Origin of the sequence: Kitasatospora sp. NPDC048239, from assembly GCF_043202015.1 — a bacterium.
GTDB lineage: Bacteria > Actinomycetota > Actinomycetes > Streptomycetales > Streptomycetaceae > Kitasatospora.
This window is the reverse complement of the sequence record NZ_JBICZP010000014.1, coordinates 1-56,414: the sequence shown is the minus strand read 5'-3', so window position 1 is coordinate 56,414 and position 56,414 is coordinate 1. Positions and strand designations below refer to the sequence as shown.

The window sequence follows — 56,414 nt, the reverse complement described above, 5'->3', positions numbered from 1 at the left end:
GCACACCGCGGCCCCCGGCAACCTGGCCGGGCACATCCCGGCCGACGCCTACGCCGCCCTGCTCGGCACGATCACCCCGACCCGGGCCACCGAGCTGACCCGCGCCTACACCCGCGGCTACTTCGACCACGTCCTGCGCGGCCGCCCGGCCCCCCTGCTGAACAGCCCCTCCCCCCGCTTCCCCGAGATCGAGTTCCACTGGAGCCCCGACCGGTAGGACAAGGCTCGCCTGATTCGCCTTGGTGCGGAGCGCGGGCTCCCGCGGACGGACGGTCAAGCGCGGCCAATGCGGCTCCATACATCGGTCGAGCGCACCAACGCCTGGATCCACGGCTTCCGACGGCTGCGGCTCCGCCGGGAGGTCCGCGAAGACATCCACGAGCCCTTCCAGAAACTCGCCTGCTTCGTGGTCACCTACAGGCGAGTCCAGGAATTGTGTTAGCTTCTCAGGCCCGAGGCCCGAAGCATCTCCCCCGCTTCGAGACACCCACGTAGGGGGTTCGACCGCGCGCGATGCCGGCGGCGGGCGATGACAGCCGGCACGAAGATTCCACAAGCCAGGACGAAACCCAGAGCCACCATCGGTAGCCAACCGATCAGCTGGATCAGGGTCATCACGGCTATTGTCAGCAGAAACCCGCCCAGGCCAAAGAATAGCCCTGCGAAAATACCTGCCAGCCTGTCCTCCACCTTCCCCCAGGATGAAGGTATCACTGCGACGATCAGGAGGATGGCCAGCAGCAGGGCGAAGGCAGCCGCGGACAGACCCAGAGCCCACGGACGCAGCACATCGAGACCCCACGGGTGACTGTCAAGGGCGCTCGCCACCAATCGCGCCCCACCCAACCCCACCGCACCGGCCAGAACTACCAGGGAGAATCCCCGGGTGAGGTGCTCCAGCAATCGCGGTGCTGGAGGGTTGTCCCGTACGGCCTTCCAGGTGTCCCAGTTGACCGGCCGGTCCGGAGGCTGCCAGAGGTCGGCGTGCCCCCGGATGGTGAGGGCCGCCAGGAGGTGGGCCTGCACCGGCCACGGCAGCAGCTCGATGATGCGCCGGTAGACCTGCGGCACCATCAGAACCGTTAGGAGCCCGTCCCGCAGTGGCGCGAGCGCATCGGCACTCTCCGGCAAGGCGGCCTGTTCCGTGTGCAGCAGTTCCGGGGCGTAAATAGGCCTGGACAGACTGGGGAGCGCGGCAGCAGTCGCATAACGCTGGTGTCGCGGCAGGATTTGGTCCGCGGCTTGGCGGGTGAGTTCGTTCAGATTGTCCCACTCGTCGAACTCGAGGGAGCCGCGTGGCCAGCCAGTTGCGATCCCTATGGCGGCCACCGGAATACCTATCCGAAAGTCCAGTTGCCTAATACAGTCCGGAATCTCGGTGAAGCCCCAGTCGGGGAGGTCAGGGTGGGTGATGTGACCGGCGTCGAGTTGGTATCCGATCCGGGCTGCGACTGTTGGCAGGGGGGAATTAGCCGGTTCCCCGTTGGTGAACGGGTACCAGATTGCGGGATAGGTCTCGGTTGAGGAGGCTCTGGTGGGGCTGGCAAGTTGACGGAGGTCTTCCTCCACGTCTGGGCAGGTCAGCAGCGAAGCCAAGAGCCAGGCGGCATGACGGGCCGTTGACCCGTGATCGCTCCACAACAGCCCGGCCAGTTGCTCAGCCGCTGCTGGTGTGCCGACGACACCGAGCGAGTGCACCGCCCAGACCGCGCCGCCATGCGCGGCTTCGGCTAGCACGGGCACAGCGATCTCACCCATCGACTGAAGGGCGTCCCGGGCCTCGATGTCGGCGGGATTCTGTGCGCACTGCGCCATAGCCTCCGCAGCCTCCTGGCGTCCGGAAGCGGCGAGTGCAGCCAAGATGGCCAGCCGTTGCGGGGCTGATGCCTCGGCCACGGTCCGGATCAGGCGGTCACGTACCCGGCTCCCCCGCTGCCGACTGCTGGCTGCGAGCGCCCCCAAACCTTCTGCCACGGCACTCCCGTCGCCGTCGGCGCCCCCGAGACGATCGAAGAAGTAGGCCAGAATTTCCTCGGCCAGGCCTTCTGTGACATGGGTCGCATCGCCGAGGCATTGCAGGGCAAGGACTTTCTCCCGGAGCTCCGGGCCGGTGAATACCTCGCGAACGACGGGCGTACAGTCCATGATGGTTACTGCACACCACATCCTCACCGTCTCCCGCCAGACATCAGGAGCAGACCGGTAGTTGGCCATGAGCCTATCTGGCGATTTGAACAGTGCGGAGGCGGCAAAGTAATCCATCAGGGTGAGATGACTGAAAGTGTAGAAACGGCCGGCCTGGTCCAACGGCTTGATCAGCTCACTGCGTCTCACGATCTTGTCGAGCAACGGCCGCGCATGCTCTGGAGTGAGGTCGAAGCCTGGCAGCAGTCCCCTGATTACGTCTTCCAGCTCCTCTCTCGGAATCGCTTGCCAATCACCGTCTCGCGCCGCGGTTTCCATCCAGGTTCGGGCGGTTACCTGCAACACCATAAATTTCCGCTGCGCCGTGTACTGCCCGGGCGCCTCTCGCCCCAGTCGGCGGTCCCGGTCCAGCAAGTGAAATACCGCGGTTTCGTAGAACGCCGCCCTGGAATTCGGCAACGGGCCAACATTGTCGGGTCGGTCACCAGACTGCAGGTAGGCAATCATGGTCAGCATTAGCGGGCTGCGGGCGAGCCCCATGAGTTCCGGATCGGACTGCAAGGACTTGAAGATCCGCGCGGCATCCACCGGTGCGCCGATATCAGGCCACTTCCGCAGGAATCGGATCACGGATGCATCGTCGAATTCGGCGAGCCGCACCACCTGATCGAAGGACTCGTCGAGCTGGTCCCGATAGGCGGCGTTGCGACAGGTCACGATGATTTGGCAGTCGCTGTACTTGGCCGAGAAGTCCTGCAGAGTCCGCACGACGCGTCCCTGCTCTGCGTCGCCGACTTCGTCCAGGCCGTCGAAGAAGACCCGAATCCGCCCCTTGAGCAACCTCTGGTCAACCAGGTCGCCGGCGTGCCTCACTCGCGCAGTTTCAAAATCCCCGACAATGAGCTGCTCAAAGCTCTTGTCCGTTTCCTGATTACATCGGTGGAGATCCACCATGACCGGGATCTGCTCGTCGTTCTCCTCCTGAGCCCAGTGCACCATGGCGTTCTTCAGCAGAAGCGACTTCCCGGCGCCAGGCTCCCCGAGAAGAACGGACCGCCGCTGGAGCGATATCAGCTCATAGGCATCTCCCTGGCGGCCGGCGCTCGACCCGCGCAGGGGAACGTAAACCTCGCGAATATTGATGGGCTGCCCCTCGCTGCCCTCGCTGAACCCGAGTCTGTGCTTCGAGTACTTGTCGAGCACCAGTCTCCGATATCGACGCAGCTTTCGCCCGCCCATCGGCCTGACGCGAGAGACCATACGCGCGCTCGCAGCAGGAATCTTCGCGCCCACGGTCTTGCCGAACTCGGTTAAGGCTGCCTTGAGAAAGATGCCCAGGCCGATCGCGGCCAGGGAAACCCATAATGCAGGATAGAGATAATTGGACAGTTCGCTTGCCATCGAGGGCCTCCAAACCGCATGGATGGCACCCCATCACTCACCGTTGCACCCTGTCGTCGATTCGTGTCATCTAGATCCGATTTGACAACATCAGGATTTCATAGGTAGCCCGAATGTTCAACGCTACCCAGCAGGCCAGGACAGCTCTTATGACGATAAGCAGGCACGCCATCAGTGCGCCCACTGTCGCAATCGGCTACCGGGCGCCCTGGTTCTCCGCTGACAGCAAGGCCCGGCATTCACTAATCGGTCACCTTGCCGAGGGCCCTCCCCCGAGGGTGAGACGGTGACCAAGACCGACGACAGGCCATCGAGACGGACTTCGCCGCCGGTCGGTGCGGCGCTCCCACCGTGGCCGCGCACACCTCCAACGCCATGCGTACGCTACGGATGCTGCACCTTCTCGCCAACACCGGCGTCCCGATCGGCGACGGCCCCGCCCGTGTACGCCCACCGCACCCGGAGGCGCTGAAGCGGCGCCTGAGAAAGGTGCTTCCCCTGGCCTTCCAGGGGACGTGACGGCCAAGTACCACCGGCGGCCAGTCGGGCGGTCAGTGCCACGCCGGGTCGCGGCCGAAGAAGGCCGCCAACCGGTCATAGGGCGAGGCGCCCTCCGGGACGGACACCTCCGGGCCGAAGGCGTGGTTCTCCGCCTCCGCCCCCCGGTACTCGGGGCTGAGCGCACCGCGGCCCCAGGCGAGCGAAGTGAGCGCCGCCTCGTGGTCGAGCCCGTCGGTGGACTGACCGGTGGACCGCGCCAAGTCCCAGCCGTGGACGGCGAATTCGGCGATCTGCTGGTCCACGGGGAAGCGGGCGGGCAGCGTGCCGCCGCCGGGGAGCTCCAGCACCCCGCTCAGGTCCCCGGCCGCCCGCCAGGCGGCGACCAGCTCCTCGGCGCCGGCCTCGAAGCGGTGCAGCCAGTCGTCCTCCACGTCCTCGAAGGGCTGCGTCCAGTCGGGGTTGCCGCCGGTCGCCCGGAGGGTGAACTGCTTCAGGTCGAACAGCAGATGGCTGATCAGCCGGCCCACGTCCCAGGACCGGCAGGGCGTCGGGTGGGTGGCCAGCTCGACGCCCGTACCGTCGATCAGCCCGGCGGTCTGGGCGAGCACGCGGGCGAGCAGCTCGATCGGGTCTTCTGCGGCGGTCATGGTGCACCTCTCGGGTTCCGGGGCACGGCATCGGACCGGCCGATCGTAAGCACGGCCGCCGACGACCGGCCCGGCGCAACACCGCCGGACCGGTCCGAGCGTCACCTCCGGGCCGTCCGAGGGTGCCTCCGGAAGCACCCTCGAACGGCCAGGGAACCCGCGGTCGGCCCGGGAACCCGTAGACGGAAGCACCCGCGCCCGCAAGCCCCGGCCGCCGCCGGGTCAGGCCGCGAGCCCGCCGTCCACCGCTATCACCGCCCCCGAGATGTAGCGGCCGTCCTCGCCCGCGAGGTGGGCGACGGTGGCGGCGACGTCCGCACCCCGGCCGAAGTCGCCGAGGGCGGTCAGGCTGCGCTGGAAGTCCGCCCCCGGACCGTCCGCCGGGTTGGTGTCGGTGTCGATCGGGCCGGGGTTGACCACGTTGGCGGTGATCCCGCGCGGGCCCAGCTCGCGGGCCAGCGCCTTGGTGAGCCCGACCATCGCGGCCTTGCTGGTCCCGTAGAGCGTGACTCCCGGGAAGGCCACGCGCGTGGCGACACAGCTCCCGATGGTGATGATCCGCCCGCCCTCGGTCAGATGCCCGGAGGCCGCCTGCGCGTAGAGGAACGGCGCCCGGACGTTGACCTCCAGCACGCGGTCCACGTCCTCCAGGCCGAGCTCCCCGATCGGGCCGAGCACGCCGATGCCCGCGTTGTTCACCAGGATGTCGAGCCGCCCGAACCGCTCGGCAACCGCCTCCACCACGGCATGGACCTCCTGCGGGTCGGCGCTGTCCGCCCGCACCGCCCAGCCGCGCCGACCCATCGCCGTGATCTTGGCGGCAACCGCCTCGGCCCGCTCCGTGCTCCCCTGGTAGGTCAGCGCCACATCGGCGCCCTCCTCGGCCAGCCGCAGCGCCACCGCCTCCCCGATGCCCCGGCTGCCACCGGTCACCAGCGCCACCCTGCCGTCGAGCCGCGCCATCGTCGAGATCGCCATAGCAGAACTCCCCGTCCTGATCGTCGTGTTCGTCATTCCCGTCGCGCCTGTCGCGCTCTCGGGCATGACTCGATCCTCGGCCTTCGCGGCTTCCCGGTCCGGCGGTATTCGGACGTCGCGTTCAATCTTCAACAACCGTCGGCCGGCCACCGACGGGCAGGCGCCCCGACGCGCCGAGCGGCCACCCCCGGACAGGGGTGGCCGCTCGGGCACAGGAACCGGCTTGGCGTCAGACGCTCAGGGTCTGACCCGGGAAGATGAGGTCCGGGTTGCCGCCGATCTGCTTGGCGTTCTTGGCGTGCAGGCTCGCGGTGTCGGTACCGAACTTCGCCGCGATGTCGCTCAGAGTGTCGCCGCTCTTGACGGTGTAGCTGCCGCCGGCCGTGTTCGTACCGGTGGCGGCGGGCTTGGACGGCTTCGCGGCGGACTTCGCGGAGGGCTTCGCGACGTCCTGCGACTTCGCGGACTGCGACTTCGACGGCTGCGAGTTCTGCTCCTTCGCCTTCGGAGCCGCGGTCCTGGTCTGCTGCGGGGCCTTGGGCGCGGCGGCCTTGGCCGACGAGCCCTCGTCCGAGGCGTCGACGGCCGCCGGGGCGCCGCCCTTGGCCAGGCCCGCCTTCTGCGAGCAGACCGGCCAGGCGCCGGGGCCCTGCGAGGCGAGGACCTTCTCGGCGACCGAGATCTGTTGCGCCTTGGTCGCCTGGTTGGCCTGCGACGCGTACGCGGTCCCGCCGTACGCGGCCCAGGTGGACGGGGTGAACTGCAGTCCGCCGTAGAAGCCGTTGCCGGTGCTGATGCTCCAGTTCCCACCGCTCTCGCACTGGGCGACGGCGTCCCAGGTGGAGGTGGACGCAGCGGAGGCCGAGGTGGCCGTGACGAGGCCGGCCACCGGCAGGGCCGCGACAGCGGCGCCCGCCACCACAGCCATCCGGACGCGGTTGCGCTTGGTGACGGTGGAGGGGGTGGCAGCGGCGGTCTCGTTACGGAAAGTCATGAAAGTCCTCTCGACAAGCCCCGGGCGGGCATGCGGAACCAGACCCTCGAAGGGTCCTCGCGCTCACCTCACTCGACGGGCGGCCGAGCACGTGTCGGACGTGCCTGCCGCCCCGGTCACCCTCGCTCGCCAACGGCCTGTTCGAGCCGGTCGCGTCGGCGGGCACGGCCCTCGCGCCGGGGGTCAGTCGGCGGGCTGTGCGTCGGGGGTGAACCCGGGTGGTGCTCGTTGCACCGCCAATGAAGCTACGGGCCCTCCCCGGCGGCTTCAAGCAATTCTTGGACGCCGCTGGTCAGTTGACTGTTACCGGCGGTATCGATCAAGAAATCCTGTCCAGAATGACCACTTTTGACCACATTTACATGATCAAAGAGCACCTCTTCGTGCTTGCGCTCACATCTGTCCACCTGTGAAGCCGCCCACACCATCCACCCACAGCGACCACCACCACACCCACCGTCACCGACAGGTCCGGAGTTCCCGGTTCCGCGCGGCCGCCGGGTGGCACTCACCACAGTCGTCACTCACCGTGGCCACGCCATCCGCACGGCGTAGTACACGACCAGTCCGTATCCGGCGCAGTAGGTCAGCCTGCGCGCCCGCGACGAGAGCCGTGCGCCCACCGACACCCCCACCGCCGCCAACAGTTGCTGCCACGTCAGCGAGGCCGCCAGGACGCCGAGGACGAACGCCGCGCCGCCCGCCCAGCCGGCCGGCCCGCCACCGCCCGTGACCAGGGCCGCGAAGTACAGCACCGTCGCCGGGTTCACCAGGGTCAGCCCGGCGAACCGCAGAAAGGTCCCCGCGGCCCCGCCCTCCCCCGCACGCCCACCGCCACCCCCGCGCCCGCCACCCCCGCGCCCGCCACCTGCGCGCCCGGCACTCCTGTCGCCCGCACCCCCACCGTCCACCACAGCCGCGGACGCCGGCACCGACACCACCGGCCGCCGCAGCCCCGCCAGCCCCCGGACCGCCACCACCCCCAGCACCACCGCGGAACCCGCCCGCGCCCACGCCTCCCACCCCTCCAGCGCCTGTGCCAACCGAGCCCCGAACGCCGTCGCCAGCCCCGCGTACACCATGTCGACCAGCGCCACGGCGGACGCCGCGCTCACCGCCGACCGCCACCCCCGCCGCCCCTCCTCCAACAGCAGCACCCCGACCGCACCCAGCGGCACGGCCACCCCCAACCCCGCCAACACACCCGACGCCGTCGCCCCGACCAGAGAATCCATGTCCGCCACCGTGGCCGACCGGCCCGAAAACCACCGGCCCTCTTCCGGTCCTCACCGCGATAATCGCGGCATGGACGACCTCGACAGAGAGATCCTCGGCGAACTCCGGGCGGATGCGCGGATCTCCTACCGCGACCTCGGCGCCCGGGTGGGCCTGAGTGCCAACGCCGCCGCCGACCGGGTCCGACGGCTGCTCCGCACCGGGGTGATCCGGGGCTTCACCACCCTGGTCGACCCGGCCGCCGAGGCGGGCCGCCCCGGCCTGACGGTGTTCATCGACGTCCGGCTGCGCCCCGAGACGGACAGCGACGCCTTCGAGGCGCTGGTGCTGCGGCTGCCCGGCATCACCGAGGCCGCCCACGTCACCGGGGAGTACGACTACCTGCTGCGCGCCCGCGCCACCGACGCCGCCGCGCTCGACCAGCTGCTGCGCAGGCTCAAGCACGAGGCGGGCGTCGCCGTCTCCAACACCCGCCTCGCCCTGCGGACGGCCTCCCGCTGACCCTGCGCCGCACCCGACCGAGCCTCGGCACCCCGGCCCCGACCGGGGCCTCAGGCCCCCGCGTCCAACCCCGCGTCCCGGGCCAGCAGCGCCGCCTGCACCCGGTTGTCGCACCCCAGCTTGGCCAGGATCCGGCTCACGTACGTCTTCACCGTCGCCTCGCTCATATGGATCCGGGCCCCCGCATCCGCGTTCGACAGCCCCTCCCCCAGCAGCGCCAGCACCTCCAGCTCGCGCCCGGTCAGCACCTCCAGCCGCCGCCGGGCCGCCGTACCGCGGGCGGCCGCCCGGTCGGTCCGGGCTCCCGCCAGACTGTCCACGATGTGCCGGGTGGCGGCGGGCGACAGGAAGGCGTGCCCGGTGGCGGCCGCCCGCACGGCCTGGATCAGCTCGTTGGGCGCGGTGTCCTTCAGCAGGAACCCGGCGCCGCCCTCGGTGACGGCGCGCAGCACGTTGTCCCGCTCCCCGAAGGTGGTCAGGATCAGCGCCCGCGCGCCGGGCGCGGCCCGGGGCAGTTCACCGAGCGCGGTCAGCCCGTCCATGACGGGCATCTGGATGTCCAACAGCACCACGTCCACCCGGTGGGACCGGGCCAGTTCCAGGGCCTCCCGGCCGTCGGCGGCCTCGGCGACCACGTCGATGTCGTCGGCGGAGGACAGGATCATCCTGATCCCGGCCCGGATGAGCGGCTCGTCGTCGGCGACGAGGACTCGGATCACTACTGGTCACCCCTCGAACGGTGCTGCTGGCAGCGCTGCTGGGCACCATCCTCACATCCCCGCCGGTCAGGAATCCGCCGGGAACTGTCTCTTCTCGACCAGCACACCGTCCTTGAAGCAGAACCGGACCACCTCGTCCCGGCCCCAGTGGTCGGTCGACTCGGCGGCGAGGAACAGCCGGCACGTGGCGCCCGGCGGCGGCGTCGGGCCGCTCTTCTCGAAGTCCCTGGTGAAGAAGTCGTTGCCGACCGGGAGCCGGCGCTGCACCTCCGCCTCGGGGTCGCCCTCCCGGACGGACTCGGCCACCGCCTTCGGCACGGTCGCCTCCTCGGTGCCCCGGACGAAGGACACCACGCCCCACACCAGCAGTCCGACGGTGGTGACCAGCACGATCAGCCCGCCGATCGCACAGCCGATCGCCGGGCTGCGGCGGCGCTTCCCGGTGTCCAGGCCGCCGGTCGCCGGCAGGGCGTCCATCTCCCAGGGCTCCGCCTCCGTGCCCCCGGCGCCTCCGGAGGTGCCGTCCGCCGAGCCCTCGAAGGGCAGGACCGCGGCGATCCGGAACCCCTCCTCGGGGGTCGGCCCGGCGTGCACCATTCCGCCGACCAGCCGGGCCCGCTCGCGTAGCCCGGTCAGGCCCTGCCCGCCGCTGACCGCCGCCGCGCCGCCCGCCCGGGCGCCCACCGGCTCGGGCGCCCGCGGATTGGCGACCTCCACCACCAGCGCGTCCGGTTCGTAGCGCAGCGCGACACCGATCGGTGCGCCGGGGGCGTGCTTGTGCGCGTTGGTGAGCGCCTCCTGGACGATCCGGTAGGCGGCGTGGCCGACGGCGGCGGCCAGCGGGCGGTGCTCGCCCTCCAACGCGTAGGAGACCTCCGTGCCGGCCGACCGCGAGGACTCCACCAGCTTCTCGATCTCGGTCACGCCGCCCGTCCGGGCACCGCCCGCGGCCGGACCGGCTCCCGGCCCGCCCGGCGCGGCCGCCGGGCCGGTCGACTCGTCGTGCAGCACCCCGACGACCTCGCGCAGCTCGCGCATCGCGGTGACGGCGGCCAGCCGCAGCACCCCGACCGCCTCCCGCTGCCGGTCGCCCAGCGTCCGGTCGACCTCCAGGGCGCCGGAGTGGACGGCGATCAGGGCGAGCTGGTGGCCCAGGCTGTCGTGCATGTCCTGGGCGATCCGGTGCCGCTCACGCAGCCGCGCCTGGTGCGCGACCATGGTGCGCTCGCGCAGCAGCTGCTCGTTGCGTTCGCGCAGCGCGTCCAGCAGCGCCCTGCGCTGGGCCCGGTAGCGGCCGCCGAGCGCGGGCAGCACGGCGAGCACCAGGAACGCGCCCAGCGAGAGCCCGGCCAGGAGTTTGACCGGCGCCGAGCCGGCCTCCTTGAGCACCCCGGTGGCCGTCGTCAGCAGGAACCCGCCGGTCAGCGCACCGAGCAGCACGCCGACCCTGGTCACCCGGGCCCCGGCCGACCAGCCCGCGCAGATCAGCAGCACCAGCGGCCCGGCGGCCCAGCCCGCGGCGGCGGCCGCGAGCACCAGCACGGTCGCGGGCAGTCCTCGGCGGAGCAGGAAGAGCACGGCGACCACGGGGCCGACGGCGAAGCAGAGGCCGGAGTCGTCGGCGATCTCGAGCAGCGTCGAGATCCCGCCCAGCACCAGCGCGCCGCCGACCTCGCGCACGGTCGTCCAGGGCCGCCACGGCCCGGGGAGTGCCGTCCGTACCGCCCTTGACCAGGCCCTCGCCATCACGTCCACCCGGCGAGGTTAACGGCCCCGCACCTCCGCCCGCCTCCACCCTTCGTCGCGACCGGCCCCGACGAAAGTAGCGGCCGCGGACCCGACGAAAGTCACAGCGGCCGGCAGCCGGCCGATGGCAGCCAAGGCGCACGCGGCGAGCCCTCACCCGAAGGCGGTGAGCAGCAGCGCCACGTCGTCCACCCGGTGGGTGGACCCGACCTCGCGCAGCAGCCGTTCGGCGAGCCGGTCCAGCGCCTCGTCGGCCGGGTCGCCCGCCCCGATGCCGTGGGCGAGAGCGGCGCACAGCCGGTCGACGCCCAGGTCGATGTCCACGGACGGGTCCTCCACCAGCCCGTCCGTGTAGAGGGCGAGCACCGAGCCCTTGGCCAGCTGCAGCTCGCTGACCGGGTAGTCGGCCCGGTGGTCGACGCCGAGCAGCGGGCCGCCGGCCACGTACAGCGCCTCGGTGCGCCCGTCGGGGTGGCGCAGCACCGGTGGGAGGTGCCCGGCGCGGGCGATCCGGGCGGTGCCGTCGGCGGGGGTGAGCCGGACCAGGCAGCAGCTGGCGAGCAGTCCCGGGTCGAGGTCGAGCAGCAGCTGGTTGGTGCGGGCGAGCACCTCGTCCGGCCGGTGCCCGCTGGCGGCGAAGGCGCGCACCGCGCTGCGCAGCTGGCCCATGGTGGCGGCGGCGCCCACGCTGTGGCCCTCGACGTCGCCGATCACCAGGGTGAGGTGGCGGCCGGTGATGATGGCGTCGTACCAGTCGCCGCCGATCTCCATGCCCTGGGTGCCGGGCAGGTAGCGGGCGGCGATCCGGATGCCGTCCAGGTGCGGCAGCCGGTGCGGCAGCAGGGCCTGCTGGAGGCCGCGGGCGAGTGCGAACTCCGCGTCGTAGAGCCGGGCGCGTTCCAGCGCCTGGGCGATGAAGCCTCCGAGGGCGGTGAGCAGGCCGCGCTCCTCGTGGGTGAACGGGTGGGCCTCGTCGAAGCCGATGATGCAGCTGCCGACGGGGTGGCCGGAGGCGATCAGCGGCAGGAAGGCCCAGGCGCGCATCTCGTCCAGGGCGATGCCGGGGTAGGTGGCGGCGAGCTGGTGGACGGACTCGAAGAAGATCGGCGTGCCGGTGCTGAGCGCCTCGGCGCCGGGGACGCGGGCACCGATCGGGGTGCCCTCGAAGCGGTCGAGGAAGCCCTCGGGGTAGCCGGTCTGGGAGACCAGGTGGAGGCGCTTGTCGCGGACGGCGTAGATGGCGAGCTCCTGGCCGCCGAAGGCCGGCAGGATCTGGTCGGCGACGGCCCGGCAGACCTCCCGGACGGTGACGGCCTCGCTGAGCGCGCTGGCGAGCTGCAGCAGGTGGTACATCGCACCGACGCTGGTGCGGGCGCCGGGCGGGGGTTCGGCCGGTGTCTCGACCACGCCGGCGGGTGGTTCGGCGGCGACGACCCGGCCGGTGACGCCGTGCGCGTCGGGGTAGAGCGAGAACGCGAGCCAGCCGTCCGGCGGGCGGGCGGCGAGGAAGGCGGTGGGCTGCTGGGAGAGCATCGCGGCGCGGTAGCGGTTCTCGTAGACCGGGTCGGAGAGCCAGGGCAGCACGTCCCAGGGGTGGTGGCCGATCAGGTCCTCGCGGCGGGCGTGCAGCAGCAGCTCGACGCTGCGGTTGGCGTAGGTGATCCGGCCGTCCGGGTCGAGCGAGAAGACGCCGTCGCGCAGCCGTTCGACGGCGGCCGCGGCGGCGGTGCCGGTCCGGGTGTCGAGGACGGCGCCGACCAGCCGGGTGCGCGCGTTCGGTCCCTCGGGGACCCTGCCCCACAGCTCGACGGGGTACGGGTGCCCCTGGTGGTCGAGCGCCCGGACCCGGGTGGCCAGCATCCGGCCCTCGTTGAGGGCGGCGCGGGCGGCGGCCCGGAGCTCGGGCAGGTCGCCGGGGGCGATCCGGGTGGTCAGGGTGGCCGCCCGCCCGTCGAACTCGGCCGGGTCGAGGCCGAAGATCTCGCAGAACTGGTCGTCGGCGGAGAGCGCCCCGGTGGCCACGTTCCAGTCGAACAGGCCGACCCGGGTGGTGGGCTCGGTCGGCGGGGTCAGCTCCACCACGGCCGTGTCCCCGTTCGGCTCGACCAGGTGGCCGTCCTCCTCCAGGCCCGCCAGCCCTGCGCCGAGCCGGTTGGCCACCGTCCGCAGGTGGCGCCGCGCGCCGTCCGGTACGCCTTCGTCGGAGGCCGCCCAGAGCACGCTGATCACGCCGTAGGTCTCCTCGCCGGCCTTGACCGGCACGCAGGCGGAGGCGAAGTCGTAGGGCATGCCGACGGCGAGCTGGGGGAAGCGCCGCATGGTGTCCTCGGTGTCCGCCAGCGTGATCGTCCGCCCGCTGCGGTAGCTCACCGCCGCGGGCAGCGGCCCGGCCGCGGCGACCCGCCGGAACGCGCTGATGATCGACAGGGGCACGCCCGCGATGGTGCAGAGCACCAGTGACTTCCGGTCGCGCGAGCGCAGGTAGACCATCCCGCCGTACGCATCGGTGACGGCGAGCGACTTTCGGACGGCGGTCGCGAGCAGCGCGTCCCGCTCGTGTGCCGCCCTGGCGGCGGCATCGTGCCCCCGGGGGCGGTTCGCGTCGGGTCGCGCCGCCCGGGCCCCGCCGGTCAGGTGCGGACCGAGCCGGTCCGCCGGCACACCCTGGCGCATCCTCTCTTGCTACGCCCGGGTCAAGGGACTGTCAAGGCGAGTCGTCCCGGTTTGCGCCACCATGGACACCGTGCAGCCCACCACCGTGGTCAATCTCAAGGGTCATCGCGACGATCAGGGCTTCGCGGACGTCGTCTACGTCGGCCGCCCGATGCACCGCGGCGGCTGGCGGCTGGCCGGCTCCCCGCTGTACTGCCCGTTCCGTCCGGGGCCGGACCTCACCCGCGCGCAGATGCTCGTCCGCTACCGCGCGCACCTGCTCGCCCATCCGGAGCTGCTGGCCCTCGTCCCGGCCCTGCGCGGCCACCGCCTCGGCTGCTGGTGCGCCCCGCTCCCCTGCCACGCCGACGTCCTCGCCGAGCTCGCCGAGCACGGCCCCGGCAGCTGACGGACCGGCCCCCAGCTGCTCGGATATCCTCCGTCGGACAGAGCAGCGCACCGGCTGCCACCGGGGGAAGTGGGATCGAACATGCAGTCGGCACCGTCCGAGCGTTCCGCAGAGCAGGTGCCCGAGGAGCCGGGCACCGGGTGGCAGTGGGACGGCGAGGGGGGCGACGGGGCCGCCGGGATCGGCGATGTCGTCTCCGGGGGCGGGGAGCCCGACGGGCCCCGGCTGAGCCGGCGGCGGCTGCTGGCCGGGGCCGGGGCGCTGGCCGCGGGCGGCGCCGTCTGGGCGTTCACCCGGTCCGCCGGGGGCGGGTCGACGCCCGCGCCGCCCAGGCCGGCCCCGACCCGGCTCGCCGGACCGGAGCCGCTCTGGACGTACCGGGGGCCCGAGGCGATGACGCCCGAGCGGCTGACCGACCGGCCCGGTCGGCCGGTCTTCCTCTCCCGCGGCGGGCTGCAGGTGCTCGATCCGGCCACCGGCGCCCGGCTGCGCTCGCTTGCCTTCCCCGCGCCCGGCAAGGACTGGCCCAGTGACCTGGAACTGCCGGCCGCCCGGGTGGTGGTCGGCGCCGACCGGGTGTTCACCTCCTCCCGCGGCCACCTCGACAGCCGCCACCTGAGCGACTCCGCCGCCGACTGGAGCCTCCCGCTGCCCGAGCCGTTGGACGGCACCGTCGACCTGTTCGGCTGCGACGGCACGACCCTGTACGGGCGCAGCTGGGCCGCGCCGACCAACAGCGACCGGATCAACGCCACCCTGTTCGCCCTGCGGATCGAGGACCGGAGCCTGCGCTGGTCCCGTCCGGCCGAGGACGTGGACGTTCCGCTCGCCACCTCCACCGACCTGCTCCCGGCCCGGGCCTCGGAGAACGGCACGACCCGGCTGGTCCTGCTGGACGCCGCCGACGGCCACCGGCTGTGGACGGTTTCGGCCGACGAGAACCTGCGCTGGGCGGCCGCCGACCGGGAGCACGTCTACGCCCCCGACGGACAGTTCGGCCTGCGGGCGCTGCGCCCGGCCGACGGCACCCCGCGCTGGTCGGTGCTGCCCGGCCCGTCCGAGGAGTGGCGCTGCCTGCCGCCGGTGAGCGACGGCGCCCGGGTCTACGTGCCGCGCGACAACGGCCTGATCACCGCGCACGACGCGGCGACCGGCGCGCGGCTCTGGTCCCACCGGGTCCCGTTCCGGCTGGACCGCCGCAGCCGACCGCTGCTGGCCGGGCCGGCCCTGTACGTCCCCGGCCCCGCCGCCGCGGGGATCTGCGCCCTCGACGCCGGCAGCGGCACGGAGCTGTGGACCTTCCGCGACTCCGGCCCCGGTGTCGACGTCTGGACCCTCTCCGCCGACTCCGCGCACCTCTACGCGGGCCACGACGACACCCTGCACGCCCTCCCGCTCGCCTGACCGCCCGAGAGCCTGAGGGGTGTTGGCACAGTCCCGCCCGGTCCGACGCGGCCGTGCAAGCACCCCCTGCGGCCGCCCGGCGGATCCGGCCGCCCCGAGCTGGGGCAGGATGGGCCGATGCAGGTACGCCCGATCTCGCCCGAACGGCTGACCGAACTCCTCGCCGATCGCATCACCGCCCTGCCCGATTCCGGGCGGCGGTGGCTGCGGGTCGCCGTGGACGGCGCCGCCGCCACCCGGCCCGACCTCCTCGCCGACGCCCTGGTGGAGCCGCTGCGGCTGCGCGGCCGACCGGCCCTGCGGGTCTCGGCACGGGACTTCCTGCGGCCCGCCTCGGTCCGGCTGGAGTACGGCCGGCAGGACGCGGACGCCTTCCACGACCTCTGGTTGGACGACAACGCCCTGCTGCGCGAGGTGCTCGACCCGCTGGAGCCCGGCGGCAGCGGCAGCGTCCTGCCCTCGCTGCGCGACCCGTCGACGGACCGCTCGACCCGGGTGCCGCACGCGGTGCTGCCGCCCGGCGGCGTGCTGCTGCTGGACGGCGCGCTGCTGCTCGGCCGCTGGCTGCCGCTGGAGCTGACCGTCCACCTGGCCCTCACCCCCGGCGCGCTGGCCCGCCGTACCCCGCCCGAGGAGCAGTGGACGCTGCCGGCCTTCGCCCGCTACGAGGCCGAGACCGCCCCCGCCGAGGCGGCCGATCTCACCGTCCGGGTGGACGACCCGCGCCACCCGGCCCTGGTCGAGCGCCGTTGACCGGCCGGGCCTCGGGCGCCGGGCCGCGTTGGCAGGAAGGACACCAGTACGCCACCCGGTCCCGCGGCGGCTCCAGGTGGCCCGCCGTCAGCACCGGGGTGCCGCACCGCTGGCAGGGCCGCCCGGCGCGCCCGTAGACCCAGTTCCGGTGCCCGGGCCGGGTGTCACCGGTGGTGACGTGCCCCGAGCGCAGCCGGTTGGCGTCGAGCAGTTGTCGGGCGCGGTCCACCAGCCGTTCCGGGCGCGGCAGTTCGCCGACCGGGGCCCACGGCGTGAGGCCCGCGAGGAAGCACAGCTCGTTGGCGTAGATGTTGCCGATCCCGGCCAGGTTGCGCTGGTCGAGCAGGGCCTCGGCGAGCGGGCGGCCGGGGTGGGCGAGCAAGCGGCGCAGCGCCTCGGCCGGATCCCAGTCGGGACCGAGCAGGTCGGGTCCGAGGTGGCCGACGACGCGCTGCTCGTCGGCGGTGCGCAGCAGTTCCACGACCGGCAGCCGGTAGCCGACGGCGGTGCTCCGCTCGGTGCCGAGGACGGCCCGGATCTGCCAGGCGGGCCCGCCGGCCCAGCGTTCGCCGGGGCGGTAGACCTCCCAGCGGCCGTCCATCCGCAGATGGGTGTGGAGGGTGAGGCCGCCTTCCAGGCGGGTCAGCAGGTGCTTTCCGCGCGGGGCGACCTCCAGGACCTGCCGTCCGGCGAGGCGGGCGGTGGCGTGGGCGGGCACCCGCAGGTCGGCGGTGGTCAGCAGTCGGCCGGCGAGGGCCTCGTGCAGTCGGACCGCCACGCGGTGGACGGAATCGCCTTCTGGCATGTCTCCATCCTGCCCCCGCTCGGCGGTCCGGCGCAGGCCCTGGGCCCGAGGACCGGGCGCCGCCGCCAGGCCCCCGCCGTCACCCGTCGGCCGGCTCCTTGACGTCCCGGACGACCACGACCGGGCAGGGCGCGTGCTCGGTGAGGTGCCGGCTGACGGAGCCGAGCAGCGCGCCGGAGAACCCGCCGAGGCCCCGGCTGCCGACCACGACCAGCGAGGCGCCCTCGGCGGCGTCCAGCAGGGCCCGCGCGGCGTTGCCGGGCAGCACGGCCTCGGTGATCTTGACGCCCGGATCGTCCCCGACGACGCCCCGGACGGTCTCGGAGAGCGTCCGGCCGGCCAGTTCCTCCGGGTTGAAGCCCTCGGCCGGGGGCACGGTCAGCCCGGCCCAGCCGTAGAAGGCCGGGTACTCCCAGGCCGCGATCGCGTGGACCGCGCCGCCGGTCAGCCGCGCGTAGTCGACCGCCCAGCGCAGCGCCTGCTCCGAGGCGGGCGATCCGTCCACGCCGACGACGATCCGGGGGTTCGCGCTGTTGCCCATGCCGCTGCTCCTTGCCCTTGCACACCGAGGTCTGTCCTGACACCCCAAACATAGATCAAACCGGACATACGCCCAGTAAATGCCGCGCTGGAGGGGGCTGCTGGGCTTGCAACCGTGATCCGTGGCGCTCGGGGGCCTTCCGCCCCCGGCCGCCACGGCCCGGGTACCACTGGTTCTGACGGGTGCGCGGGCCCGATCGCCCGCGCACCCGTCAGGGCTTCGGTGCGGCCGGGCCCGTCAGGCCCGGTAGGCGGCCCAGGAGTTGGCCATCCGGGCCACCTGGCCCGGGGTGAACTGCGTCATGCAGGAGTCGTAGGTGTAGTCCATGAAGTTGTGGATCGGGTCGATGCCGGTGGCGCTGCAGGTGTCGCGGCCGGTGGGGCACTGGTAGGCGGCGCTCTGCTCGGCGGGCGTGTCGGAGACGTAGTCCCCCTGGCCGCCGCAGCCGCCCTGGAAGGTGTGGTACAGCCCCAGCCAGTGGCCGACCTCGTGGGTGACGGTGTCGCCCTCGTTGTAGTTGGTGGCCGAGCCTCCGGGGAAGGAGGAGTCGAGGATGACCACGCCGTCGTCGCTCGGGTTCGACCGGTAGGAGCTCGGGAAGGTCGCCCAGCCGAGCAGCGACTGGCCGAGCTTGGCGGTGTAGAGGTTGAGGGCGTTGGCGCCGCCCTTGCGCAGCGAGCTCTTCATCGACCGCTCGGCCGAGGAGCCGGGGGTGACGCCGTTGTACCAGGACGAGTTGTCGGTGTAGTCGGTGCCGACCAGCTGGAACTGGAACTGGCTCGCGGTGTTGCCCGCGCCCTGGCCGCTGTACGCGGCGTTGAGGACCGAGATCTGCTTGCTGATGGTCGTGGCGCTGAGCTTGCCGGTCGTCCCGGAGTGGACCACGTGGACGTAGACCGGGATGGTCGTGGCGGCGGCCAGCGCACCGGGGGCGATCAGCGCGTTGCCCTTGGGCGACTGGCCGAGCTGGGTGACCTTGGCCGCGAGGTCCGCCTCCATGACCTTGGCCTGGGCCTCGGTGACGGCGTTGGGCTCCTGGCCACCCGGGCTTCCGGCGGGCTTGCGGGCCCCGGCGTCCTGGCCCTCCCCGCCGACGCACTGGGTGGCGGCCGGGGCCTGGGCGGTCGTGGTGGTGGAGAACGCCGAGGGGGCGGCGAACTGCGTGAGCCCGAGAGCTGCGACGAGGGCGGCGGCGCTGAGGAATCTGCTGGGGACACGCGAGGGGACGCGGGCAGAACGACGCATCTGCGCTCCTGAAGGGGAGTTGTGGGGGCGGCGACCGCAAGCAGCCGCCGAGCCGAGGGTACGCAGGGCTGCGTGTACGCGTCAGATCTGTTCCGGCCTGAAAATTCTGACGACAAATCGGACATAACCCGGAAGCACACACGGCCGCATCGGCCGCAGGTGGAGCATTTTCCGTGCCACCACATCACCGGGGCGCTCCCGGGCTGTCCGAAAGTTGACACTCCGTCCGTCCAGGCAGCCCCGCACCGACCCGCCGAGACTACGACGCGACGAAGACGATCTCCCGTAGGGCACGCGCAGCGGCCCGGTCGAGTACCACGGCCGACGCACACCCGGCCGGCGGCGCCCCCGTACCCGCCAGCCGTCGGCGCAGCCGCCCGGCGGCCTCCCGGTGCCGCGCGAAGGCGTACGCGGAGACCGCCTGACCCCGGGTGTGCTGGCCCTCGCGGGCCTCGGCGGCGGTGGCCTCCAACAGGACGAGGTGCACCCGCCGCCCCTGCCGGCCGGCCGCCCTGGTCAGCCAGAACCGCACCCAGGGCAGCGCTCCGCAGTCGTGCACCGCGAGCGGGCCGCCGGCCAGCACCGCACGGCGCAGCCGCCGGTAGTGCGCGACCCGGACGAGCGGGCGGTAGACGAAGTACGGCAGCCACCCGGGCACCCGGGCGGCGAACTCCTCCCGCACCTGCTGGGAGTCGACCAGCCGGGCGCGGATGCACCGCCGCATCAGGGTGCTCTTGCCGCTGCCGGGCAGACCGGAGACGACCAGCAGGTCGTCGGCGGAGTAGTGCAGGACGGCCGGCCCGCGCCCGCGGCGCCCGTCGTGCAGTCCACGGGGGCGCAGCACCGGCTCGGCCGGCCCGGACGCGCCTCGGCACCCGGATCTGGGCACGGGCACCCGCCCCGGCGGCGCGGGCCGCTCGGCCCCCGGCTCCCCGGCCCCCGGCTGCTCCACTCCCGACCGTTCCGCCCCGGACGACCTCGTCTCCACCACCGGCACTCCCCCTGACTCCCCGGCTTCCGCCTCCGAAGGAGTCTTCCCCTTCAAGAGAGAGTAAAGACTAGTGGTCAGCCCCGGTGCGGCCGAGCCCCTTCACCGTCCGCTCACAGGACCGCGCCGTCCCCTTACCTCGTAAGGCCTGTCTTCAAGCCCCCGCCTGCGGGCCGACACCGGGGGCCTGAAGGCCGGCCCTAGGGCTTGGGGGCGGCGCGGTCGGCGGGCCGTCAGCCCAGCTGCGGGGCGACCCGGGAGGCGATCAGCTCCAGGTGGTCCAGGTCGTGCAGGTCGAGGATCTGCAGATAGACCCGCCGGGTGCCGATCTCGGCGTAGCGCCCGATGGCCTCCACCACCTCGTCGGGGGTGCCGGCCAGGCCGTTGGCCCTGAGCTCGTCGGCGTCCCGGCCGATCGCGGCGGCCCGGCGGGCCACCTCGGCGTCGTCCCGGCCCACACAGGCGACCAGGGCGTTGGAGTACACCAGCTCGTCGGGCTGCCGCCCGGCCCGCTCGACGGCCGCGCGGACCCGGCCGAACTGGGCGGCGCTCTCCTCGACGGAGACGAAGGGCAGGTTGAACTCGTCCGCGAAGCGGCCGGCCAGCGCCGGGGTGCGGGTCGGGCCCTTGCCGCCGATCAGGACGGGGATCCGGTCCTGGACGGGCTTGGGCAGCGCAGGCGAGTCGGTCAGCGTGTAGTAGCGGCCGGCGAAGTCGAAGGTGTCGCCGAGCTTGGTGTTCCACAGCCCGGTGACGATGGCCAGCTGCTCCTCCAGCCGCCCGAACCGCTCCTTCGGGAACGGGATGCCGTAGGCGTTGTGCTCCTCCTCGAACCAGCCGGCCCCGAGGCCGAACTCGACCCGGCCGCCGCTCATCGCGTCGACCTGGGCGACCTGGATGGCGAGGACGCCGGGGAGCCGGAACGTCGCGGCGGTCATCAGGGTGCCGAGGCGGATGGTGCTGGTGTCCCGGGCCAGGCCGGCCAGGGTGATCCAGGCGTCCGTCGGCCCGGGCAGGCCGGCCCGGACGGCGGCGGCCGGGTCGGCGCCCGGGGCACCGCCCATCCGCAGGTAGTGGTCGGATCGGAAGAAGGCGCTGAAGGTGCCGAGCTCCTCGGCGGTCCGCGCCACCCGCAGCAGCGTCTCGTAGTCGGCGCCCTGCTGCGGCTCGGTGAAGATGCGAAGATCCATGCGCCACATTCTGGTACGGAGCACCCCATGATCCCCGTGGTTTCGCGGATCCCGCCGGAGCGGCGACGACGGCCGGCGGGCCGCCGGGGGTGGCCAAGGTCTCAGCACGGAAGCGCAACGGCCTGCCGTGCCGGCGGCGCCGCTCCCCTACCGTGGACGGATGTTCGCCACGCCCGACGAGTCCCACCGGGGCTCCCCCCACGAGCCGGCCGGCTGTCCGCTGCCGGGGATCGCCGCCGCCTTCTCCTCCCGACTGGCCGAGTTCGCCTTCGAACCCGGCCTGGTCGCCGCGGTCGACCAGCACGCCGCCCAGGTGCGCGAGCTGCTGTACGCGCAGGGCCCCGACCTGCTGCCGCTGCCGCTGGAGCGCGCGGAGCTCTCGGACTACGCCGTCGGCTTCCTCGCCGCGCTCGGCGAGATCGGCTGGCGGGAGCCGGTGGGGTACGACTTCGCGGTGTACCGGCTGACGGCGATCTGCTGGCTGCTCCGCGAGCAGGAGCGGCCGGCCGCCTGACCAGCCCCGGCCGGGGCCGCCCCGGGCCGAACCGGTCGGGCGCCCGTTGATCCGCCCGGGTGAACCTGTGCGGGCGGGCCGGCGCGTACAGTGGCGGTCCACAGGGCGGACGGCGGCGGGACGGTTCAGGTGAACGCGGACGGTACGGGCAAGTCGGCGGCGGGCCACCGGGCACTGGTCTGGCGCGAGCTGCCGGAGCGGCCGTCGGCGGCCGTGCTGGTGCTGCACGGCGGCGAGGAGCACAGCCTCTCCCGGCCCGGCCCGGTCAACCTGCCCGGTCTGCGGATGTCCGGCTTCGTCCGCGCGCTGCGCAGGGAGACCGCCGGGGCGGGCGTGGCGATCGGCACCGTCCGCTACCGCCACCGGGGCTGGAACGGCGAGCGGGCCGATGCCGCCCGGGACGCCCGCGCCGCCCTGGGCGACCTCGCCGAGGAGCTGGGCCACATCCCGACGGTGCTGGTCGGCCACTCGATGGGCGGCCGTGCGGCGCTGCGCGCGGCGGGCCACCCGAACGTCACCGGCGTGGTCGCCCTCGCACCCTGGTGCCCGCCGGAGGACCCGTGCGAGCAGCTGGCCGACCGTGACGTGCTGATGCTGCACGGCGACCGCGACAAGATCACCGCACCGGCCGAGACCCGCAGGTTCGCCGCCCGCGGCCGGGCCGCCGGCGCGCGGGTCTGCGGCTACACCGTGACGGGCAGCGGCCACGCCCTGATGCAGCGGATCGGCGACTGGCACCGTGCCACCGCCCGGCTCTCCTCCGGTCTGCTCGGCCTGCGCGAGCTGCCCGCCGAGGTCGTCGCCGCCCTCGCGCTCCCCGTCGGCGACACCGGGGCGCTCGACCTGCCGCTGCCCGCCCAGCCGCGGACGGCGCCGCCCCGCACCCCGGCCCGCCCGCTCCCCACCGACGCCTGAGCCACCCCTTGCCTGGAGGGCCCCCGGGTAAGGGCCCTCCACCGTGTCAGGGGGCGTAGAGGCCGGCCTTGGCCGTGCTCCAGGAGCCGCCCTTCACCGAGTACACGGTGAGCTGCCGGTTGGTGGTGTCCCCGTACTCGTCGAAGGCGACCTTCCCGGTCACGCCGTCGAAGGCCACCCGGGCCAGCGCCTGGAGGACCTTGCCGCGGGCGTCGGAGGGAAGCCTGCCGCCGTTGGCATTCACCACCGCCCGGACCGCCTCGATGACGGCCCAGGTCGCGTCGTACGCGTAGCCGCCGTTCACACCGGCCTCCTCCGGGTACGCGGCCGCCCGGTAGTCCGACAGGAAGGCCTTGGCACTGGCCAGTTCCTCCGGCGGAGTGCCGACGGCACTGGCCAGGTCGCCCTCGGCCTTGCTGTTGGCGCGGATGAACTCGGGCGCGTAGAGGCCGTCGCCGCCCATCAGGGGAACGGTCACGCCCGCCTGCTTGAGCTGCTGGGACAACGCCGCCCCGGCCGGGTACTCGCCGCCGAAGTACACGGCGTCGGGCCCGGCGGACCTGACCGTCGCCACGACCTGCGAGAAGTCGCGGTCGTCGGGGTTGACGTGGGCCGACCCCAGGACCGTGCCGCCGAGCCTGCCGAACTCCCTGCTGAAGCCTGCGGCCAGGCCGGTGCCGTAGCTCTTGCCGTCGTCGATGACGAACAGCCGGCTCTTCCGGGCGTCCGTGTAGAGGTACCGGGCGGCGAACGGCCCCTGGGTGTCGTCCGTGGTGACGGTGCGGAAGTACGACGGGTGCTGGCGGGACTTGGCACCCGTGGCCCAGTCGGCCCCCTGGGTCAGTATCGGGTTGGTGTTGGCCGGCGAGACGTCGGCCAGACCGGCCTGGTCGAACACGGTCAGCATGGACTGGGCGACGCTGGAGTTGAGCGGCCCGACCACCCCGAGCACCTTGGCGTCCGCCACCAGCCGGGTGGCGTTCTGCTGACCCGTGGCGGTCTGCGCCTGGTCGTCCAGGGCCTTCAGCTCGAAGGTGACGCCGGGTACCCGGTGGGTCCGGTTGGCGGTCTTCACCGCCAGGTCGGCGGAGTTCCTGATGCCGAGGCCCAGCGTCGCCAGGCTGCCGGTGAGCGGCGCGTCCAGGCCGATCACCACGGTGGTGGCGGGCACCGCGTCGCCCCCGGCCGCTCCTGCCGAGGCGGCCGACGTGGTCGGCGCCGGCAGGGACCCTCCATCCGCCTTGCCCCCGTTGCCGGAGGGGTCGCCACGCGTCAGGGACCAGGCCACGACGCCGCTGACGGCGAGCGTGGCCAGCGCCACGCCCACCACCGCGGCCCGCCGGACACCGGACGGCCGCCGGGGCGGGCGTCCGGCGGCCGGGTCCTCGGACGGGCGGTAGGTCACCGGCGGGTAGGAGTCGGTGCGATCGGCCCACGGGGACGGCGTGGAGGGCAGCGACGGCGCCGACGGAGGGGTCGGCGTACCTACGTACGGGGGGGCCGACGGCGCCGTACCGGGCGGCGCGGCCTCGTACGGCAGCGGCCGCCACCCCGACGACCCGGAGCCGGCCCCCACGCTCGGCGGCGTCGACGGCGGTGCGGTCGGAGGTACGGCCGGCGGTGCGGTCTGCGGAGGTGTCGGCGGCGGCGAAGGCGCGGCGACCTCCGTCGGCGTCCGCGGGACCGGCGAAGGCCCGGAGGCGACACCGCCCGAACCACCCCAGCCGCCCGAGGAGCCGCCCGACGAGCCGGCGAGCACCGCCGCGATCAGCTCGGCGGCCCCCGCGACGCCCACCCGCTGCGCCGGCTCCTTGACGAGCAGCGCGTCCAGGACCGGCCCCAGCGCACCGGCCTCGGTGGGCGGGCGGTGCGGGCGGGTGAAGACCGCGATCGCGAGGGCGTGCAGCCCCTCGACGTCGAACGGCGGCCGCCCCTCGACCGCGTGGTACAGCGTGGCACCGAGCGCCCACAGGTCGTTGGCCGGAGTGGGCCGTCTGCCCTCCAACTGCTCCGGCGGCATGTACTGCGGGGTGCCGATGACGATCCCGCTGTGGCTGAGCCGGGTGGTGGCATCGGCGAGGTGGGCGATGCCGAAGTCGGTGAGGACGACCCGGTCCTTGGTCAGCAGGACGTTGTCCGGCTTGATGTCCCGGTGGACGATCCCCGCCCCGTGCGCCTCCCCGAGGGCCCCGAGCATCGCGGCACCGATCTCGGCGACCCGCCGGACGGGCAGCCGCCCCTGCTCGCGGATCGCGGCGGCGAGCGACTGGCCGCGGACGAACTCCATCACGATGACGGGGGCGCCGTGGTGCTCGACCACGTCGTGGATGGTGATGATGCCGGGGTGGTTCAGCGTCACCGCCGCGCGGGCCTCGCTCATGAAGCGCTTGAGCAGGGTGTCGCGCTCCGCCTCCCCCAGGCCAGGGGGGAAGAGGATCTCCTTGACCGCCACCTCGCGACCGAAGAGGTGCTGGTCGGTGCCGCGCCAGACGCGGCCCATGCCGCCCTGCCCGATCCGCTCGACCAACTGGTAGCGCCCGGCGATGAGGTCCGCGTTGTCCTGGGTCACGCGCCATACTCTAGGGGCCGCAACACGCTCCGCGGGCGGGATTCGACTCCCCGGCGATCAGCCCTCTCCCCTTGCCCTGTCAGGGATATGACGCCGACTCAGCCGCACTCCCCCGCTCGTGACCCACCTCCTGCACCACGGCCCGCGGAAGGCCCGGCCCGGGGGCCGCCGTCCTGACGATCGGCCGCCGCCCGCCGGCCCCGCCCCTGCCTCCCGCCCCCGTCGGACCGGTCCGCACCCGCTGGACGTCGCGCCCGCCCTCCCCGGGTGCCACGATGAAGTCCGGGCATCTCCTGCGATCGGAGGCGGTCATGGGCCGCGACTACCACTTCCACCGCGAACACGCCGGCTGCTCGGTCACCGTGGGGGTCTACCTGGGCACGGCACGGCAGCTGGAGCTCCTGGTGGACGGCAAGGAGGTGGCGGCCGTCCGCGTCCACGGCCACCACGCCGGGGTGGAGTCGCTGACCACCGTCCTGCCGACCGACCCGCCACGGCCCGTCGAGGTCCTGGTGAGCCTCCCCGGCGCCGTCCGGGGGGAGCCCGCCGGCACCCTGGTCGACGGCGAAACCCGGCTCCCGATGCCCGAACAGAAGGTGCCCCACCGGTCCCGGCCCACCGAGGCGTCCTGGTACCAGTAGGAACGCCGGAGGAGGAGGGCTACGAGGTGGCGGCAGGGGCCGGGGTGAGCCGGAGCGTGAGCACGTAGGACACCACGACCGCGACGATCACCACCGGCATCACGGTGAGGCCGTCGGTCCCCAGGAGCAGCGTGGCGAGCATGACCGAGGTCATCGGGAGCTTCAGCATCGCCACGCACATCGCGCCGATGCCCATCGCGAACCCGGCCGTCACCCCCAGCCCGGGCAGGTGGGCGAGGGCGAGCCCGCCCGCCGCCCCGACGAACATCGCGGGGAAGACCGGGCCGCCGCGGAACGCCGCGAGCGAGGCGGAGTACGCGAGCGCCTTGCAGGCCACGAGTGCCAGGAGGGCGCCCACCGAGTACCCGGCCTGCGCCGACAGCAGCGGGTTCAGCGCGTCCTGGCCCGAGTACAGCACCCCGGAGGCGTCGTAGCCGGTCCCTTCGGCGTACAGCAGCGCGAACACGCCGACCACCGCGCCCGCCAGCACGGTGGCCGGCACCCGACGCCGCTCGACCCGCGGTTGCAGGTAGAGGGCGAGCCGGTGGATCCCGGTACCTACGAGGGCCGCCGCGACCCCGATCACGAGCGCCCAGCCGAAGTCGGCGATGTCGGGCCGCTCCGCCTGCGGCACCTGCTGCAGGGCCAGGGCGTACGTCCCGAGGCCGGTCCACGACCCCAGGCCGGTGAAGATCAGCGAGCCCACCCCGGCCGCGAGCAGGCCGGGTACCAGGACCATTCCGAGCGTCACCCCGCCGAGGCCGGACGCCTCCATCAGGAGGAACGCCCCGATCAGCGGGGATCCGAGCAGCGCGCTGATGGCGGCGAAGCTGCCCGCGGCGCCCACCACGGCGGTCGGCTCCGCCGGGAGGTCCCGCTTGACCAGGCGGACGGCGCCGACGGCCAGTCCGCTGCCCAGGGCGATGAGCGGCCCCTCGGGCCCGAGGACGATGCCGAGGCCCAGCGAGACGATCGCCGCGACCGCGATGCCCGGCAGGTCGATCACCCGGGTCGGCCCGCTGGTCACCAGCCCCTCGGCCGGTTTGTGGCCGCCGGTGCCCGGGAGGTGCTTGATGCTCAGGCCGACCAGGAGTCCGGCGACGGCGAGCAGCGGCACCGGCCACCAGGAGGGCGTCCCGTGGAAGCCCAGCGCCCTGGGCAGGTCCGTGTAGGTCAGCGACTGGAGTTCGGAGACGAGGGCGAGGAATCCGTAGGCCGCCGCCGAGATCGGGATCCCGAACAGCGCGGCCATCAGGAGCAGCCCGGCGTACCCGCGGGTACGGACGAGCGCGAAGGGGTCCTTGGGGGCCGTCCCGGGCTGTCCGACGTGCTCGGCCGACATGCTCTTCCCCACTCCTCAGCACTGGACTCTGTCCGGAACGCGGGCGCCCGAGGGCATTCAGGCCGTGATATCACGCGGCGGCGGCGACTCCCGGCCGCGCCGGTCCCGCCCCGGGGGCGGCGGCCGAGTTGTCATCCCTACGGCCCAGTGCCCGGAACGGAACGCTCACCGGTCGGCTCACCGTCCCCCCGCCCGGCAGGACGGCCCGGGACGGGGTTCCGGGGTGCCGGACCGGGCCGCCGAGCCGGATACCCCCGGTGGTGGGTGTGGGACGGGGAGTATCTCCTGGGGTGAAGCAGCCAGGTGCCGTCCGCGGTCGGCGCACGGCCCCACCCCAGGGAGAGTGCCATGGCGTCGAGTGCGTCCGGGTCGGACCCGACCGAACCGGGAGAACCGGAGCGGGGCGGCGACGCACCGCCGCCCTCCGGGGCACCCACGGGAGGGCCGCCCGGCGAGCAGCCCACTGCAGCGGGGCCCGCCGGGCCGACGCAGCCCCCACAGCCCCCGCCGACCGGGCTCGGCAAGGCCGACAAGGCCGACAAGGCGGGTGAGACCGGCACAGCGGGCGAGGCCGGCGAGGTCGAGGAGCTGCGGCGCCGGATCGCCGCGTTGGAGGGCGCCACCCCGCAGCACCGCAGCAGGCACCGGCTGCGGACGTCGGGCGCGGTGATCCTGATCGCCCTGGCCTCCGTACTGTCCCTGCTGTCGGTCGTCGCGGTCTGGACGAGCGACATCGTCGGCAACACGGACCGGTACGTCGAGACCGTCACCCCCCTGGCCTCGAACCCGGACGTGCAGGACGCCGTCACCGCCCGGGTCACCACGGCCGTCCTGGACCAGATCGACGTGAAGGGCCTGGTGAACCAGCTCTCGGAGGCCGCCGCCCAGCAGGGCGTCCCGCCGCAGGCGGCCAGCCTGATCAACAACCTGAGCGGACCGATCACCAGCGGCCTCACCGACCTCGTCAGCACGACCGTGCACAAGGTGGTCGCGAGCAACGCCTTCGAGACGGTGTGGGTCGACGCGAACCGGGCCGGGCACACCGCGCTCGACAAGGCGCTGACCGGCCAGGGCGGCGGCGTGGTCTCGCTGGACAACAACCAGGTCGCCATCGACGTCGCGCCGATCGTGGCCAAGGTCAAGGACGAGCTGGTGAACTCCGGCTTCGGCATCGCCGCGAAGATCCCCGCCGTCCACACCGACTTCGTCGTCTTCGCCTCGAAGGACATCGGCAAGGTCAAGTCGTACTTCCGCCTGCTGGAGATCCTCGGCGCCTGGCTCCCGGTCATCACCGTGCTGATCGCCGCCGCGGGGGTGTACCTGGCCGCGAACCGGCGCCGGGCGCTGATCGGCGCGGCCCTGGGCGTGGCCGGCGCGATGCTGCTGACCGGGATCGTCCTGACGGTGTTCCGGTCCTTCTACCTCGACCACCTGCCGCCCGGCGCGAACCAGGCGGCCGCCGGGGCGGTGTACGACACGCTGATCCGGTTCATGCGCGCGAGCGTGCGCGCGGTCGGGGCGCTGGCCGTGATCACCGCGCTGGGCGCGTTCATGATCGGCCCGTCCCGCGTCGCGGTCGCCGTCCGGACCGCCTGCCGCCGGGCCATCGCCGCCGTCCGCGAGGTGTTCTCCTCGCACGGGATGCGGCTCGGCCCGGTCGGACCGTTCGTGCACCGGTTCAAGCGGTGGATCGGGGCCGCGATCCTGCTGGTGGCGGCCGTCGTGCTGTTCACCTGGAGCTACCCGTCGGCGGCGGTGGTGACGTGGATCGCCGTCGCCGTGCTGGCCGCCTTCGCCGTCCGGGAGTTCCTCGACGCCGGCCCGGGCCCGAAGGCCGCCGGGCCGCCGCTCGCCCCCGGGGGCGGCGCGCCACCGGGCGCATAGGCCCGGCCCGTAGCGCCCTGGTCCCGCCCGCCCGGGCGGGACCAGGGCGCTACGACCCTTCGGCGCGCCCGCGGCGCAGGCCGACGCGGCGCCAGATCTCCCGCTGGCAGCGGAGCGCGGCGGTGCCCACCACGATCAGCACCACGATGTTGAGCAGCAGTTGGACGAGCGAGCCCCAGGCCTCGCTCCAGCTGCCGAACGCGACGGAGACGCTGATGTCCGCCGCCGCCGGGATGGTCGTGACCGAGATGAACACGCCGAGCAGGGCGCTCGTCCTGGCCTCGGTGAGCGAGACGATGCCGACGATCCCGGCCAGCGCCGCGACGGCCACCGAGAAGAAGTTGGGGGTGTTGATCAGGTTGGAGACGGGCCGCAGCCCCGCGTTGAACGCCCTCGACTGCAGGTCGAAGGCGCGGATCAGGACGCTGAAGAGATAGGTGACGGCCACCGCCAGCAGGAAGCCCGCGACCAGGGCGACCAGGCCCTGGCGGATCCTGTGCCGGTCGCCCTGGTCGATGCCCAGCGCAATGCTGACGATCGCGCCGTACTCGGGGCCGACGACCATGGCCGCCACGATCAGGATCTGGGAGTTGGTGACGATCCCGACCGCCCCGATCATCCCGGCGATCACCAGGTAGAGGTAGAAGCTCGGCGCGTACGTGCCCTGGGCGCGGATCCGCGCCTCGACCTGCTCCCAGACCGGCGAGTGGCTCAGCGGTCCGAAGGCGCGTGCCCGGACCTCGGCGGCCCGCCCGGAGAAGGCGATGTCCACCGGTTCGATGACGATGGAGCCCCGGCGGTCCACGGACAGCGCCCGCAGGGCGCGCAGGACTTCGTTGGCGGCCCCCGTCAGCACGTCGCAGGCGATGGCGTCGCCGTCCGGGTTGCGCGCGGCGCCGCTCTGCACGACCAGGTTCAGCACACCCGGATCGCCGGCCAGCAGGGCGACGACCTCGTCGGTGAGGTCCGGCGGGCTCACCGCCCGGACATGGATCATGTCCATCCTGGACCTCCAGGGGTTCTGACGCCCGTTCACGGCTCCCGGCTCCGGGTCGGACCGGCCCGGAGGACGTACGGGCGGCCCCCCTTCAGTAACACCGCGGGCGCGGCGTTCGGCAACCAGGCCCTGTCCGTCTCACCCGGGCCGGGCGGCCGCGCACGGACTCCGGGCGCGCGCGTCCCCCGGTTGGCGGATAGTGGACGGGCAGGGATCTTTCTGAGATTGGACCCTCATGGACCGATACCCTCCCATCGCCGACCACGGTCTGGTGGGCGACCTGCAGACCGCCGCACTGGTGTCCTCGCAGGGCGTGGTCGACTGGCTCGCCTCCCCTCGGTTCGACTCCCCCAGCATCTTCGCCGCGCTGCTCGACCACGACCGCGGCGGATACCTCCGGCTGTCGCCCACCGAGGTGGAGACCTCCTGCAAGCAGCTGTACTACCCCGACACCGCCGTCCTGGTGACCCGCTTCATGTCCACCGACGGCGTCGGCGAGGTGATCGACTGGATGCCGCCGCACCTCTCCCGCACGGCGAGTGACCGCCACACCCTGATGCGGGCGGTCCGCGCGGTGCGCGGAACGGTCCGCTTCGACCTGGAGTGCCGGCCCCGGTTCGACTACGGCCGGGCCACCCACGGACTCGACGTGCAGGACCACGAGGCCGTCTTCCGGGCCCCCGGGGTCACCGCGTACCTCCAGACCACCTTTCCGATGGAGCGCGACGGCAACGACGTGCGCGGCTCCTTCACCCTGAACGTCGGCCAGGAGGCCGCAGCCGTGCTCACCGTCTGCGACGCCGACGGGCCGCCCCCGCCGCCGCCCACCGCCGACGGGGTCACCGCACAGCTGTGGGAGACCGCCGGGTTCTGGCAGTCCTGGGTGCACGGCTCCAACTACCGCGGCCGCTGGCCCGACATGGTCAACCGCTCCGCCATCACGCTGAAGCTGCTCACCTACGCCCCCACCGGCGCCCCGGTCGCCGCCGCCACGATGGGCCTGCCCGAGCAGGTCGGCGGCGAGCGCAACTGGGACTACCGGTACACCTGGGTGCGCGACGGCTCGCTCTCCGTGCGGGCCCTGCTCGACCTCGGGTTCGTGGAGGAGGCGACGGACTTCACGCACTGGCTCGGCGACCGTCTGCGCGACTCGGCGGGCAAGGGCGGCGAACCGCTGCAGATCATGTACCGGGTCGACGGGGAGCCGCTGCTGAGCGAGGAGATCCTCGGCCACCTGGAGGGGTACCGCGGGTCCGCCCCCGTGCGGCTCGGCAACGCCGCCGCCGACCAGTTGCAACTGGACATCTACGGCGAGGCGCTCTACGCCCTCTCGGAGGGGCGCGAGATTGCGACCCAGGCCGGCTACCGGGGCTGGAAGATACTGTCGCGGAACCTCGACTGGCTGGCCGACTCCTGGGACCGGCCCGACGAGGGCATCTGGGAGACCCGCGGGGGGCGCAAGGACTTCACCTACAGCCGGGTGATGTGCTGGGCCGCCTTCGACCGCGGCCTGCGGCTGGCCGCCGACTTCCGCCGGCCCGCCAACACCGAGCTCTGGACGAAGGCCCGCGACACCGTCCTGGAACAGGTCATGGAGCACGGCTGGAACGATGAGGTACAGGCCTACGTCCAGCACTACGGCGGGGAGCCGGTCCTGGACGCCTCGCTGCTGCTGATGCCCCGGGTCGGCTTCGTCTCGCCCCGGGACCCGTCCTGGCTGTCCACGCTGGACGCGATGGACCGCACCCTGGTGTCCGACAGCCTCGTCTACCGGTACGACCCGGCGGCCTCGCCGGACGGACTGCGCGGCTCCGAGGGCACCTTCAGCCTCTGCACCTTCCTCTACGTGGACGCGCTGGCCCGGGCCGGCCGCCTGCGCCCCGCCCGGTACACCTTCGAGAAGATGCACACCTACGCCAACCACGTCGGTCTCTTCGCCGAGGAGATCGGCCCCACCGGTGAGCAACTCGGCAACTTCCCACAGGCGTTCACCCACCTGTCGCTGATCACCGCCGCCGGGACCCTGGACGAGGCCCTTGACCGGCAACGCTGAGCCGGCCCGAGGTCCGGCTCCGGCCCGCCCCGGCGCGCACCGCGCACCGGCCCGTCAACAGCACCAGAGCCGGGCCGAGTTCAGGGCCCTCTACGAGCGGCTGTGCGGGCTGGCGGTGGATCCGGGCGGCGGGCGGGGCGCCCTGGCGGCCCTCACTCCTGAGACGGTGCGCGACGCGGCGGCCGAGGTCCGCTCGGGCCGGACGGTCACCCTCTCCTCCCCGGTGGAGACCGGGACCGCCCCCGACAACCCCCACCCGGCCGACCACCGGTTGACCAGCCCCCCGGAGGCGGCGGCCGACGGCAGCGGGCTCCACTTCGCCACCGACCGGTTCGGCATGAACGTGCACGGCGACGCCGACAGCCACCTCGACGCGCTCTGCCACGTCGTCTACGACGGCACCCTGCACGGCGGCGTCCCGGCGGCGACCGTCACCGCGGACGGCGCCACCGCGCTCTCCGTCGAAGCGGCCGCGAACGGCATCGTCGGCCGCGGCGTCCTGCTGGACATCCCCCGGCTGCGCGGGGTGCGCTGGCTGGAACCGGGCGACCACGTCACCGCCGACGACCTGGCCGCCGCCGAGGCCGCCCAGCGCGTCCGGGTCCGCGCCGGCGACCTCCTCCTCGTCCGGGTCGGACACCGCCGCCGACGGGTCGAGACGGGCCCCTGGAACGCCGCGGGCAGCCGGGCCGGACTCCACCCCGCCGCCATGGAGTTCCTCGCCGAGCGCCGGGTGGCCGTCCTCGGCGGCGACGGCAACAACGACACCGCCCCGAGCGCCACCGACGGCGTGGCCTTCCCGGTGCACGTGCTCGGCGTCCACGCCCTCGGGCTCCACCTCCTCGACTACCTCCAGTTCGAGGACCTGGTGCCGCTCTGCGAACAGGAGGGCCGGTGGTCCTTCCTCTGCGTGGTCGCGCCGTTGCGGCTCCCGCTGGCCACCGGCTCGCCCGTCAACCCGATCGCGATCCTGTGACCGTGACACCCGGCAGACACCCCTGCCCCGACGACACGGAGGCGGCCGACATGGCCGACACCCAGCACTACGACGTCATCATCATCGGCACCGGCGCGGGCGGCGGCACCCTAGCCCACCGGCTGGCCCCCACCGGCAAGCGCATCCTGCTCCTGGAACGCGGCGGCTACCTCCCCCGGGAACGGGACAACTGGGAGTCGACCGCGGTCTTCGTCAAGGGCAAGTACCGGGCGCCCGAGTTCTGGTACGACAGGAACGGCGACCCGTTCCCACCCGAGGTCAACTACTACGTCGGCGGGAACACCAAGTTCTACGGCGCCGCGCTGTTCCGGCTGCGCCCCGAGGACTTCGGCGAGATCCGCCACCACGGCGGCCTCTCCCCCGCGTGGCCGATCCGCTACGAGGACCTGGAGCCGTACTACACCCAGGCCGAGCACCTCTACCTCGTGCACGGACGGCACGGGGAGGACCCGGGCGAGGGGCCGGCCAGCGCCCAGTACGCCTACCCCCCGGTGCAGCACGAGCCGCGGATCCAGCAGCTCAGCGACGACCTGGAGAAGCAGGGGCTGCACCCGTTCCACCTGCCCATCGGTGTGAACCTCACCCAGGACGAGCAGGGCCGCGCGACCCACGACAGCGTCTGCATCCGCTGCAACCGGGTGGACGGCTTCCCCTGCCTGGTGCGCGGCAAGGCGGACGCCCAGGTGGTCTGCGTCGAGCCCGCACTGCGGCACCCGAACGTCCGGCTGGTCACCGGCGCCGGCGTCCGCACGCTGGAGACCGATCCGACCGGGCGCAGCGTCACCGGGGTGGTCGCCGAGCTCACGGACGGGACGACCGCCACCTTCCGCTCCGACATCGTCGTGGTGGCCTGCGGGGCGGTGAACTCGGCAGTACTGCTGCTGCGTTCGGCCAACGACCGGCACCCGAACGGGCTGGCCAACAGCTCCGACACCGTCGGCCGGCACTACATGCGGCACAACAACCTCGCCCTGATGGCGGTGTCGAAGGAGCCGAACGACACGCAGTTCCAGAAGACCCTCGCGATGAACGACTGGTACCTGGGCGCGGACGACTGGGAGTTCCCGCTCGGCGGGATCCAGATGCTGGGCAAGTCCGACGCGGACCAGATCCAGGGCGAGGCGCCGCGCTGGGCCGGACTGGCCTCCCCGGACATGCCGTTCGAGGTGCTGGCCCACCACGCCGTGGACTTCTGGCTGTGCGGCGAGGACCTCCCGCAGCCGGACAACCGCGTCACCCTGGACGAGGACGGCGGGATCCACCTGGCCCTGGACGAGAAGAACAACATCGCAGGCCTGCAGCGGCTCCAGCACAAACTGCAGCACATGCTCGGGAGGTTGGGCATGCATCCGCACCACCTCCTGCCGCACAGCCTCTACCTGCACAAGGGGATGCCGATCGGCGCCACCGCGCACCAGGCGGGCACCGTGCGCTTCGGCAGGGACCCCCGGAGTTCGGCACTCGACGTGAACTGCAAGGCCCACGACCTGGACAACCTGTACGTGGTGGACACGAGCTTCTTCCCGAGCATCGGCGCGGTCAATCCCTCGCTGACCGCCATCGCCAACGCGCTGCGGGTCGGCGACCACATCGCGGAGCGGATCCGCTGACCGCCCCCCCCGGCAGTCACGGCGGGCCCAGCAGGCCCAGCAGGCCCGGCAAACACCGCGGGCCCGGCAGCCACCCGCGGACGCGGCCGGTCACCCCGCCGGCCACCGGGCGTCCGGGCTCAGCAGGACGGCGATGTCCCCGGCACCCGGCGTGGGGCTGCCCGTCTCGGTGACCGGGTCGAGCCGCCCGTCCGGGCGCACCAGGAACAGCAGCTCGTGCTCCGGCCGCAGCCCGCCGTCCACCGTGTGCGCCACGATCCGCGCCCCGCCCTCGTACCGGCGGACCAGCTCCGGTCTGGTCAGGCCCGCCGCGAAGAGCGCCTCGCCGCCCACGTACGGCGCCACCACGCCCTGGCTGCGGGCGGAAGGACCGAGGCGCATCACCGGCCCCTCGACGTTCTCGCTCAGGGTCACCGAGGCGAGCGCGTTGAAGTCGTCCTCCTCGGTGAGCAGCAGCACCCCGGTGATCCCCTCCAGCTCCGCGCCCGCGCCGGTGGCCGCCGCGAGCAGTTCACCCGGTGCCAGCTTCAGGCCCGCCGCCTCGATCCGGGCGCGCTGGTCGTCGGCGCCCGCCCACATCAGGACGTCCAGTCCGGCCGAGTACAGCGCACGCCCGAGGTCGATCGCCCACGGGTCGCCGCCGACCAGCAGCGGCCTGGAGCGCGCGGGGCGCAGCACGTCGAGCCGCCGGGCGACCGGGAACGCGGTCAGGCCGTACAGCATGACGGTGGCGACGATCACCAGGAAGGTCGCGGGCAGGATCCGGTCGGCGCCGCCGATGCCGTCCTTGACCAGGGTGGCCGAGAACGTGGAGGCGGTGGCCGCGGCGACGATGCCGCGCGGCGCCATCCATCCGATGAACCACCGCTCCCCGCCCCGCACATCGGTGCGGGCGGTGGCGAGGACGGCCACCAGCGGCCGGACCACCAGCACGAGGAGGGCGACCAGCGCGAGGGTCGGGAACACCACCGGCTGCAGGGACTGCGGGGTGACGGTGGCCGAGATGGAGACGAACAGCACGCCGATGATCAGCGAGACCAGGGTCTCGAAGAAGGGCCGGCGGGCCGGGATGTCCAGGCCCGGCAGGTTGGCCAGGGCCATCCCCATCACGACCGCGGCGATCAGACCGGTGTCGTCGCGGAGGATGTCGCAGGCCGCCGCGGTGCCCACCACAGCGGCGAACTGCACCGTGGTGCCCAGTACTTCGTGCAGTCTCAGGTGGTGGAGCAGCAGCCACAGCACGGCGGCGCCCACCGCGCCGCCGGCGGCGCCGATCGCCGCGCTGACCCAGAACTGGCCGACCTGGCTGCCGATGCCGTCCTGCTGGGCGGCGACGACGCCGTGGAACACGAAGGCGCCCAGGATGCCGCCGACCGGATCGATCAGGGCGCCCTCCCAGATCAGGATCCGCTGCAGCCGCTCGGTCGGGCGGACGAAGTGGAGCAGCGGCCCCACCACGGTCGGGCCCGAGACGACGAGGATCGCTCCCAGCATCACCGCCGCCGACATCGACAGGTCCAGCACCGGGACGGCGAACAGCGCCGCCGACACCCAGGTGACCAGCGTGCCGAGGAGGATGAGCCGGACCACGACGCGGCGGTTGTGGCCGAGGAGCCGCTTGAGGTCCAGTTCGAGGCCGGCGTCGTAGAGGATCACCGCGACCGCCAGCGAGACCAGCGGGGAGAAGGCGGGGCCCAGCAGTTGTTCGGGGTTGACGTCGTCCGTCAGCACGCCGGCGGTGAACCCGGCCGGCAGCAGGATGAGCAGCGCCGGGATGCGCAGCCGGTTCGCCAGCAGCTGGGAGCCGACGGCCAGGACCACGATCAGTCCCACGCCGGTCAGCACCTGGTTCGACGTCACGGTGGTGCCTCCTGGGGGGGTCGGTACTACCCGGCGGGGCGCCCGCGGGGCGGCGGGGCCGTCACCGTGCGACGTCCTCGTCGGAGAGCGGCTCCAGCACGCCGTGGGTGTCGAGGCGGTACAGCACGACGAGCGCGGGGCCGATCAGCACCAGGGAGACGCCCGCGACGATGAGCATCCACTGGAGTGGCGCGCTCGCCCCCGCGGCCTGCTGGACGGTCAGCGAGGTGGGCACCAGGTACGGCCGCTGGGCGACCCCCCAGGCGGCGACCACCAGGGCCACGGCGGCCACCGAGGAGTAGCGCGCCCACCCGGCGGCCCGGCCCGCGACGAGCCAGGCCGTGACGGCCGCGGCCGCCGCGGCGAGCAGGAGGAGCAGCAGCCCGATCCCGTGGGTGAGCCCGTGGTGCACGTACGAGGCGTGCGGGTCGGTCACGACCAGGGCGAGCACACCCATGGCCAGCAGGGCCGCGGTGCCGATCCAGGCCCGCAGCCGGAAGTAGCCGACCAGGTCGCGGGCCCCGAAGCGGCGGGCGTCCGCGGTGAGGAACACCGCGCCGAGGAAGGCGGTGGCGGCGACGGCGCCCAGCCCCGCCATGATCGAGGTGGTGTTGGCCCAGGCGTCGGCCGAGGCCGTGGTGCCGGGGGCGACCCGCCCGGAGGCCACGCCGCCGATGACGGCGCCCAGGAAGAACGGCGTGAGCAGCGAGGACACCGCGAACACGGCGCCGTAGACGCGGCGGGCGGCCAGTTTCCGGGCGGGCTTGCGCAGCGCGAACCCGGCGCCGCGCAGGACCATCCCGATGGCGGCCAGGGCCAGTGGGAGCCAGAGCGCGGTGAACACCGTCTGGAAGAACACCGGGAAGCCGGTCCACATCAGGATCAGGACGAAGATCAGCCAGACGTTGTTGACCTCCCAGACCGGTGCCATGGCGTGGTCGATCAGCCAGCGCGGGCGTTTGCCGCGCTCGGCGCCGCCGGCCAGCAGGTCCCAGAACCCGGCGCCGTAGTCGACCCCGCCGCCGCAGGCGTAGGCGGCGATCGCGGCCAGCAGGATCCAGGCGACGATGTTCGCGGTCACAGCTCGCTCCCCGGTGCGCGGTGGGTTCCCGGGGCGTTGGAGGCCGGTTCCGGGCGCGGACCGTAAGGGGTGTCCGTCTCGGGGCCCTCGGCCAGGGCGCGGCCGGGCCCGGAGTCGGCGAGCCGCCAGCGGGTGCGCATCTTCAGGACGACGACGAGGAACGCGCCGAACACGAGGACGTACACCGTGACGACGATCCCGAACATGGTCCACAGCGAGGCGGCGGCGGTGGGGGTCACGGCCTCGGAGACCCGCATGTTCTGGTAGACGATCCAGGGCTGGCGGCCCACCTCGGTGGTGATCCAGCCGCACTCCACGGTGAGCAGGCTGGCCGCACCGGCCACCGCGGCGCACCGGAAGAACCACCGGGAGCGCGGCAGGTCGCGGCGGCGCAGCCAGCACCAGCCGTACCAGAGCGCGAGCAGGATCAGCAGGCTGCCGATGGTGACCATGATGTCGAAGGCCCAGTGCGCGATCGTGGCCTGGGTGACGGTCGGACGGTCCGAGGCGGGTACCGAGGTCAGCCCGGTGACCTGGGTGCTGGGGCTGAACCCGGCCAGGATGGAGTCCAGTTGGGGGATCTTCAGACCGCCCTTGATGGTCCCGTCCTCCTGCAGGCGGCCGAACATGTACTCCGGCACGTGCGTGTCGGTGTCCCAGACGAGCTCCGTGGCGGCGAACTTGACGGGCTGCTTGTGGAAGACCGCCCGGGCGATGGCGTCGCCGAGCACGAACTGCACGGGGGTGAGGATCGCCGCGGCCGTGAACGGCACGGTGAAGCCGAGGCGGTGGTAGCGGTCCCGGCGGCCGCGCAGCCACCCCACCGCGTAGACGCCGGCCACCACGTAGCCCGCGGTCAGGAACATCGCGACCACGAAGTGCCAGTACTGCGGCCCGAACATCGGTGTGAAGACGGCCTGTTGGACCTTGACGTCGATGGGCCTGCCGGCGGCGTCGAGGGTGAAGCCCTGGGGGGTGTTCATCCAGGAGTTCGCGGCGATGATGCCGAACGCGCCGAGCAGCGCGGCCAGCGGCAGCGGTACGCCGAGCCAGAAGTGCGTCCACGGCTTCAGCCTGCGCCAGCCGTAGAGGTAGATCGCGATCAGGATCGCCTCGAGGAAGAACGCCCAGGCCTCCACGCCGAAGCCGAGGCCGAAGACGTCCCCCCACCGGCCCATCATGCCCGGCCAGAGCAGCCCGAACTCGAAGGAGAGCACGGTGCCGGTGACGATGCCGACCGCGAACTGGACGGCCATCACGGCGGACCAGCGCCGGGCCAGCAGCAGTGCGGTCGGGTCGCCCTTGCGCAGCCCGCGGTGGTGCATGACCAGGGTCACGAACGGCAGGGCCACCCCCAGCGGCACCAGCAGGATGTGGGAGGCCAGGGTGAACGCCATCAGCTCCCGGGCGGGGAGCAGCTGGGCGGGTGTGTCGGCCAGCAGCCGGGTTCCGCCCAGTGACCCGGACAGCTGGTGTGCCAGTTGGTGCGTGAGGTGGTGCGCCAGGTGGTGGGACACTCTGCGATCAGCCTCCGGTGGCGAAGCCGGGGAAGAGGGTCATCCCGCCGTCGACGTAGAGGGTGGTGCCGACGACGTAGTCCATCAGGTCGGAGGCCAGGACGGTCACCGCGTTCGCGATGTCCTCGGGGTCGCCGACCCGGCGGTAGGGGATCAGCCGCAGGAGGTCCGCCTCGGCCTCGGGGGTGTCCCAGGCGCTGCGGTTGATCGGGGTGCGGATCGCGCCCGGGGCGACGGCGTTCACCCGGATCCCCTTCGGGGCGAGCTCCTGGGCGAGGGTCTCCATCAGCATCAGGACGCCGCCCTTGGAGGCGGCGTAGTTCACGTGGCCCGACCACGGGATGATCTGGTGGACCGAGCTCATGCAGACGATCTTCCCGGCCGAGCGGGACACCTCGGGCACCACGCCCCGGCGGAGGAACTCCTTCGCGGCCTCCCGGGCGCACAGGAACTGGCCGGTGAGGTTGACGTCCAGCACCTTCTGCCACTGGGCGAGGGTCATGTCCGTGATGGCGGCGTCCCGCTGCAGCCCGGCGTTGGCCACCATGATGTCGATGGTGCCGAACTCCTCGACCATCCGGTCGACCATCGCGACGACCTGGTCCTCCTGGGACACGTCCGCCTCGTGGGCGTAGGCCCGCACGCCGAAGGACGTGATCTCCCGGACCACCTCCTCGGCCGCCTCGGGGCCGAAGACGTAGTTGACCACCACGTCGGCGCCCGCGCGGCCCAGGCCGATCGCGGTCGCCTTCCCGATCCCGGAGTTCGCCCCGGTCACCAGGGCCTTCTGTCCACGGAGGATCGGCGGCACCGGCCGGCGTCCCTCATCCGCTGCTGAGCTCACTGCTGTCTCCCGTCGTTGGCCGCAGGCCGGCACGGGGGACCACGATTCCCGGCCGGGCCCGCGCCACGGGGAGCGGCTCGCCCGGCGGGCCCGGCCTGTCCCCCCGACGGCGTAGCGCGCGCGGGGCCGAGTACTACTGGCGGCTGCCGGCCACCACCACGTTCTCCAGCGGCTCCCCGGCGAGGAAGCGCTCCAGCTGGGTGCGGATCAGGCGCAGGGCCCGGGGCAGGAACGCGGAGCTGTTGCCGCCCACATGAGGGGTGATCAGCGTGTTGGGGGCGTGCCACAGCGGGTGCCCGGCGGGCAGCGGCTCCGGGTCCGTGACGTCGAGGGCCGCGCCGAGCCGTCCGCTCCGCAGCTCCGCCAGCAGGGCGTCGGTGTCCACCACCGCGCCCCGCGCCACGTTCACCAGCAGCGCGTCGTCCTTCATGGCGGCCAGGAAGCCGGCGTCGACCAGCCCGCGGGTCTGTGCGGTCAGCGGGACGGTCAGCACCACCACGTCGGCGCGGGGGATCAGCGCGGGGAGGTCCGCGAGGGCGTGCACCGGCCCGCGCGGGGCCGGGCGGGCGCTGCGGGCCACCCGCAGCACCTCGCACTCGAACGGCACCAGGCGCTCCTCCACGGCCGCGCCGATCGAGCCGTAGCCGACGACCAGCACCGTCCGGTCGGCGAGCGAGGGGAAGAACCCGTCCTGCCAGACCTCGGCGTCCTGCGCGCGCACCAGGCCGGGGAGACCGCGCAACGCGGAGAGGACGAGGGTGAGCGCGAGCTCGGCCGTGCTCGCGTCGTGGACACCCTTCGCATTGCAGAGCGTCACCCCGTCCGGCAGGAAGGGCAGCAGGTCGTCGACGCCCGCCGACAGGCTCTGCACCACCCGCAGCCGCGGCATCCGGGCGAGCAGCGGCACCGCGACCGAGGTGTACGTGTAGGGGATGACGAGGAACTCCACCTCGCGCAGCAGCCGCTCGGACGGCTCGCCGCCCCGGCCGTCCCAGAGCGCCACGGGCAGCTCCGGGGAGCCGGCGGACCCGGGGGAGGACGGAGACGGGGGCAGGCCGCCGATCCGTGCGGGCGGGTAGGGCAGCAGGATCCTGGCCGGGGGCCGACCGGTGTCGGCGTCTGTCGGGCTCATGGAGGGATCTCAGCAGCGATCGGCGCCGGCGGCAATCCCCCGACGCTCCCGGGACGACGGGCCGGACGCACCCCGCCACCCGGCTCCCCGGCTCCCCGGCTCCCCGGCCACCCGGCTCCCCGGCTCCCCGGCCACCCGGCCACCCGGCTCCCCGGCTCCCCGGCTCCCCGGCTCCCCGGCCGGAGCCAATCGGGTAGTCGTGGCGGCCCCCCGTGCCCGGACCGCCCGTTCCACCGACCCGCCGGGCATGATCTCCAGGACGGGGCGAGGCGGCCGAGACCGGGGAGAGGCACTGTGCGGAGATCCGGACCGGCACCGACGGTCGTGGTGGTCATGGGCGTCGCCGCCTCGGGCAAGACCACCCTGGGGCACCTGCTCGCCCAGCGCCGCGACGTGCCGTTCGTGGAGGGCGACGACTTCCACCCGGCGGCGAACATCGCCAAGATGACGGCCGGGCGCGCCCTCGACGACGCCGACCGCGAACCCTGGCTGCGCGGCCTGACCGACTGGATCCGGGCCACCACCCGCGCCCACCGGGGTGCGGTGCTCTCCTGCTCGGCCCTGAAGCGGGAGTACCGCGACGAGCTCCGGACGGCCGGGCCGGGCGTCTGGTTCCTCCACCTGGCCCTCGACCGGGAGACCGCCCGCGTCCGGATCTCCCACCGGGCCGGGCACTTCATGCCCGCCCGGCTACTGGACTCCCAGTACGACACCCTGGAACCGCTGCAACCGGACGAGCCCGGACTGACCGTCGACGCCACCGCCGACACCGCGGCCGACCTCGCCCTGGCCGAGGCCGCCATCGCACGCTTCGAGGCGGCGGCGCAGCAGTCCTGACGGTCCGTCGACGCCGCCTCCCGTCGGCCCGACCGGCAAGATCGAAGCATTTTCATTTCAAACCCTCTCATGGGCAACGTTCACCCCATCGGGTGCAGGCAGCGCGCTAGGACGCCTCCAATCGGTCCACCCGCCCTACCGTTGATCAGCGAGCGACCAGGGGGCCCGGGGCACGGCACCCCCTTCTGCTGCGCCCAGGCGACGAACCGCCATGACCTGCAGTCCTTCACAGAGGGAGGCCCTTCCATGTCCGTGTACACCGGACCGGAGAACACCGCGGAGCCATCGGCGGTTCGGTCATGAGCAACACCGCCCTGGACCGGATCCTCGGCGGCCCCAGCGGCCTTGGTACCACGGGCCTGCACCTCGCACCGCGCGCGGCCAAGCCCAAGCCCGGCGATCCCATCCCGGGCCTGTACCACCACCCCGTGCCCGATCCCGACCCGGAGCGCTCGGCGGAGGTCGGCCTGCGGGTCAAGGAGTGGGCGCTGGAGGAGGTCGAGCTGTACCCGCCGGAGCTGGAGGACCAGTTCGACGGCTTCTCGGTGGGCAAGTACATGGTGGTCTGCCATCCCGACGCCCCCGACGTCGACCATCTGATGCTCGCGGCCCGGCTGATGGTCGCCGAGAACGCCGTCGACGACTACTACTGCGAGGACCACGGCGGCTCGCCCGTCGGCCTCGGCGGGCGCCTGCTGCTGGCCCACACGGCGCTGGACCCGCTGCACACCGCACCGGAGTACCAGCCGGTCTGGGAGGAGTCGCTCCAGTCGGACGCCCCCCGGCGCGCCTACCGCTCGGCGATGGACTACTTCACCCGCGCGGCCAGCCCCTCCCAGACCGACCGGTTCCGGCACGACATGGCCCGGCTGCACCTGGGGTACCTCGCCGAGGCCGCCTGGACCGAGACGGAGCACGTCCCCGCGGTGTGGGAGTACCTGGCGATGCGCCAGTTCAACAACTTCCGCCCCTGCCCGACCATCACGGACACCGTCGGCGGCTACGAACTGCCCGCCGACCTCCACTCGGTGCCCGCCCTCCAGCGGGTGATCGCGCTCGCCTCCAACGCCACGACCATCGTCAACGACCTCTACTCGTACACCAAGGAACTCGCCGGCCCGGGCCGGCACATGAACCTGCCCGTGGTGATCGCCGAACACGAGGACCGCACCACCCGCGACGCCTACCTGAAGGCGGTCGAGGTCCACAACGAGCTCATGCACGAGTTCGAGGCCGAGGCGGCCGCGCTGACCGCCGCCTGCCCGACCCCCGTCCTGGTGCGCTTCCTACGCGGCGTGGCCGCGTGGGTCGACGGCAACCACTACTGGCACCAGAACAACACCTACCGATACAGCCTGCCCGACTTCTGGTAACCAAGGAGCCATCCATGACCACAACTGACCTGCCCGCCGTGACCACCGCTGCCACCGTTCCCGGACCGGCAACGCCCTACCAGAACGACATCGCCCAGTACTGGAACCACGAGGCCCGGCCCGTGAACCTGCGCCTGGGCGACGTGGACGGCCTCTACCACCACCACTACGGCATCGGGGACGTCGACCACGCCTCACTGGGCGACCCCGGCGACAGCGAGCGCGAGAAGAAGGTGATCACCGAGCTGCACCGGCTGGAGTCCGCCCAGGCCGACGTGCTCCTGAACAACCTGGGCGCCATCCCGCGCGATGCCACCCTGGTCGACGCCGGCTGCGGCCGCGGCGGCTCCATGGTGATGGCCCACCAGCGCTTCGGCTGCAAGGTCGAGGGCGTCACCCTGTCGGCCAAGCAGGCCGAGTTCGGCAACCGGCGCGCCCGGGAGCTCGGCATCGAGGACTCGGTCCGCTCCCGCGTCTGCAACATGCTCGACACGCCCTTCGGGACGGGCGAGGTGGCGGCCTCCTGGAACAACGAGTCCAGCATGTACGTCGACCTGCACGACCTCTTCGCCGAGCACTCCCGGATGCTCGCCGTCGGCGGCCGCTACGTGACCATCACCGGCTGCTGGAACCCGGTCTACGGGCAGCCCTCGAAGTGGGTGTCCCAGATCAACGCGCACTTCGAGTGCAACATCCACTCCCGCCGGGAGTACCTGCGGGCGATGGCGGACAACCGCCTGGTGCCGCAGGCCGTCATCGACCTGACGCCCGACACCCTGCCCTACTGGGAGCTGCGCGCCACCTCCTCCCTCGTCACGGGCATCGAGGAGGCGTTCATCTCCTCCTACAAGGACGGCTCCTTCCAGTACGTCCTGATCGCGGCCGACCGCGTCTGACCGCGTCTGACCCGGCTCTGCCGCGGGGCTGCGCCGTACCGGCCGCAACCCCGCGGCAGTCGCGCTCCGACCGTCGGGTCAGTCGCACAGCGCTGCCACCTGTGCCTTCACCAGGCCCTTGCTCCGCGGGACGGGCGCCTTGTGCTCCAGGTCCGCCCCGAGGTCGAAGACGTTGACGGCGAGGACCAGCTGTCGCTCGCCGTCGGCGGTGGTGAGCGCGACGCTGGTGTAGCCCGGTCCGCCGCCGTCGGTCTCCCAGACGCCGACCGAATCGGAGTCCGGCTCCGAGCCGCACGGCACGTCCATCCGCTGCACGCCCAGTCCGTACGCCGGTTCGTCCGGGAACTCCACCGTGGTGAGCAGTTCGCGCTGCTGGGCGGGGCGCAGCAGCTTGCCGGTGAACAGCGCCCGGTGGAAGCGGGCCAGGTCGTCGACCGTGGAGATCATGGCACCGGCGGTCCAGTCGTACGACGGGCTGAACCGGGTGACGTCCTGCCCCTTGAGGTCGTAACCGTGCAGGTGGGGGCCGTGGATGTCCGGGTCGGTCACCGGGAAGGAGGTGTCCTTCAGGCCGAGCGGGGCGAGGATCCGCCGCTGGATCTCGGCGGGTGCGCTGTGGTGGGTGACCGCCTCGATCACCAGACCGGCGAGCAGGTAGTTGGTGTTGGAGTACGACCAGCCGCCTCCGGGCGCGAACAGCGGCTTGTGCCGAACGGCGCGGGCGATCACCTCCCGCGGGGTGTAGACGTGGTCCCACTCGTGGCGCTCCAGGTAGGGAGCGAAGAACTCCGGCTCGGTCGTGGGGTCGTAGATGCCCGAGGTGTGGTTGAGCAGCTGCCGGACGGTGATGACCCGGCCGTCGTTGCCGGCTCCCTGGACCACGCCCGGCAGCCACTTCTCCACGTTGTCGTCCAGCGAGAGCCGTCCCTCGCCCTCCAGCTGCAGGAGCACCGTCGACACGAACGACTTGGTGTTGCTGGCGATCCGGAACCGCTGGTCCGGCCGGGCCCGCTCGCCGGTCGCCGTGTTCGCGAGACCGGCCGCAATCCGCGACTCCGACTCTCCGCGCCTGGTGTACGCCACGGCTCCCGGGAACCCGTCCGCGACCATCTGCTCGATGCCCTCCCGGAGGCCGGCGGGCGGCGATCCCGGCACCCGTTCCGCCACGGCCGTCGCCGGGAGGAATCCCGACACCGCCACCGCGCACAATCCCGCGCACAGTGCTGCGATCCCCGTACGTGCCCTCATCGGTCTCTCCTTGGTTCTGTTGTCCGTCCCCCGTTGATGATCATCGTGCCCGGCCGTCGTGCCGGCCCCCCATCCTGCTGACGCCCGGGTTGGTGCGGGGGTTATCCCCATCTCCCGCCGTTGCCGGGGAGCTGACTCCTCCTCAATCGCGGCTGACGGTGGGACAGGTACGGGTTGGCGGTCGGGGCGGCGGGGCTGGGATAGTGGGCGGGTGCGTGTCGGCCTGCTTGGAGCTCTGATGCTGGACACCGGTGGCGGCCCGGTGCCGGTGGGCGGGCCCCGGCTGCGGGCGCTGCTGGCGCGGCTGGCGCTGGACGCCGGACGGGCCGTACGGGCCGAGGAGTTGGCGCAGGCCCTGTGGGGCGAGGAGACGGCGCCGGGCGACCGGGCGAACGCGTTGCAGTCGCTGGTGTCCCGGTTGCGGCGGGTGCTGGGTGATCCGGCGCTGCTCGGCTCTGAGCCGGGCGGGTACCGGCTGGCGGTCGAGGCGGGCGCGGTGGACGTCGTCCGGTTCGAGCGGTTGGCCCGCTCGGGCCGGCTTCTGCTCGCGCAGGACCGGCCCGCCGAGGCCGCCGCCGCCCTGCGGGAGGCACTGGCCCTGTGGCGCGGCGGCGCGCTGGCGGACGTCCGGGAGGCGCCGTTCGCCGAGGCCGAGGCCGCCCGGCTGGAGCGGGCCCGGTTGGCCGCCCTGGAGGACCGGATCGAGGCCGACCTCGTGCTTGGAGCCGAACCCGGTCTCGTCGCCGAACTGGAGTCGCTGACCGCGCAACACCCGCTGCACGAACGGCTGCACGCCCAGTTGGTCCGCGCCCTGGCCGCCGGCGGCCGGGGCGCCGAGGCACTGGCCGTCTACCAGCGGCTGCGCGGCCGGCTGTCCGAGGACTTCGGCAGCGACCCGGGGCCACAGCTGCAGGCGGCCCACCTCGCCGTGTTGCGCGGCGAGATCCCCGGGCCGCGGCCCGACCGCTCACGGGTGCGCGGCAACCTGGACGCGCCGCTGACCAGCTTCGTGGGCCGGGAGGAGGACGTCCGCCGGGTGGCCGGACTGCTCGACGCGGCCCGGCTGGTCACCCTGGTCGGGCCCGGGGGCTCCGGCAAGACCCGGCTGGCCGTCACCGCCGGCCGGCGGCTCACCCCGGCCGGCGGGGTGTGGTTCGTCGCCCTGGCCCCGGTCGGCGCGGACGACGTGCCGCGCGCGGTACTGGACGTGCTGCGGATGCGCGAGGCCGGTTCGCCCGGGCGCGGCGGCCCCGGCGAGGACGCCGTGGACCGGCTGGTCGAGTCGCTGGGGGACGACGAACTGGTCCTGGTCCTGGACAACTGCGAGCACGTGGTCGAGGCCGCCGCGCGGCTGGCCGAGGCGCTGCTTCGCCGGTGCCCCCGGCTGCGGGTGCTGGCCACCGGCCGGGAGCCGCTTCGGATCGACGGTGAGACCCTGCACCCGGTCCTCCCGCTGGAGCTGCCCGCACCGGGCGCGCCGGACCGGCAGGCCCGCGCCTGTGCGGCGGTCCGGCTGTTCCACGACCGGGCCGCCGCGGTGCGTCCCGGCTTCACCGCGGACGGCGCCGCACTCGCGGCCGCGGTCGAGATCTGCCGACGCCTGGACGGCCTGCCGCTGGCGATCGAACTGGCCGCGGCGCGGCTGCGCACGCTGCCGATCGAGGTGGTCACGGCCCGGCTGGACGACCGGTTCCGGCTGCTCACCGGGGGAAGTCGCACCGCGCTGCCCCGGCACCGGACCCTGCGGGCCGTGGTGGCCTGGAGCTGGGAGCTGCTGGACGACGAGGAGCGCGCGCTCCTGGAACGGCTGGCGGTGGTCCCCGGCGGCTTCACCGAGGACGCGGCGCAGGCGGTCGGCGGGCCCGACCTCCAGGCGGTCGGCGGGCCCGACTGCCGTGCCCCCGACGTCCGGGAGATCCTGGCGGCCCTGGTCGACAAGTCCCTGCTGCACCCCGTCCGGGCCGCCGACACGGGTGAGCCGCGCTACCGGATGCTGGAGACCATCCGGGAGTACGGCCTGGAGCAGCTCGCCCGGCGTGCGGAGACCGGCGCCGTCCGGCGACGGTACGTCGGGTTCCTGCTCGACCTGGCCGAGCTCGCCGAACCCCGTCTGCGCACCGGCGGCCAACTGCGCTGGCTGGCCCGGCTGTCGGCCGAACGGGACAACCTGTCGGCCGCGATCCGCTGGGCGGTCGAGGCGGGGGACGCCGACACGGCGGTCCGCTTCGGTGCCGCGCTGGGCTGGTTCTGGTCCCTGCGGGGCAACCCCCCGGAGTCACTGGACCTGCTCGGGAGAGTGCTGGAGGTGCCCGGGCCGGCCGATCCGGTGGCCCGGGCGCTGGTGGTCGTGGCCCACGCGCTCGGCACCGCGGAGGTCGGTACGCCGCAGGAGGCGGAGGCCGCCATCGGCCGGATCGGGCGGTCGGTGGAGGGCGTCGATCCCGCCCTCCACCCCCTACTGGGGCTGGCCAGGTTGGCCATCGCGGTCACCGCCCCGGCGGACGGGGACCGGGGCAACGGCGAACCGGACAGCGGGGACCCGAACGACCCGGACAGCCCCGACGACGGACGACGCGATCCCTGGCGCCGGTCGTTCGGGCTGGCGGTCCGGGGCCGGCTGGCCATGCACGCCGGGGACCTCTCCCTCGCCGGCACCCTGCTCTCCCGCGCGCTGACCGGCTTCGAGGAGCTCGGCGAGCGGTGGGGCCTGGCGACCACGCTGGGCGCCCTCGGATCGCTCCGGCGGCGGTCCGGCGACCCGGCCGCCGCCCTGGCGATGAACGAGCGGGCCACCCGCTGCTTCCGGGAGCTCGGCATGCGGGAGTACACGGTCGAGAACGACGTGGAGGCCGCGCTGGTCCATGCTCAGACCGGGGACGAGGCAGCCGGACGGCGGCGGCTGGAGCGCCTGCTCGACCAGGTGGCGCAGAGCGGGTCGGCGGAGCTGTGGGCCCTGGTCCGCCTGGGCCTGGCCCGCCTGGAGTGGCGGGCCGGGCGCCCGGGGCCCGCCCGTGAGCACGCCCGGATCGCACTGGCCGAGGCACCCGCCGACCAGGCGCCGCCGTCACATCTGACCGCTCTACTGCTCGGTGTGCTCGCCCAGGTGGACGCGGCCGACGGGCTCCCCGACGACGCGGTGCGCCGACTCGACCACCCGGCGGTGCGCCTGGTGCTGACCTGGGACTCCCCGGTCGCGGCCGGGCTCGCGGTCGTGGCCGCCGAGGTCGCGTTGGCCCGCGACCGGCCGGACGGCGCCGCCCGGCTGCTGGGCGCGGCCGCCGCGCTGCGCGGCTCCGGCGAGCCCGGCGACGCCGACGTGCACCGGATCGCCCGGCGGGCCGCCACCGCCCTGGGGGAGCCCGGGTTCGCGACGGCCCACGCCGAGGGCGCCGAGCTGACCCGGAGCGAGGCCAGAGAACTGGTCTCCGCGAGCCTCACCGCACCCGACTCGCCCGCACCCGGTCCCCCCGCACCCGACTCCCCCGCGGGCGGCTCGCTCAGCCGGTGCCGGTAGCGCCCGCGGCCGTCGGGACGGGCTTGCCGAACATGGTGCAGATCACCGCGGTCTTGAGCGCCTGGTCGGCCTCCAGGATCCCCTCGTCGGCCTCGAACTCGTACACGAACTCCGTCGGGACGAGCACGGTGGCGGTGCGTCGGCCGGTGACGTCGGTGATGGTGCTGCTGGAGTACCCGGTGATCCCGCCGTCATGGGCCCAGATCGTCCCGCAGGGCGTGGACCCGGTCTCGATGCCCAGGCCGGAGCCGGGCCCGTTCACCGGGTTCTCCGGGTCCATCGGGACGGTCGTGCGCATCTGTGCGAGCTGGGCCGCGGGCAGCAGCCGGCCGGACATCAGTGCCGTGTGGAAGCGCGCCCAGTCCTGCGCGGTGGACACCACCGCCCCGGCGGCCCCGCCCCAACCCGGGTCGTTGCCGGAGACGTCCACCCGGCCGTCGTGCTGCGGCCCGGCGACCACCCTGTACTCGGCGGGTACGCCCGTCGGCATGTGGGCCTGGTCAGGCTCGTACCCGCGGGCGTGCCGGCCGCGCCAGGTCGAGTCCGTGGCGAGGTAGGTGTGCCGCAGGCCCAGCGGCCGGGCGATCCGGTCGCGGAGCAGGTCGGCCGCGCTCTGCCCGGTGACCTGTTCGAGGACGGCGCCGACCGCGGCGTAGTTCGTGTTGCTGTACGACCACCGCGTGCCCGGCGCGAACAGCGGCTCGTGCCGGACCCCCAGGGCGAGCAGGTCCAGCGAGGTCCACCGCCGCGGGTCCGTGCCGAGGATCGAGGCCAGCAGGCCGCTGTCCCCGGTGTAGTCGAACAGGCCGCTGGTGTGGTTCAACAGCATCCGCAGCGTGATCGCCCCGCCGTTCGGGACCTTCCCCGGCAGCCACCGCTCCACCGGGTCGTCCAGGTCGAGCCTGTGCTCGGAGACCAGCATCAGCACGAGCACGGCCATCATGGTCTTGGTGTTGGAGCCCATCCGGAACTCGTCCCCCACCGCGAGCCGGCCGTCCCGCTCGGCCCAGGGGGCCTGCTCGACGACCTCCACCGGCAGACCCCGGCCGTCGTCCACCCGCACGATCACACCCGGCGCCCCGGCGGCCACCAACGCCTTTGCCAGCCGGGCCAGTTGGGACCGCTGGGCCTCGACGCCGTCCAGGGCCGCCGCAGGCGCGGACCGCGTGGCCGCCCTCGCCGGAGCGGGGGCCGCGATCGCGACCGCCGCCAGTGCGACGGCCAGACCGGAGGCCGTGACCGCCGCCGACACCCCCCGCAGGCGGCGCGGGGAGCACACCGGGCGATCCGGTGAAGCAGCGTGGTGGGGCAGTGACTGGGGCATGGAACCGTTCCTCTGCGCTCAGGCCGATCGGGACGACCCCAGCCTCCGCCCCGCCGCTGGCAACCCGCGCACAGCGCGCTGTCAGCCCGCGCACCGCCCCGGCCCGGAAGGGAGAACGCGCCCGAGCCGCCGCCGCACCGGACGTGGCGTCAGACCAGCGCCTTGGACCGCCAGTAGCCGAACTCCTGCAGCGGCTCGCCGTCGAGCACCCACGGCCAGGCGGTGGCCGTGTCGCCGATCAGGTCGAACGCTGCGGCGCTCTCGCGCGGCCGACCGGCCTGGACGAGGGCGAAGGCCAGCAGGTTGAGATCGGCGCGGGCGGCCGCGTGCCGCAGATGGCCGGGGCGGGGCCACTCGGCCAGGGCCGCGTCCAGTGCCCGCGCGGCCCGGCTGTTGGTCCACTGGCGGCGGACCAGCAGCCCTTCGACCCCTCCCTTGGCGGCGACCCTGGCGTGTTCGTCGACCAGCGCGGTCAGCTCCACCGCGACGGCCGGCGCGGTCGACGGGACGGAGGTCCGGACGGTGTCGACGAACTCCAGCTGCCTGCCGCGCGAGCCGCACTCCTCGGGCGACAGGTACCGCAGCATCTGCAGATGCGCCTCACGGTTCCAGGGGTCGCGCTCGACCACCTCGTTCCAGACCGCGAACAGCTCGCGCGAGTCGGCGCGCATCAGGCGCAGGATCCCGAGCAGCACCACCCAGGGGGTGGGGTCCTCGGGGACGACACCGGTGGCGCGGTAGCAGTGGTCGGCGGCGGCCCGGGCGTCCTCCATCCGCCCCGCGTGCCGGCCGCGGACCAGCTCGACCCACGCCTCGAAGACCATCGGGTCGGCGCTGTTCGGGCGGCGCAACCGCCAGGAGCGCGCGAGCCCGGAGGGCGCGGCGGCCTCGGCGAGCACGGCGAGGCGGTGCCCACGACGGTCCCAGTCCGTCCCGGCCTGCTGGACCAACCGCTCGACCTGGTCGACCTGAATGGCGCCCTGCCCGGGAATCCCGAGGGAATTCAGCTGTCGCCGCACGCGACCGAGATCGACGTCGTCGAGTTCCGGCAGTAGGCGTGGACCGGAGGAGCGAAATCTTCGAAGGATCGACACGCGCCGCAGCCTAGGCCCCCGCTGGAATTCGGGACAGACCTCGGCAGTGAATTGTTATTTCCGGCCCCTCCGGTGACCACCCGGTCCCGTACAGCGACCGGACACCGCGGGTGACCGGCGGAAACGGACCGGTGACGGCGCCGGTCGGTGGCGGGGGGGCGTAGCGTGCGGAACAGGCGGACGCATCACGGATTTCCGGCTGCCATGGCGGCTCCCTTCGCATACCCCGGAAATTCCGCGACGCGGGAACGGAGGGGGGAACGGAGGGGAGTGCCGGTCGGGCGAATCCGAGATCCGGGAGCCCGCTGCGACGAATTCCCCCGACGTGTCCGTCTTTCGAAAAACCTGATCCCGCGTCAGTGCCGCGCTCCCCCGCCGCCCTGCCGTCGACCGCGGCCGGGTGCGGTGCGGCCGTTCAGCTGTGGTTGACGATGACGGAGATGCCCCAGCCGATCGCGGCGAGCACCGCGGCGAAGCACAGACCGGCCACCGCGTAGCCGACCGGCCCGGCGGTCGGCCGCCCGACCGTGGCCCCACCGACCCGGGGCGGCGGGTTGAGGGTGCGCAGCCCGACAGCGAACAGGGCCGGCAGTCCGGCGCCGGTGAGAAGACCCACCACGAGGATCTTCCACAGCGCGTTCAGGTTGATCCAGGAGTTCACGGGGGCCTGTCTTTCGGATCGCGTCGGATCAGTGGGCGGCGTTGGAGTGCGTGCATCGGCGGTGCGGAGGAGGGAGTCCATGCGCTGGGGGCACCTCCCGGCCGAAGGCCGGGGGCGTGCGTGCTCCGGCGTCGACCACCCGCCGAGATCCGAAAGACAGGCCCTATGCCGCCTTGCTGGTTTCCGGGGCGGGGATCACCGAGCCGGTCCACGCGGCGTTGACGTTCTCCGGCGTCACGGCCGCGCGGCGGGAGGCGAGGAAGAACGCGACCGCGGCGAGGAGCAGCACGATGAAGATCACCACGACGCCGATGGTCCCGCCGATGCCGTGCGCGGCCCAGTAGGCCGCGGCGCCGACCACCGCGGAGGCCGGCAGGGTGAACAGCCAGGCCACCGCCATCCGGCGGGCGGTGCGCCAGCGAACGACGGCGCCCCGCTTCCCGACTCCCGAACCCAGGATCGACCCGGTGGCCACATGGGTGGTGGAGAGCGAGTAGCCGAAGTCGGTGGAGCAGAGGATCACCGCGGCCGAGGCCGACTCGCTGGCCATCCCCTGCGCCGAGTCGATCTCCACCAGCCCCTTGCCCAAGGTCCGGATGACCCGCCAGCCGCCGATGTAGGTGCCCAGCGCGATCGCCACCGCGCAGGAGGCAATCACCCAGGTCGGGGACTTGGCGCCGGCGTGCAGGGTGCCGTTGGCGATCAGGGCGAGCGTGATGACGCCCATGGTCTTCTGCGCGTCGTTGGTGCCGTGGGCGAGCGAGACCATGGAGGCCGAACCGACCTGGCCGAGCCGGAAGCCGTGCCCGCGGGGGCCGTCCGGCACGTCGCGGGTGAGGCGGTGGACGAGGTAGATGCCGACCGCGGCGACCGTGCCGGCGATGAACGGGGACAGTGTGGCGGGCACGATCACCTTGGATACCAGGCCCTGCCATTTGACGGCGTTGGCGCCGGCCGCCGCCATCGTGGCCCCGACCACGCCGCCGATGAGGGCGTGCGAGGAACTGGAGGGAATACCGAGGTACCAGGTGGCCAGGTTCCACAGGATGCTGCCGGCCAGGCCGGCGAAGACCACGGTCAGGGTCACGACGCCGCTGTCGACCAGGCCGTTGGCGATGGTCGCGGCGACGGCGGTCGACAGGAACGCGCCGACCAGGTTGAGTACCGCCGAGACGGCGACGGCGACCCGCGGACGGAGCGCCTCGGTGACGATCGAGGTCGCCATGGCGTTTCCGGTGTCATGGAATCCATTGGTGAAGTCGAAACCCAGCGCGGTGGCGACCACCAGCACCAGGACCGCGTTGTTGCCGGTCACGGGCCAGAACCTAACCCGCCGATATGCCTGACCGGCCGTGCGGTGACCCGGCGCGCCGGGTCACCGCGATCATTCACCCGCCCAGGCCATACCTTCCGGAGGGCCGCCGCGACCTGCGGAAAAGGGGGGTTGGCGCCGGTATTCGGGGGCAGACGGGCACCCATGACCGATCGAGCGAACTCCTCCCCCGCCGCCCCCGGCGGCACGATCACCCGGCCCGCGCCGCGGGACCCGTCGCCGCCTCCGCTGCTGCCCGACCCGCCGGCGCCGCCCGGATCGCCGCTGCCGCCCCCGGAACCGCCCCGGCCCGAACGGGAGGGCGCACCCGACCCGCAGCCGCCGGGCCCGGCCGACCCGCAGCCGCTGGAGCCGCCCGACTGACCCTCAACCGGACATGCCGGGGGCCGACACAGCCCTGTGTCGGCCCCCGGCATGTCCGCGGCCGGCGGCCCGTCACCACCGGGCGACCGCACGGTGTGCGCGATCCGGCGGCGGGCCTGTGTCACCAGCGGTACCAGCGGCCCCGGCTGCCCGCCGCGGTGGTGCCACGGACGAGGAAGCCGAGCAGCCACGCCGCCAGCACGATCACGGCCAGCCACCACAGGACCTTCAGGGCGAAACCCGCACCGAACAGCAGCAGGGCGAGCAGAAGAACGAGAATCAGCGGACCCATCGCATTTCCTTTCCTCCGGTGATTGTCGACTCGCTGCTGCCCCCGATGCCGGAGTCCATGCCCCGCCGCGGCGCCCGGGGCCTCAGTTGGGCGTGCCCGGGTGCTCGCGCGGAGCCGCGGCGGCGACCTCGCGGGTGTGCCGGCGCCGTCGCACCGTGCCCGTCTCATTCATGCCCGGGTTCCCCGTCCGTCCCTGGTTCGGTCGTTCCGCGCAGGCCCCTGCCGCACGCGGCGGTCTCCGGCCACGGAGGAACACCGGGGATCAGTGCGCCGGGGATCGGTGCGCCGGGGATCAGCGCGCCGGGGATCGGTGCGCCGGGTTCGGCCGGGTGATGCGTTCGGCGAAGGCGACCATGGCTCGGCGCGGCAGCAGGCGCGGGGTCAGCGTGCCGAGGCGGTTGACGAACCCGTCGACGACGGTCGGCCGCCCCTTCTGCAGGGCGGCCAGCGTGGTGGCGACGACCTGCTCGGGCCGACGGCGGTTACCCACCACGGCCTGCTCGCCGACGACCTCGAAGAAGGGGGTGTCGGTGGCACCCGGGCAGAGCGCCAGGGCCTGGACGCCGCTCCCGCGGAGCTCGTTCGAAAGCGCCTCGGTGAAGGAGAGCACGTACGCCTTGGTCGCCCCGTAGACGGCCATCCGGGGAACCGGCTGGAAGGCGGCCGTGCTGGCCACGTTGATCACCGCCCCGCGGCCCCGTTCGACCATCCCGGGCAGCAGCCGGGCGGTCAGGTCTGTGAGGGTGAGGCAGTTGAGGTGCACCTCCTCGGCCATCCGCGTCGGATCGCTCTCGGCGACGGCGCCGAAGGTGGCGAAGCCGGCGTTGTTGATCAGGACGTCGACCGCCGCACCCAGCTCCTCGACCCGGCGCTGCACCTCCGCGCCGGCCCCGGGGCGGGCCAGGTCCAGCGGCAGGACGTGCACGGTGATGTCATGAGCCTTCGTCAACTCCTGCTGGAGGGTGCGCAGTCGGTCCTCTCTGCGGGCGACGACGACCAGGTCCGATCCGCGGGCGGCGAGCTCGCGGGCGAACGCCGCCCCGATTCCGGTGGACGCTCCCGTGATCAGGGTGGTCTTGCGGCTGAAGTCCATGACTCTCCTCGTGACGGGACGCGGGCGGACGTCGAATCCGCACCGAAGCCTCAATGTAGTCAGCGACAACAAAGTAGTCAACGACTACTTACTCGTATGCTGATGACCATGCGAACGGGCCGCTATCACCACGGAGACCTCCGCGCCGCACTTCTGGAGCGCGCCGAGCAGACACTGCGCGAGCAGGGCGTCGAGGCGCTGTCGCTGCGCGAGCTCGCCCGCGCCCTCGACGTCAGCCACGCCGCGCCCAGCCGCCACTTCAGGGACCGGCGCGCCCTGCTCGACGCACTCGCGCTCACCGGCATCCAGCGGCTGACCACCGCGGCCCGCAGCGGCCTCGCCAGGAGCGGGGACGGCTTCCGCGAGCGGGTGTTCGTCTTCGCCCGCGCGTACGTCGACTTCTCCGCCGCCCACGCCGCACTCCTGGAGCTGGCCTTCGCCCGCAAGCACGACACCTCCGTCGCGGAGGAACTGGAGCTCGCCTGGCAGCCCGTGAAGGCGGACCTCCACGCCCTGATCGCGCAGGGCCAGCGCGAGGGAAGGATCCGGACCGGCGACGCCGACCGGATCGGCGCCGTCATCTTCGCGGCCGTGCACGGCGTGGCCACCCAGGCGGCGGGCGGCCAGCTCTCCGGCCCGGCCCTGGACCAGGTCTTCGACGACCTGCTCACCCACCTGCTCCGCGGCCTCGCACCGGGCGCCGGGGACGAACCGCTGGCCAGGTCGGCCGCACCGGTCTGCTGAACCGGCCCGTCCTCACCCTCAAGAGTGGGCCGCCCCCGCCGTCAGCTCGCTTCCTCGGGCTCCTCCGCGAGCAGCTCCAGCACCGGCAGCGCCGCAAGCAGGGCGTCGTCCGAGGACGTCCGGGCCGAGCATCCCGCGCACCGGGTTGCACCCGAGGGACGCCGCGAACAGGGTGCCGACGGGCGGCAGCGCGGCGACGCCCCGGGCGGCGGCGGCCGGCACGCCCTGCGCGGTCAGCCCGCCCTCCAGCCCGTGCGGCGGCGAGCCCGCCAGGCCGGCCACCATCAGCGAGAAGAAGATGCCGGCGCCGACCACCCGGCGTGATCCGAAGGAGGGGCCCTAAGCGGGCCGCTGCACCCGGTGGCGGGTGGCGCCGAACCCGGTCTCGTGGTCCCAGACGTGGGTGCAGCCCGGGCACTGCAGGTGCAGCATGCTCCCGGTGTTGGACAGCAGGTAGCGCCAGTGCTCGGCACAGCTGCGCCCCTTCGCGCACGGCTCGCAGCCGCGCGCGTCCTCGCAGGCCGGGCAGGCCACCCAGGCGCGGCGGCCGGGGTCGGCCTGCGGGTCGATCGGCAGCAGACCCGTGCGCGGGCGCCCCGAGCGGAGGGACGGGCGGGTGGCATCGGTGCGATTGCGGAACATGAACGCTGAACTTAGGTAAGCCTTCCCTTCCTGTCAAGCTGCCATCGGGGGCCTCCACGGGCGTTGGAGGTCACGGAGAGTGCCGACGTGGAGGCGGTGGGTGGGGGTTGTGGTGCGGGCCACCCGGGAGCGGGTGACCGTGAGGCGGTTGCGGCACGCGCGGCAGGGGGGCCGTCACGCGCTGTCGAC

The 56,414-nt window shown here is 73.3% G+C and carries 48 protein-coding genes and 2 pseudogenes (1 of these 50 running past the window's edge); 19 read left to right on the top strand and 31 right to left on the bottom strand.

Annotated elements, in window-relative coordinates:
- Positions 1-217 carry the 3' portion of an alpha/beta hydrolase family protein gene (locus tag ACGFZP_RS30175; RefSeq protein ID WP_392939092.1) on the top strand. It extends 965 nt beyond the left edge of the window, so the window shows 217 of its 1,182 coding nt (coding positions 966-1,182); its start codon lies beyond the left edge, outside the window; the stop codon is at positions 215-217.
- A gap of 221 nt (positions 218-438) precedes the next feature.
- Here the strand turns inward: ACGFZP_RS30175 and ACGFZP_RS30170 are convergent, their stop codons facing one another.
- The 4 genes from ACGFZP_RS30170 to ACGFZP_RS30155 form a co-directional block, all read right to left on the bottom strand.
- The gene (locus ACGFZP_RS30170; protein WP_392939091.1) at positions 439-3,546 is read right to left on the bottom strand and encodes an NACHT domain-containing protein; all 3,108 of its coding nucleotides are present in this window, start codon (positions 3,544-3,546) and stop codon (positions 439-441) included.
- 551 nt (positions 3,547-4,097) lie between these two features.
- Positions 4,098-4,694 carry a TIGR03086 family metal-binding protein gene (locus tag ACGFZP_RS30165; protein ID WP_392939089.1) on the bottom strand — a complete coding sequence of 199 codons (597 nt, stop codon included), beginning with the start codon at positions 4,692-4,694 and terminating at the stop codon, positions 4,098-4,100.
- Positions 4,695-4,916: 222 nt separating this feature from the next.
- Positions 4,917-5,672: an SDR family NAD(P)-dependent oxidoreductase gene (locus tag ACGFZP_RS30160; protein ID WP_392939087.1), complete on the bottom strand. Its 756-nt coding sequence runs from the start codon at positions 5,670-5,672 to the stop codon at positions 4,917-4,919.
- A 229-nt stretch (positions 5,673-5,901) separates the two neighbouring features.
- Positions 5,902-6,666 (bottom strand): transglycosylase family protein, encoded by a 765-nt coding sequence (locus ACGFZP_RS30155; RefSeq protein WP_392939086.1) that lies wholly within the window; start codon positions 6,664-6,666, stop codon positions 5,902-5,904.
- A 218-nt stretch (positions 6,667-6,884) separates the two neighbouring features.
- Between ACGFZP_RS30155 and ACGFZP_RS30150 the strand changes: the two genes are divergently transcribed.
- Positions 6,885-7,079 carry a hypothetical protein gene (locus tag ACGFZP_RS30150; protein WP_392939084.1) on the top strand — a complete coding sequence of 65 codons (195 nt, stop codon included), beginning with the start codon at positions 6,885-6,887 and terminating at the stop codon, positions 7,077-7,079.
- A gap of 111 nt (positions 7,080-7,190) precedes the next feature.
- On the opposite strand, the gene ACGFZP_RS30145 is transcribed toward ACGFZP_RS30150, so the two are convergent.
- Positions 7,191-7,901, bottom strand: a complete 711-nt coding sequence (locus tag ACGFZP_RS30145; protein WP_392939083.1) for a LysE family transporter — start codon at positions 7,899-7,901, stop codon at positions 7,191-7,193.
- 70 nt (positions 7,902-7,971) lie between these two features.
- On the opposite strand from ACGFZP_RS30145, the gene ACGFZP_RS30140 reads away from it, so the two are divergent.
- A complete protein-coding gene (locus ACGFZP_RS30140; RefSeq protein ID WP_392939080.1) occupies positions 7,972-8,403 on the top strand; it encodes an Lrp/AsnC family transcriptional regulator in 432 nt (143 codons plus the stop codon).
- Positions 8,404-8,453: 50 nt separating this feature from the next.
- Here ACGFZP_RS30140 and ACGFZP_RS30135 read toward each other — a convergent pair whose 3' ends face one another.
- The 3 genes from ACGFZP_RS30135 to ACGFZP_RS30125 all read right to left on the bottom strand — a co-directional run bounded on the left by ACGFZP_RS30135 (position 8,454) and on the right by ACGFZP_RS30125 (position 13,541).
- Positions 8,454-9,122: a response regulator gene (locus ACGFZP_RS30135; RefSeq protein WP_392939079.1), complete on the bottom strand. Its 669-nt coding sequence runs from the start codon at positions 9,120-9,122 to the stop codon at positions 8,454-8,456.
- 66 nt (positions 9,123-9,188) lie between these two features.
- On the bottom strand, positions 9,189-10,868 hold the full coding sequence (locus ACGFZP_RS30130; protein ID WP_392939354.1) for a sensor histidine kinase: 1,680 nt from the start codon (positions 10,866-10,868) through the stop codon (positions 9,189-9,191).
- A 153-nt stretch (positions 10,869-11,021) separates the two neighbouring features.
- Positions 11,022-13,541 (bottom strand): SpoIIE family protein phosphatase, encoded by a 2,520-nt coding sequence (locus ACGFZP_RS30125; protein WP_392939078.1) that lies wholly within the window; start codon positions 13,539-13,541, stop codon positions 11,022-11,024.
- A gap of 61 nt (positions 13,542-13,602) precedes the next feature.
- Here ACGFZP_RS30125 and ACGFZP_RS30120 point away from each other — a divergent pair, with 61 nt between their 5' ends.
- The 3 genes from ACGFZP_RS30120 (at position 13,603) to ACGFZP_RS30110 (ending at position 16,086) form a co-directional block, all read left to right on the top strand.
- Positions 13,603-13,929, top strand: a complete 327-nt coding sequence (locus tag ACGFZP_RS30120; RefSeq protein ID WP_392939077.1) for a DUF4326 domain-containing protein — start codon at positions 13,603-13,605, stop codon at positions 13,927-13,929.
- A gap of 81 nt (positions 13,930-14,010) precedes the next feature.
- Positions 14,011-15,333 carry a PQQ-binding-like beta-propeller repeat protein gene (locus ACGFZP_RS30115; protein ID WP_392939076.1) on the top strand — a complete coding sequence of 441 codons (1,323 nt, stop codon included), beginning with the start codon at positions 14,011-14,013 and terminating at the stop codon, positions 15,331-15,333.
- A gap of 117 nt (positions 15,334-15,450) precedes the next feature.
- Positions 15,451-16,086 (top strand): uridine kinase, encoded by a 636-nt coding sequence (locus ACGFZP_RS30110; protein ID WP_392939074.1) that lies wholly within the window; start codon positions 15,451-15,453, stop codon positions 16,084-16,086.
- Here ACGFZP_RS30110 and ACGFZP_RS30105 read toward each other — a convergent pair.
- From ACGFZP_RS30105 to ACGFZP_RS30085, 5 genes are all read right to left on the bottom strand, one after another.
- Positions 16,034-16,891, bottom strand: a complete 858-nt coding sequence (locus ACGFZP_RS30105) for a DNA-formamidopyrimidine glycosylase family protein (protein WP_392939073.1) — start codon at positions 16,889-16,891, stop codon at positions 16,034-16,036. The two genes, ACGFZP_RS30110 and ACGFZP_RS30105, sit on opposite strands and share 53 nt — an antisense overlap.
- Before the next feature lie 79 nt (positions 16,892-16,970).
- Entirely contained in the window at positions 16,971-17,432 is a 462-nt protein-coding gene (locus ACGFZP_RS30100; protein ID WP_392939072.1) for a universal stress protein, read from the bottom strand.
- A 237-nt stretch (positions 17,433-17,669) separates the two neighbouring features.
- The gene (locus tag ACGFZP_RS30095; protein WP_392939070.1) at positions 17,670-18,677 is read right to left on the bottom strand and encodes a zinc metalloprotease; all 1,008 of its coding nucleotides are present in this window, start codon (positions 18,675-18,677) and stop codon (positions 17,670-17,672) included.
- Positions 18,678-18,936: 259 nt separating this feature from the next.
- Positions 18,937-19,521 carry an AAA family ATPase gene (locus tag ACGFZP_RS30090; RefSeq protein WP_392939068.1) on the bottom strand — a complete coding sequence of 195 codons (585 nt, stop codon included), beginning with the start codon at positions 19,519-19,521 and terminating at the stop codon, positions 18,937-18,939.
- 377 nt (positions 19,522-19,898) lie between these two features.
- Complete coding sequence (locus ACGFZP_RS30085) at positions 19,899-20,855, bottom strand: LLM class F420-dependent oxidoreductase (RefSeq protein WP_392939067.1); 957 nt, start codon at positions 20,853-20,855, stop codon at positions 19,899-19,901.
- A gap of 160 nt (positions 20,856-21,015) precedes the next feature.
- On the opposite strand from ACGFZP_RS30085, the gene ACGFZP_RS30080 reads away from it, so the two are divergent.
- Entirely contained in the window at positions 21,016-21,369 is a 354-nt protein-coding gene (locus ACGFZP_RS30080) for a DUF6401 family natural product biosynthesis protein (RefSeq protein ID WP_392939065.1), read from the top strand.
- 189 nt (positions 21,370-21,558) lie between these two features.
- Entirely contained in the window at positions 21,559-22,284 is a 726-nt protein-coding gene (locus tag ACGFZP_RS30075; protein ID WP_392939353.1) for an alpha/beta hydrolase, read from the top strand.
- A gap of 46 nt (positions 22,285-22,330) precedes the next feature.
- Here ACGFZP_RS30075 and ACGFZP_RS30070 read toward each other — a convergent pair whose 3' ends face one another.
- Together ACGFZP_RS30070 and ACGFZP_RS30065 are read right to left on the bottom strand one after the other, a co-directional pair.
- Positions 22,331-23,611 carry a branched-chain amino acid ABC transporter substrate-binding protein gene (locus ACGFZP_RS30070; protein ID WP_392939351.1) on the bottom strand — a complete coding sequence of 427 codons (1,281 nt, stop codon included), beginning with the start codon at positions 23,609-23,611 and terminating at the stop codon, positions 22,331-22,333.
- A 600-nt stretch (positions 23,612-24,211) separates the two neighbouring features.
- Positions 24,212-24,853 (bottom strand): annotated as a pseudogene (locus ACGFZP_RS30065) (serine/threonine-protein kinase); the annotation flags it as partial.
- A gap of 311 nt (positions 24,854-25,164) precedes the next feature.
- Between ACGFZP_RS30065 and ACGFZP_RS30060 the strand changes: the two are divergent.
- Entirely contained in the window at positions 25,165-25,494 is a 330-nt protein-coding gene (locus ACGFZP_RS30060; protein WP_392939063.1) for a hypothetical protein, read from the top strand.
- Positions 25,495-25,513: 19 nt separating this feature from the next.
- Here the strand turns inward: ACGFZP_RS30060 and ACGFZP_RS30055 are convergent, their stop codons facing one another.
- A complete protein-coding gene (locus ACGFZP_RS30055; RefSeq protein WP_392939062.1) occupies positions 25,514-26,836 on the bottom strand; it encodes a chloride channel protein in 1,323 nt (440 codons plus the stop codon).
- A gap of 348 nt (positions 26,837-27,184) precedes the next feature.
- Between ACGFZP_RS30055 and ACGFZP_RS30050 the strand changes: the two genes are divergently transcribed.
- Complete coding sequence (locus ACGFZP_RS30050) at positions 27,185-28,720, top strand: hypothetical protein (RefSeq protein WP_392939061.1); 1,536 nt, start codon at positions 27,185-27,187, stop codon at positions 28,718-28,720.
- Positions 28,721-28,769: 49 nt separating this feature from the next.
- Here ACGFZP_RS30050 and ACGFZP_RS30045 read toward each other — a convergent pair whose 3' ends face one another.
- Positions 28,770-29,723 carry a DUF389 domain-containing protein gene (locus tag ACGFZP_RS30045; protein ID WP_392939059.1) on the bottom strand — a complete coding sequence of 318 codons (954 nt, stop codon included), beginning with the start codon at positions 29,721-29,723 and terminating at the stop codon, positions 28,770-28,772.
- A gap of 229 nt (positions 29,724-29,952) precedes the next feature.
- Here ACGFZP_RS30045 and ACGFZP_RS30040 point away from each other — a divergent pair, with 229 nt between their 5' ends.
- The 3 genes from ACGFZP_RS30040 to ACGFZP_RS30030 are packed head-to-tail and all read left to right on the top strand — an operon-like array spanning position 29,953 to position 34,377.
- Complete coding sequence (locus ACGFZP_RS30040; RefSeq protein WP_392939057.1) at positions 29,953-31,770, top strand: glycoside hydrolase family 15 protein; 1,818 nt, start codon at positions 29,953-29,955, stop codon at positions 31,768-31,770.
- Complete coding sequence (locus tag ACGFZP_RS30035) at positions 31,754-32,746, top strand: cyclase family protein (RefSeq protein WP_392939056.1); 993 nt, start codon at positions 31,754-31,756, stop codon at positions 32,744-32,746. Before ACGFZP_RS30040 ends, ACGFZP_RS30035 begins: the two co-directional genes overlap by 17 nt.
- A gap of 50 nt (positions 32,747-32,796) precedes the next feature.
- Positions 32,797-34,377, top strand: coding sequence for a GMC oxidoreductase (locus tag ACGFZP_RS30030; RefSeq protein WP_392939055.1), 1,581 nt, complete (start codon positions 32,797-32,799; stop codon positions 34,375-34,377).
- A gap of 90 nt (positions 34,378-34,467) precedes the next feature.
- On the opposite strand, the gene ACGFZP_RS30025 is transcribed toward ACGFZP_RS30030, so the two are convergent.
- The 5 genes from ACGFZP_RS30025 to ACGFZP_RS30005 form a co-directional block, all read right to left on the bottom strand.
- The gene (locus tag ACGFZP_RS30025; RefSeq protein WP_392939053.1) at positions 34,468-36,237 is read right to left on the bottom strand and encodes a cation:proton antiporter; all 1,770 of its coding nucleotides are present in this window, start codon (positions 36,235-36,237) and stop codon (positions 34,468-34,470) included.
- A gap of 61 nt (positions 36,238-36,298) precedes the next feature.
- Positions 36,299-37,318 carry a cytochrome d ubiquinol oxidase subunit II gene (locus tag ACGFZP_RS30020; protein ID WP_392939051.1) on the bottom strand — a complete coding sequence of 340 codons (1,020 nt, stop codon included), beginning with the start codon at positions 37,316-37,318 and terminating at the stop codon, positions 36,299-36,301.
- Positions 37,315-38,715, bottom strand: coding sequence for a cytochrome ubiquinol oxidase subunit I (locus ACGFZP_RS30015; protein ID WP_392939349.1), 1,401 nt, complete (start codon positions 38,713-38,715; stop codon positions 37,315-37,317). The genes ACGFZP_RS30020 and ACGFZP_RS30015 overlap by 4 nt, the downstream gene beginning before the upstream one ends.
- A 127-nt stretch (positions 38,716-38,842) precedes the next feature.
- On the bottom strand, positions 38,843-39,637 hold the full coding sequence (locus ACGFZP_RS30010) for an SDR family oxidoreductase (RefSeq protein ID WP_392939347.1): 795 nt from the start codon (positions 39,635-39,637) through the stop codon (positions 38,843-38,845).
- 175 nt (positions 39,638-39,812) lie between these two features.
- Positions 39,813-40,811 carry a 2-hydroxyacid dehydrogenase gene (locus ACGFZP_RS30005; RefSeq protein ID WP_392939049.1) on the bottom strand — a complete coding sequence of 333 codons (999 nt, stop codon included), beginning with the start codon at positions 40,809-40,811 and terminating at the stop codon, positions 39,813-39,815.
- 333 nt (positions 40,812-41,144) lie between these two features.
- Between ACGFZP_RS30005 and ACGFZP_RS30000 the strand changes: the two genes are divergently transcribed.
- The 3 genes and pseudogenes from ACGFZP_RS30000 to ACGFZP_RS29990 all read left to right on the top strand — a co-directional run bounded on the left by ACGFZP_RS30000 (position 41,145) and on the right by ACGFZP_RS29990 (position 43,917).
- Positions 41,145-41,648 carry a gluconokinase gene (locus tag ACGFZP_RS30000; RefSeq protein ID WP_392939345.1) on the top strand — a complete coding sequence of 168 codons (504 nt, stop codon included), beginning with the start codon at positions 41,145-41,147 and terminating at the stop codon, positions 41,646-41,648.
- A gap of 326 nt (positions 41,649-41,974) precedes the next feature.
- Positions 41,975-43,021 (top strand): annotated as a pseudogene (locus ACGFZP_RS29995) (family 2 encapsulin nanocompartment cargo protein terpene cyclase); the annotation flags it as partial.
- 14 nt (positions 43,022-43,035) lie between these two features.
- Entirely contained in the window at positions 43,036-43,917 is an 882-nt protein-coding gene (locus ACGFZP_RS29990; RefSeq protein ID WP_392939048.1) for a geranyl diphosphate 2-C-methyltransferase, read from the top strand.
- A gap of 78 nt (positions 43,918-43,995) precedes the next feature.
- On the opposite strand, the gene ACGFZP_RS29985 is transcribed toward ACGFZP_RS29990, so the two are convergent.
- Positions 43,996-45,165, bottom strand: a complete 1,170-nt coding sequence (locus tag ACGFZP_RS29985) for a serine hydrolase domain-containing protein (protein ID WP_392939047.1) — start codon at positions 45,163-45,165, stop codon at positions 43,996-43,998.
- Between the two features lie 238 nt (positions 45,166-45,403).
- Here ACGFZP_RS29985 and ACGFZP_RS29980 point away from each other — a divergent pair, with 238 nt between their 5' ends.
- A complete protein-coding gene (locus ACGFZP_RS29980) occupies positions 45,404-48,679 on the top strand; it encodes a BTAD domain-containing putative transcriptional regulator (protein WP_392939046.1) in 3,276 nt (1,091 codons plus the stop codon).
- Here ACGFZP_RS29980 and ACGFZP_RS29975 read toward each other — a convergent pair.
- From ACGFZP_RS29975 to ACGFZP_RS29960, 4 genes are all read right to left on the bottom strand, one after another.
- Complete coding sequence (locus ACGFZP_RS29975) at positions 48,663-50,003, bottom strand: serine hydrolase domain-containing protein (protein WP_392939044.1); 1,341 nt, start codon at positions 50,001-50,003, stop codon at positions 48,663-48,665. The two genes, ACGFZP_RS29980 and ACGFZP_RS29975, sit on opposite strands and share 17 nt — an antisense overlap.
- Positions 50,004-50,152: 149 nt before the next feature.
- Positions 50,153-51,097, bottom strand: coding sequence for a hypothetical protein (locus ACGFZP_RS29970; RefSeq protein WP_392939043.1), 945 nt, complete (start codon positions 51,095-51,097; stop codon positions 50,153-50,155).
- Positions 51,098-51,512: 415 nt separating this feature from the next.
- Positions 51,513-51,758, bottom strand: a complete 246-nt coding sequence (locus tag ACGFZP_RS29965) for a hypothetical protein (protein WP_392939041.1) — start codon at positions 51,756-51,758, stop codon at positions 51,513-51,515.
- Between the two features lie 163 nt (positions 51,759-51,921).
- Positions 51,922-53,073, bottom strand: a complete 1,152-nt coding sequence (locus tag ACGFZP_RS29960) for an anion permease (protein ID WP_392939039.1) — start codon at positions 53,071-53,073, stop codon at positions 51,922-51,924.
- Between the two features lie 162 nt (positions 53,074-53,235).
- Here ACGFZP_RS29960 and ACGFZP_RS29955 point away from each other — a divergent pair, with 162 nt between their 5' ends.
- Positions 53,236-53,454, top strand: coding sequence for a hypothetical protein (locus ACGFZP_RS29955; RefSeq protein WP_392939037.1), 219 nt, complete (start codon positions 53,236-53,238; stop codon positions 53,452-53,454).
- A 121-nt stretch (positions 53,455-53,575) separates the two neighbouring features.
- Here ACGFZP_RS29955 and ACGFZP_RS29950 read toward each other — a convergent pair whose 3' ends face one another.
- Positions 53,576-53,746 (bottom strand): hydrophobic protein, encoded by a 171-nt coding sequence (locus ACGFZP_RS29950; RefSeq protein ID WP_392939035.1) that lies wholly within the window; start codon positions 53,744-53,746, stop codon positions 53,576-53,578.
- Between the two features lie 292 nt (positions 53,747-54,038).
- Complete coding sequence (locus ACGFZP_RS29945; RefSeq protein ID WP_392939034.1) at positions 54,039-54,839, bottom strand: SDR family NAD(P)-dependent oxidoreductase; 801 nt, start codon at positions 54,837-54,839, stop codon at positions 54,039-54,041.
- A 102-nt stretch (positions 54,840-54,941) separates the two neighbouring features.
- On the opposite strand from ACGFZP_RS29945, the gene ACGFZP_RS29940 reads away from it, so the two are divergent.
- Positions 54,942-55,583, top strand: coding sequence for a TetR/AcrR family transcriptional regulator (locus ACGFZP_RS29940; RefSeq protein ID WP_392939032.1), 642 nt, complete (start codon positions 54,942-54,944; stop codon positions 55,581-55,583).
- An 18-nt stretch (positions 55,584-55,601) separates the two neighbouring features.
- Here the strand turns inward: ACGFZP_RS29940 and ACGFZP_RS29935 are convergent, their stop codons facing one another.
- The gene (locus tag ACGFZP_RS29935) at positions 55,602-55,898 is read right to left on the bottom strand and encodes a hypothetical protein (protein ID WP_392939031.1); all 297 of its coding nucleotides are present in this window, start codon (positions 55,896-55,898) and stop codon (positions 55,602-55,604) included.
- Positions 55,899-55,922: 24 nt separating this feature from the next.
- Entirely contained in the window at positions 55,923-56,162 is a 240-nt protein-coding gene (locus tag ACGFZP_RS29930) for a hypothetical protein (RefSeq protein ID WP_392939343.1), read from the bottom strand.
- Between the last annotated feature and the right edge of the window lie 252 nt (positions 56,163-56,414).

Excerpts from the sequence above, each read along its gene's own strand:
- ACGFZP_RS30170 (WP_392939091.1), bottom strand. The coding sequence starts at position 3,546 with ATGGCAAGCGAACTGTCCAATTATCTCTATCCTGCATTATGGGTTTCC.
- ACGFZP_RS30165 (WP_392939089.1), bottom strand. The coding sequence starts at position 4,694 with ATGACCGCCGCAGAAGACCCGATCGAGCTGCTCGCCCGCGTGCTCGCC.
- ACGFZP_RS30160 (WP_392939087.1), bottom strand. The coding sequence starts at position 5,672 with ATGGCGATCTCGACGATGGCGCGGCTCGACGGCAGGGTGGCGCTGGTG.
- ACGFZP_RS30155 (WP_392939086.1), bottom strand. The coding sequence starts at position 6,666 with ATGACTTTCCGTAACGAGACCGCCGCTGCCACCCCCTCCACCGTCACC.
- ACGFZP_RS30145 (WP_392939083.1), bottom strand. The coding sequence starts at position 7,901 with ATGGATTCTCTGGTCGGGGCGACGGCGTCGGGTGTGTTGGCGGGGTTG.
- ACGFZP_RS30140 (WP_392939080.1), top strand. The coding sequence starts at position 7,972 with ATGGACGACCTCGACAGAGAGATCCTCGGCGAACTCCGGGCGGATGCG.
- ACGFZP_RS30130 (WP_392939354.1), bottom strand. The coding sequence starts at position 10,868 with ATGGCGAGGGCCTGGTCAAGGGCGGTACGGACGGCACTCCCCGGGCCG.
- ACGFZP_RS30125 (WP_392939078.1), bottom strand. The coding sequence starts at position 13,541 with ATGCGCCAGGGTGTGCCGGCGGACCGGCTCGGTCCGCACCTGACCGGC.
- ACGFZP_RS30120 (WP_392939077.1), top strand. The coding sequence starts at position 13,603 with ATGGACACCGTGCAGCCCACCACCGTGGTCAATCTCAAGGGTCATCGC.
- ACGFZP_RS30115 (WP_392939076.1), top strand. The coding sequence starts at position 14,011 with ATGCAGTCGGCACCGTCCGAGCGTTCCGCAGAGCAGGTGCCCGAGGAG.
- ACGFZP_RS30110 (WP_392939074.1), top strand. The coding sequence starts at position 15,451 with ATGCAGGTACGCCCGATCTCGCCCGAACGGCTGACCGAACTCCTCGCC.
- ACGFZP_RS30105 (WP_392939073.1), bottom strand. The coding sequence starts at position 16,891 with ATGCCAGAAGGCGATTCCGTCCACCGCGTGGCGGTCCGACTGCACGAG.
- ACGFZP_RS30100 (WP_392939072.1), bottom strand. The coding sequence starts at position 17,432 with ATGGGCAACAGCGCGAACCCCCGGATCGTCGTCGGCGTGGACGGATCG.
- ACGFZP_RS30095 (WP_392939070.1), bottom strand. The coding sequence starts at position 18,677 with ATGCGTCGTTCTGCCCGCGTCCCCTCGCGTGTCCCCAGCAGATTCCTC.
- ACGFZP_RS30085 (WP_392939067.1), bottom strand. The coding sequence starts at position 20,855 with ATGGATCTTCGCATCTTCACCGAGCCGCAGCAGGGCGCCGACTACGAG.
- ACGFZP_RS30080 (WP_392939065.1), top strand. The coding sequence starts at position 21,016 with ATGTTCGCCACGCCCGACGAGTCCCACCGGGGCTCCCCCCACGAGCCG.
- ACGFZP_RS30060 (WP_392939063.1), top strand. The coding sequence starts at position 25,165 with ATGGGCCGCGACTACCACTTCCACCGCGAACACGCCGGCTGCTCGGTC.
- ACGFZP_RS30055 (WP_392939062.1), bottom strand. The coding sequence starts at position 26,836 with ATGTCGGCCGAGCACGTCGGACAGCCCGGGACGGCCCCCAAGGACCCC.
- ACGFZP_RS30050 (WP_392939061.1), top strand. The coding sequence starts at position 27,185 with ATGGCGTCGAGTGCGTCCGGGTCGGACCCGACCGAACCGGGAGAACCG.
- ACGFZP_RS30045 (WP_392939059.1), bottom strand. The coding sequence starts at position 29,723 with ATGGACATGATCCATGTCCGGGCGGTGAGCCCGCCGGACCTCACCGAC.
- ACGFZP_RS30040 (WP_392939057.1), top strand. The coding sequence starts at position 29,953 with ATGGACCGATACCCTCCCATCGCCGACCACGGTCTGGTGGGCGACCTG.
- ACGFZP_RS30030 (WP_392939055.1), top strand. The coding sequence starts at position 32,797 with ATGGCCGACACCCAGCACTACGACGTCATCATCATCGGCACCGGCGCG.
- ACGFZP_RS30015 (WP_392939349.1), bottom strand. The coding sequence starts at position 38,715 with ATGGCGTTCACCCTGGCCTCCCACATCCTGCTGGTGCCGCTGGGGGTG.
- ACGFZP_RS30005 (WP_392939049.1), bottom strand. The coding sequence starts at position 40,811 with ATGAGCCCGACAGACGCCGACACCGGTCGGCCCCCGGCCAGGATCCTG.
- ACGFZP_RS30000 (WP_392939345.1), top strand. The coding sequence starts at position 41,145 with ATGGGCGTCGCCGCCTCGGGCAAGACCACCCTGGGGCACCTGCTCGCC.
- ACGFZP_RS29990 (WP_392939048.1), top strand. The coding sequence starts at position 43,036 with ATGACCACAACTGACCTGCCCGCCGTGACCACCGCTGCCACCGTTCCC.
- ACGFZP_RS29985 (WP_392939047.1), bottom strand. The coding sequence starts at position 45,165 with ATGAGGGCACGTACGGGGATCGCAGCACTGTGCGCGGGATTGTGCGCG.
- ACGFZP_RS29980 (WP_392939046.1), top strand. The coding sequence starts at position 45,404 with ATGCTGGACACCGGTGGCGGCCCGGTGCCGGTGGGCGGGCCCCGGCTG.
- ACGFZP_RS29975 (WP_392939044.1), bottom strand. The coding sequence starts at position 50,003 with ATGCCCCAGTCACTGCCCCACCACGCTGCTTCACCGGATCGCCCGGTG.
- ACGFZP_RS29955 (WP_392939037.1), top strand. The coding sequence starts at position 53,236 with ATGACCGATCGAGCGAACTCCTCCCCCGCCGCCCCCGGCGGCACGATC.
- ACGFZP_RS29950 (WP_392939035.1), bottom strand. The coding sequence starts at position 53,746 with ATGGGTCCGCTGATTCTCGTTCTTCTGCTCGCCCTGCTGCTGTTCGGT.
- ACGFZP_RS29945 (WP_392939034.1), bottom strand. The coding sequence starts at position 54,839 with ATGGACTTCAGCCGCAAGACCACCCTGATCACGGGAGCGTCCACCGGA.
- ACGFZP_RS29940 (WP_392939032.1), top strand. The coding sequence starts at position 54,942 with ATGACCATGCGAACGGGCCGCTATCACCACGGAGACCTCCGCGCCGCA.